49 protein-coding genes and 2 pseudogenes (1 of these 51 running past the window's edge) are annotated in these 57,188 nt (G+C 70.6%); 19 read left to right on the forward strand and 32 right to left on the reverse strand.

Annotated elements, in window-relative coordinates; genetic code table 11:
• Positions 1-101 precede the first annotated feature (101 nt).
• Positions 102-260, reverse strand: a pseudogene (locus ACZ6EM_RS00005) (transposase); the annotation flags it as partial.
• 133 nt (positions 261-393) lie between these two features.
• Here ACZ6EM_RS00005 and ACZ6EM_RS00010 point away from each other — a divergent pair.
• From ACZ6EM_RS00010 to ACZ6EM_RS00050, 9 genes are all read left to right on the forward strand, one after another.
• The gene (locus ACZ6EM_RS00010) at positions 394-885 is read left to right on the forward strand and encodes a hypothetical protein (RefSeq protein WP_465771210.1); all 492 of its coding nucleotides are present in this window, start codon (positions 394-396) and stop codon (positions 883-885) included.
• Between the two features lie 77 nt (positions 886-962).
• Positions 963-2,330, forward strand: a complete 1,368-nt coding sequence (locus ACZ6EM_RS00015; protein WP_465771211.1) for a hypothetical protein — start codon at positions 963-965, stop codon at positions 2,328-2,330.
• Between the two features lie 707 nt (positions 2,331-3,037).
• A complete protein-coding gene (locus ACZ6EM_RS00020; protein ID WP_465771212.1) occupies positions 3,038-3,940 on the forward strand; it encodes a hypothetical protein in 903 nt (300 codons plus the stop codon).
• Positions 3,941-4,016: 76 nt separating this feature from the next.
• Positions 4,017-4,919, forward strand: coding sequence for a hypothetical protein (locus tag ACZ6EM_RS00025; protein WP_465771213.1), 903 nt, complete (start codon positions 4,017-4,019; stop codon positions 4,917-4,919).
• Positions 4,920-4,932: 13 nt separating this feature from the next.
• Positions 4,933-5,958 (forward strand): ImmA/IrrE family metallo-endopeptidase, encoded by a 1,026-nt coding sequence (locus ACZ6EM_RS00030; RefSeq protein WP_465771214.1) that lies wholly within the window; start codon positions 4,933-4,935, stop codon positions 5,956-5,958.
• Between the two features lie 146 nt (positions 5,959-6,104).
• The gene (locus tag ACZ6EM_RS00035) at positions 6,105-6,389 is read left to right on the forward strand and encodes a DUF3892 domain-containing protein (RefSeq protein ID WP_465771215.1); all 285 of its coding nucleotides are present in this window, start codon (positions 6,105-6,107) and stop codon (positions 6,387-6,389) included.
• A gap of 105 nt (positions 6,390-6,494) precedes the next feature.
• Positions 6,495-6,755 carry a multiubiquitin domain-containing protein gene (locus ACZ6EM_RS00040; RefSeq protein ID WP_465771216.1) on the forward strand — a complete coding sequence of 87 codons (261 nt, stop codon included), beginning with the start codon at positions 6,495-6,497 and terminating at the stop codon, positions 6,753-6,755.
• The gene (locus tag ACZ6EM_RS00045; RefSeq protein ID WP_465771217.1) at positions 6,730-7,899 is read left to right on the forward strand and encodes a ThiF family adenylyltransferase; all 1,170 of its coding nucleotides are present in this window, start codon (positions 6,730-6,732) and stop codon (positions 7,897-7,899) included. The genes ACZ6EM_RS00040 and ACZ6EM_RS00045 overlap by 26 nt, the downstream gene beginning before the upstream one ends.
• Positions 7,896-8,318: a ubiquitination-like system serine protease family protein gene (locus tag ACZ6EM_RS00050; RefSeq protein WP_465771218.1), complete on the forward strand. Its 423-nt coding sequence runs from the start codon at positions 7,896-7,898 to the stop codon at positions 8,316-8,318. The genes ACZ6EM_RS00045 and ACZ6EM_RS00050 overlap by 4 nt, the downstream gene beginning before the upstream one ends.
• A gap of 438 nt (positions 8,319-8,756) precedes the next feature.
• On the opposite strand, the gene ACZ6EM_RS00055 is transcribed toward ACZ6EM_RS00050, so the two are convergent.
• The 7 genes from ACZ6EM_RS00055 to ACZ6EM_RS00085 all read right to left on the reverse strand — a co-directional run bounded on the left by ACZ6EM_RS00055 (position 8,757) and on the right by ACZ6EM_RS00085 (position 20,588).
• Complete coding sequence (locus ACZ6EM_RS00055) at positions 8,757-10,826, reverse strand: Hsp70 family protein (protein ID WP_465771220.1); 2,070 nt, start codon at positions 10,824-10,826, stop codon at positions 8,757-8,759.
• Entirely contained in the window at positions 10,823-11,242 is a 420-nt protein-coding gene (locus ACZ6EM_RS00060; RefSeq protein ID WP_465771221.1) for a hypothetical protein, read from the reverse strand. The genes ACZ6EM_RS00055 and ACZ6EM_RS00060 overlap by 4 nt, the downstream gene beginning before the upstream one ends.
• 265 nt (positions 11,243-11,507) lie before the next feature.
• On the reverse strand, positions 11,508-13,199 hold the full coding sequence (locus ACZ6EM_RS00065; RefSeq protein WP_465771389.1) for a hypothetical protein: 1,692 nt from the start codon (positions 13,197-13,199) through the stop codon (positions 11,508-11,510).
• A gap of 525 nt (positions 13,200-13,724) precedes the next feature.
• A complete protein-coding gene (locus ACZ6EM_RS00070; protein WP_465771222.1) occupies positions 13,725-17,087 on the reverse strand; it encodes an SAV_2336 N-terminal domain-related protein in 3,363 nt (1,120 codons plus the stop codon).
• Between the two features lie 16 nt (positions 17,088-17,103).
• A complete protein-coding gene (locus ACZ6EM_RS00075) occupies positions 17,104-18,099 on the reverse strand; it encodes an AAA family ATPase (protein WP_465771223.1) in 996 nt (331 codons plus the stop codon).
• Positions 18,100-18,112: 13 nt separating this feature from the next.
• Positions 18,113-20,272 carry a VMAP-C domain-containing protein gene (locus tag ACZ6EM_RS00080; RefSeq protein WP_465771224.1) on the reverse strand — a complete coding sequence of 720 codons (2,160 nt, stop codon included), beginning with the start codon at positions 20,270-20,272 and terminating at the stop codon, positions 18,113-18,115.
• A gap of 1 nt (position 20,273) precedes the next feature.
• Positions 20,274-20,588, reverse strand: a complete 315-nt coding sequence (locus tag ACZ6EM_RS00085; RefSeq protein ID WP_465771225.1) for a trypco2 family protein — start codon at positions 20,586-20,588, stop codon at positions 20,274-20,276.
• A gap of 183 nt (positions 20,589-20,771) precedes the next feature.
• Here ACZ6EM_RS00085 and ACZ6EM_RS00090 point away from each other — a divergent pair, with 183 nt between their 5' ends.
• The 3 genes from ACZ6EM_RS00090 (at position 20,772) to ACZ6EM_RS00100 (ending at position 23,595) form a co-directional block, all read left to right on the forward strand.
• Positions 20,772-22,334, forward strand: coding sequence for a type I restriction-modification system subunit M (locus ACZ6EM_RS00090; protein WP_465771226.1), 1,563 nt, complete (start codon positions 20,772-20,774; stop codon positions 22,332-22,334).
• A 366-nt stretch (positions 22,335-22,700) separates the two neighbouring features.
• Positions 22,701-23,081, forward strand: a complete 381-nt coding sequence (locus tag ACZ6EM_RS00095) for a hypothetical protein (protein WP_465771227.1) — start codon at positions 22,701-22,703, stop codon at positions 23,079-23,081.
• 232 nt (positions 23,082-23,313) lie between these two features.
• Positions 23,314-23,595 (forward strand): CRISPR-associated endonuclease Cas3'', encoded by a 282-nt coding sequence (locus tag ACZ6EM_RS00100; RefSeq protein ID WP_465771390.1) that lies wholly within the window; start codon positions 23,314-23,316, stop codon positions 23,593-23,595.
• On the opposite strand, the gene ACZ6EM_RS00105 is transcribed toward ACZ6EM_RS00100, so the two are convergent.
• The 6 genes and pseudogenes from ACZ6EM_RS00105 to ACZ6EM_RS00130 form a co-directional block, all read right to left on the reverse strand.
• Entirely contained in the window at positions 23,585-24,550 is a 966-nt protein-coding gene (locus ACZ6EM_RS00105; RefSeq protein ID WP_465771228.1) for a restriction endonuclease, read from the reverse strand. The two genes, ACZ6EM_RS00100 and ACZ6EM_RS00105, sit on opposite strands and share 11 nt — an antisense overlap.
• A 101-nt stretch (positions 24,551-24,651) precedes the next feature.
• A pseudogene (locus tag ACZ6EM_RS00110) lies at positions 24,652-24,779 on the reverse strand (IS5 family transposase); the annotation flags it as partial.
• A 21-nt stretch (positions 24,780-24,800) separates the two neighbouring features.
• On the reverse strand, positions 24,801-26,147 hold the full coding sequence (locus ACZ6EM_RS00115; RefSeq protein ID WP_465771229.1) for a hypothetical protein: 1,347 nt from the start codon (positions 26,145-26,147) through the stop codon (positions 24,801-24,803).
• Between the two features lie 35 nt (positions 26,148-26,182).
• Positions 26,183-27,052 carry a hypothetical protein gene (locus ACZ6EM_RS00120; protein ID WP_465771230.1) on the reverse strand — a complete coding sequence of 290 codons (870 nt, stop codon included), beginning with the start codon at positions 27,050-27,052 and terminating at the stop codon, positions 26,183-26,185.
• A 45-nt stretch (positions 27,053-27,097) separates the two neighbouring features.
• Positions 27,098-27,331, reverse strand: coding sequence for a hypothetical protein (locus ACZ6EM_RS00125; RefSeq protein WP_465771231.1), 234 nt, complete (start codon positions 27,329-27,331; stop codon positions 27,098-27,100).
• A 122-nt stretch (positions 27,332-27,453) separates the two neighbouring features.
• Entirely contained in the window at positions 27,454-28,308 is an 855-nt protein-coding gene (locus ACZ6EM_RS00130) for a cytochrome P450 family protein (RefSeq protein WP_465771232.1), read from the reverse strand.
• A gap of 35 nt (positions 28,309-28,343) precedes the next feature.
• Between ACZ6EM_RS00130 and ACZ6EM_RS00135 the strand changes: the two genes are divergently transcribed.
• Both ACZ6EM_RS00135 and ACZ6EM_RS00140 read left to right on the forward strand, forming a co-directional pair.
• Positions 28,344-28,553 carry a hypothetical protein gene (locus ACZ6EM_RS00135; protein WP_401049578.1) on the forward strand — a complete coding sequence of 70 codons (210 nt, stop codon included), beginning with the start codon at positions 28,344-28,346 and terminating at the stop codon, positions 28,551-28,553.
• Positions 28,554-28,666: 113 nt separating this feature from the next.
• Positions 28,667-30,742, forward strand: a complete 2,076-nt coding sequence (locus tag ACZ6EM_RS00140) for a tetratricopeptide repeat protein (RefSeq protein WP_465771233.1) — start codon at positions 28,667-28,669, stop codon at positions 30,740-30,742.
• Here the strand turns inward: ACZ6EM_RS00140 and ACZ6EM_RS00145 are convergent.
• The gene (locus ACZ6EM_RS00145) at positions 30,670-31,506 is read right to left on the reverse strand and encodes a helix-turn-helix domain-containing protein (RefSeq protein WP_359898804.1); all 837 of its coding nucleotides are present in this window, start codon (positions 31,504-31,506) and stop codon (positions 30,670-30,672) included. The two genes, ACZ6EM_RS00140 and ACZ6EM_RS00145, sit on opposite strands and share 73 nt — an antisense overlap.
• 82 nt (positions 31,507-31,588) lie before the next feature.
• The gene (locus ACZ6EM_RS00150) at positions 31,589-32,449 is read right to left on the reverse strand and encodes an SDR family NAD(P)-dependent oxidoreductase (RefSeq protein ID WP_465771234.1); all 861 of its coding nucleotides are present in this window, start codon (positions 32,447-32,449) and stop codon (positions 31,589-31,591) included.
• A gap of 154 nt (positions 32,450-32,603) precedes the next feature.
• Between ACZ6EM_RS00150 and ACZ6EM_RS00155 the strand changes: the two genes are divergently transcribed.
• Positions 32,604-33,266, forward strand: coding sequence for an NADPH-dependent F420 reductase (locus ACZ6EM_RS00155; protein WP_465771235.1), 663 nt, complete (start codon positions 32,604-32,606; stop codon positions 33,264-33,266).
• 34 nt (positions 33,267-33,300) lie between these two features.
• Here ACZ6EM_RS00155 and galK read toward each other — a convergent pair whose 3' ends face one another.
• On the reverse strand, positions 33,301-34,428 hold the full coding sequence (gene galK / locus ACZ6EM_RS00160) for a galactokinase (protein ID WP_465771236.1): 1,128 nt from the start codon (positions 34,426-34,428) through the stop codon (positions 33,301-33,303).
• Positions 34,425-35,531, reverse strand: coding sequence for a galactose-1-phosphate uridylyltransferase (gene galT / locus ACZ6EM_RS00165; RefSeq protein ID WP_452179650.1), 1,107 nt, complete (start codon positions 35,529-35,531; stop codon positions 34,425-34,427). The genes galK and galT overlap by 4 nt, the downstream gene beginning before the upstream one ends.
• 114 nt (positions 35,532-35,645) lie before the next feature.
• Here galT and ACZ6EM_RS00170 point away from each other — a divergent pair, with 114 nt between their 5' ends.
• A complete protein-coding gene (locus tag ACZ6EM_RS00170; protein WP_465771238.1) occupies positions 35,646-36,473 on the forward strand; it encodes a DeoR/GlpR family DNA-binding transcription regulator in 828 nt (275 codons plus the stop codon).
• Here the strand turns inward: ACZ6EM_RS00170 and ACZ6EM_RS00175 are convergent.
• The 10 genes from ACZ6EM_RS00175 to ACZ6EM_RS00220 all read right to left on the reverse strand — a co-directional run bounded on the left by ACZ6EM_RS00175 (position 36,470) and on the right by ACZ6EM_RS00220 (position 47,768).
• Entirely contained in the window at positions 36,470-37,639 is a 1,170-nt protein-coding gene (locus tag ACZ6EM_RS00175) for a LacI family DNA-binding transcriptional regulator (protein ID WP_452179652.1), read from the reverse strand. The genes ACZ6EM_RS00170 and ACZ6EM_RS00175 overlap by 4 nt on opposite strands.
• Positions 37,640-37,758: 119 nt before the next feature.
• Positions 37,759-39,552 (reverse strand): glycoside hydrolase family 36 protein, encoded by a 1,794-nt coding sequence (locus ACZ6EM_RS00180; RefSeq protein WP_465771239.1) that lies wholly within the window; start codon positions 39,550-39,552, stop codon positions 37,759-37,761.
• A gap of 2 nt (positions 39,553-39,554) precedes the next feature.
• Positions 39,555-40,490, reverse strand: a complete 936-nt coding sequence (locus ACZ6EM_RS00185; protein ID WP_465771240.1) for a carbohydrate ABC transporter permease — start codon at positions 40,488-40,490, stop codon at positions 39,555-39,557.
• On the reverse strand, positions 40,487-41,401 hold the full coding sequence (locus ACZ6EM_RS00190) for a carbohydrate ABC transporter permease (protein WP_401047115.1): 915 nt from the start codon (positions 41,399-41,401) through the stop codon (positions 40,487-40,489). Before ACZ6EM_RS00190 ends, ACZ6EM_RS00185 begins: the two co-directional genes overlap by 4 nt.
• A complete protein-coding gene (locus tag ACZ6EM_RS00195; protein WP_401047118.1) occupies positions 41,398-42,744 on the reverse strand; it encodes an extracellular solute-binding protein in 1,347 nt (448 codons plus the stop codon). Before ACZ6EM_RS00195 ends, ACZ6EM_RS00190 begins: the two co-directional genes overlap by 4 nt.
• Before the next feature lie 296 nt (positions 42,745-43,040).
• Positions 43,041-44,267 (reverse strand): radical SAM protein, encoded by a 1,227-nt coding sequence (locus ACZ6EM_RS00200; RefSeq protein WP_401047121.1) that lies wholly within the window; start codon positions 44,265-44,267, stop codon positions 43,041-43,043.
• Positions 44,268-44,287: 20 nt separating this feature from the next.
• Positions 44,288-45,022 (reverse strand): hypothetical protein, encoded by a 735-nt coding sequence (locus tag ACZ6EM_RS00205; protein WP_452179656.1) that lies wholly within the window; start codon positions 45,020-45,022, stop codon positions 44,288-44,290.
• Between the two features lie 242 nt (positions 45,023-45,264).
• Positions 45,265-46,050, reverse strand: a complete 786-nt coding sequence (locus tag ACZ6EM_RS00210) for a DUF2785 domain-containing protein (RefSeq protein WP_452179657.1) — start codon at positions 46,048-46,050, stop codon at positions 45,265-45,267.
• A gap of 97 nt (positions 46,051-46,147) precedes the next feature.
• Positions 46,148-47,530: a diaminopimelate decarboxylase gene (gene lysA, locus ACZ6EM_RS00215; protein WP_465771241.1), complete on the reverse strand. Its 1,383-nt coding sequence runs from the start codon at positions 47,528-47,530 to the stop codon at positions 46,148-46,150.
• Positions 47,531-47,594: 64 nt separating this feature from the next.
• Positions 47,595-47,768, reverse strand: a complete 174-nt coding sequence (locus ACZ6EM_RS00220; protein WP_380549512.1) for a hypothetical protein — start codon at positions 47,766-47,768, stop codon at positions 47,595-47,597.
• 308 nt (positions 47,769-48,076) lie between these two features.
• Here ACZ6EM_RS00220 and kdpB point away from each other — a divergent pair, with 308 nt between their 5' ends.
• The 3 genes from kdpB (at position 48,077) to ACZ6EM_RS00235 (ending at position 52,024) form a co-directional block, all read left to right on the forward strand.
• Positions 48,077-50,248 carry a potassium-transporting ATPase subunit KdpB gene (gene kdpB, locus ACZ6EM_RS00225; RefSeq protein WP_465771242.1) on the forward strand — a complete coding sequence of 724 codons (2,172 nt, stop codon included), beginning with the start codon at positions 48,077-48,079 and terminating at the stop codon, positions 50,246-50,248.
• 217 nt (positions 50,249-50,465) lie between these two features.
• Positions 50,466-50,951, forward strand: coding sequence for a universal stress protein (locus ACZ6EM_RS00230; protein ID WP_359898838.1), 486 nt, complete (start codon positions 50,466-50,468; stop codon positions 50,949-50,951).
• 611 nt (positions 50,952-51,562) lie between these two features.
• Positions 51,563-52,024: a hypothetical protein gene (locus ACZ6EM_RS00235; RefSeq protein ID WP_452179661.1), complete on the forward strand. Its 462-nt coding sequence runs from the start codon at positions 51,563-51,565 to the stop codon at positions 52,022-52,024.
• On the opposite strand, the gene ACZ6EM_RS00240 is transcribed toward ACZ6EM_RS00235, so the two are convergent.
• From ACZ6EM_RS00240 to ACZ6EM_RS00255, 4 genes are all read right to left on the reverse strand, one after another.
• Positions 52,025-52,648, reverse strand: a complete 624-nt coding sequence (locus ACZ6EM_RS00240) for a hypothetical protein (RefSeq protein ID WP_452179662.1) — start codon at positions 52,646-52,648, stop codon at positions 52,025-52,027.
• Between the two features lie 91 nt (positions 52,649-52,739).
• Complete coding sequence (locus tag ACZ6EM_RS00245; RefSeq protein ID WP_465771243.1) at positions 52,740-56,543, reverse strand: HD domain-containing protein; 3,804 nt, start codon at positions 56,541-56,543, stop codon at positions 52,740-52,742.
• Between the two features lie 49 nt (positions 56,544-56,592).
• Positions 56,593-57,003: a cupredoxin domain-containing protein gene (locus ACZ6EM_RS00250; protein WP_465771244.1), complete on the reverse strand. Its 411-nt coding sequence runs from the start codon at positions 57,001-57,003 to the stop codon at positions 56,593-56,595.
• Positions 57,003-57,188, reverse strand: partial view of a hypothetical protein gene (locus tag ACZ6EM_RS00255; protein ID WP_452179663.1) — the 3' portion only. It continues 279 nt past the right edge of the window; the window shows 186 of its 465 coding nt (coding positions 280-465); its start codon lies beyond the right edge, outside the window; its stop codon occupies positions 57,003-57,005. The genes ACZ6EM_RS00250 and ACZ6EM_RS00255 overlap by 1 nt, the downstream gene beginning before the upstream one ends.

Raw genomic sequence — 57,188 nt, forward strand, 5'->3', positions numbered from 1 at the left:
CAACCTCACCAAGCGCATAACGGACGAGAGCACACCAACCTGGCGGGGAACCTACTAGGGCATAAAGGGCAATCCACTCACTTCAAACGCCCTCTAACTAATCATTTCAGAAAAGAGGTCCGGAGCTTCCGCAGGCAGATGATGCTGCAGGCGAGTTGGAGCAGGCCCAGATGGAGGTCGGCGCGTATCTCGTAGCGGAACCGCAGGCGCTTGAACTGGTGAAGCCAGGCGAAGGTCCACTCCACCACCCAACGCGTTTTCTTCTGCGTGGCGGCGAAGCACACGCCCGCCGACCCGGGGCCTGCTGTACGGGCCGAGGAACCGGATCGGCCCGCAGGGTGGGGGGCGGTAGGTTACATTCAGTCAGATCGGCTTTCCAGGAGGGAGTTCGACTTGTTTCCCGAGATCCTCATGGCCCTCGCCGCTTCCGGGGCCACGGCGGTGGTTACCGCGGCCGGCACGGACGCATGGAACAGTACCCGCGCCCTGACGGCGCGCGTCCTCGGTCGCGCGGGGCAGGGCGAGGAGTCCATCCTGCGACGTCTCGACCGGACAGCCGCCGAACTCGCCCGGGCCTCGGCCGCCGGGAGCGACTCCGGTCAGGTGGAACGGCTCAGGGCCGAGCTGTCGCAGTCGTGGCGGACCCGCTTCGAGGACCATCTCCAGGACCTCCCCGAAGAGGACTGGCCGGCCGCCGAGGCCGACCTTCGTTCCCTGGTCGAGCATGTGGCGCAGAACGCGGGCGGCGGGGTATCGGCGGGCGACGGTGGACTCGCGGTGGCCGGGGACCTCCACATTACCGCCGAGGGGGGATCGGTCGCCGCCGGTGTCATCCACGGAGGTGTGTCCGTGGGCCCTACCCGACCGAGGGCGGCGCAGGACTGACCGCCCTCGGAACCCCCGGCCCCGACGGAGGTGGGAGCACGCAGTCCGCAGACCTCGTCGCGGCATCCGGGCAGGCCATGCTGCGTGCGCTGCAGGCACAGGTCGACCGCGCCAGGTCCGAGGACTCCGGAGGCACCGCTGTGTCGCTCTCGGCCTCGGGGCGCAGCACGGTCATCGGTTCGATCGGCGAGGTGCACGTCGTCCAGCAGGCTGCCCCGCCCCCGAGGAGGAAGCGCGACTCGCGCGCGAAGGAGGCCGCAGAGCTGGGCTCCCTGATCGACGGGTACCTGTCCTCCGGCAACGTCCCGGAGGCGCTCGCCGCGGCGCAGCGGCTGGCGAACCTCGGCCCGGCCCATCACGAGCAGGCCGGGCAGAAGGTGCTGAGGGCGCTCGGTCACCGCGGGGTGCGCAACGAGTACTTCTACGACGCGGCCGAGGTCCTCGAAACCCTGGGCGGGCGGTTCCACGCCCAGGCCGCCGAGTGCCTGTGGAAGGTGATCGAGGACGAGACCTCGGTGAACCGAAAACTGGCGGTCAAATCGCTGATGGTCCTCGGGGACGACCACTACGCGTCGGCGGAGCGTCGGGTGCCCGGCCTGGCGGTCAGCCTGGAGGGCTGGGCTGGCTACCGGCAGCAGATTGAGGAGGAACGGAGCGACCTGGCGCAGGGCCCTGCCGAGCTCCCGCCGGTGCCCCGGTACGGCTACTTCTCAGGCGAGGCACGCAGGGTCCGGAAGCGGGCGGCGGAGCTGGAGGCGGAGATCCTGCGCGCTCGGCGGTCCGAGTTCCTGGACCTGTTCGCCGTAGGGGAGTTGGCCCGGCTCGGGCCCGACCACCTGGAGACGGCACTGCGGCACGTCAGGGCCGTTGGGTCCGCGCACTGGTTCCTGCCGGCTGACGCGGTTCCGGGGTCCGAGTTCGTCGGCGGCACGCGCTACCGGGGCGAGCCCTCGAAGCGGGCCCGGCTCCAGGTTGATCTGGGCATGGCCTTTGCCCTGTTGGGGCCCGGCCACACGCCGGAGGCTCTGCGCCTGTTCCGGGCGGCCCTGGAAGACCCCGCGTTGAAGCCCTCCGACAACGCCGCTGCGGCGAGGGAGCTGGCCCGGCTGGGGGTGGAGCACTGGGCCGAGGCCGTGGCCGCGCTCCAGCTGCTCGTCGCCGACCCGGCTGTCCCCGCCGAGGCGCTCACCCGGACGGCCTTCCTCCTCGTCGTGCTGGACCCCTTGAGCGTGGATCAGGCGGTGGAGCTGCTCCGCCCAATCGCCCGGGGCCAGCAGGGGGAGGCCGACGACTGGGGTGAGGCCGCCCGGGTTCTGGCCGGTCTCGGCGACGGACACCGGCGGGAGGCGGAGCAGTCGCTGCGGTCGATCCTCCGGGACCGTCGGCTGCCGTTGGCAGTGCGCGCCGAGGTGGTCGAGCACTTCGTACGGCTCCGGCTCGGCTGAGCGGGGAAGTGTGTCGGGCTCCGCCCGGAGCCCGACACACTTCCCCGGTGACCGAACGGGGTGTCCGGGGGTGAACTCCGCAGGTCGGAGCGTCCGTTGCTTTGATGTCTGGCCTTTGTCGGCCACCGATCTGTCCGGCCGCTTGGGTCGCTGGAACCTGCTTTGCGGGACAGCCCTGATGTCGTCGTGCGTGCGTGGGCAGAGTGCCATCGGCGAGCGGCAGAATCAGTTGATCAGGTGCTGACAGCCGACCAGCCAACTCTTGTCGGTTCGGGTCGGAGCCTGATCCCGGTCGCGGCTCCACTCGGCAGCGATCAGTTCGGTGGCTTGCGTGGAGGATTGCCGTCCCGCTCGGGGCAGGGACGACCCGGTACCTCGGGTTCGCTGCAGCATCAGAGGGCCGAAGGCCGGCTGGTCAATCGTGGCCGAGGTCGGTGAGGTGTCGACCATCCACACTGTCACGGCGTTAGTCTCCATCGTTCGCTTGATCTCCCGTGACGCCGATCGACATCCCCGGGGCACGACCCGGCCTAACAGCTCCCGCATATCTCGGGCGTGTCCCGCGCCTTGGGCACGCATGGTGGTGTATCCAGGTCGACGCTGCCCTGTGGTTGCGGGCGCTGGGCGGGTATCGGGGATCGGGGTGGCTCGTGGCAAGCGGTGCTTTCGAGGAGCTGTCGCAGACGGGTTCGCTGGGGCCTGCGAGCTTGGAACTGCTGCAGCGGCTGGTGCATCAGGTGCGCCGCACCTACGGCTTCCCACCACCCGAGGGACACTCAGAGTGGAGCGACGACGCCGCCTGCGACCTGCTCAAGGCGATGCTGACCCGCAAGGGAGAGGGACGGAAGTTCGTCACCAGCTGCTTGGTGCTCGCCGTTGACGACGCCTCGTTGGAGCGCCTGCTTCTCGCGTCGGTCAGGAACTTCCTGATCGACGAGGCGAAGAAGACGCCGCGGGGCAAGCTCCGACGCCGGATTGCCCGTCTGATGAGCGAGGACTCGGCTTACCGGAAGGTCGTGGGTACGCCTCCGCGCTGGACGCTGGTCGATCATGCCGACGGCGCCGTGTGGCAAGGAGGCCTCGACGACCTCACTACACAAGCTGCACGGATAACAGGAGTCGGCATAACCCGCTGGAACCACTCCGGCCCCACGCCCAAGCAGACGGTCCACGCCCTCAAGACCGTTCTCCTGGGCGTGCTGCGGTACGCGCGGGGTGCGGTCCGGGAGGAAGAACTCGCCAAGGTCCTCGAGGCCCGGTTCGAACTCCTGGCACCGGCTCGTTTCACCACCCTGTACGCGGACGAGGGCACGGTCTCCGAACTCGCCGTCCAGCACGCGGCCCGCGATGCCATCACGACCGACCCCGTCGGGGTCGAGGGAGTGGTCGACAACATCTGGCAACACCTGTCCCCCAACGAGCGTCTGCTGCTTCCCCATCTCGAGGGGGACGCTCACCACGCGGCGCAGCTGTTGGAGATCCGGCACGATCATGCGGCTGCTGTCCTGTCGAACCTGAAGACGAAGCTTCGCATGGCCCTGTCCGCGGAATGCGATCGGCGGGCAGTGATGGCAGCTCTGCTGCGGCGAGGCGACGATGCCCAGTCCTGACCGGTCTCAAGTTGCGTCGTCCGGATTCAGTGAAGAGAGAATGCACCTGATGGACCACAGCCACGGGGGAGACGGTATGAGTTCTGTCCACACCACTGCCTACCAGCAGCTGGTGGCGGTCGCAGCGGGACTGAAGGTACCCGACGCCGTCCACCGGGTGGCCACCGAACCGCCCCAGGACCCGCGGCCCGGCCAAATCTGGCGCGCTGCGTGGGAAGACGTCATCCAGCCGCTACTCGTCACCGCAACCGACGACGACACACTGCGGGCCGTACCGGCTTCGTTCGAGCGGTACGCCGACGACGACACCCTGCTCCTCCCCGCTTCGGCGTCCACGTTAGAGGAGCCGTTGGCGCTCTGGTGGAGCTTGGAGACCACCGTTCCCTGGTGCGTGCTGCACCGCCAGGTCAGCGAGCTGTCTGACCGGCCTACCCTCACAGGCCGCTCACTGGCCGATGCTGTGGCCGGCGCAAGGTGGGGAAGCAACGCAGCCATGTCCGCTGCGGGCAACGAGTACCGCGGGCTCTTGGCCGACAAGGTCGCGGTTCTCGCCGCAGCGCGGTGGGAACCGCAGGGAACGGGAGGCCTGCCGCAGCTGTTCAAGGACAAGGCCATCACACCGGGAGATCTCGCGGCCGAGCTGGAGCTGCTGCCACCGCAAGCACTGGCCGTGTGGAGGGGAAAGCTGCCCCTCACCCCCGACCAGGCCACCAAACTCGCCGAGCGCCTAGGCCGGCCAGCCGATCAGTTGATCACGGCCAACCCCGCCCTGCCACACGAGGTCGTGCACGAGCTGAACCGTCCCTTGCGCCGCGCGCAGGTGAAGGCGCTTGCCACGCAGTACGACGAGGCCGAGCACGACGCCCGACTGCGTGCCGCGTACGGGATCTTCGCGCTTTCGGCACGCCAGGACGGACCAGCCGGGCCGAACTGGACAGCGCGCACCGACCGCTACTTCGAACTGTGTCTGGGCGAGTAGAAGGGGATCCCGCATGGTCAACCACGTTCTCGCCGCCGCGGCCCGGGTCCAGGCCGCGGCGATGGTCCGGGAACTCGAGGCCCTGCGTCCCGGCGCGTCGGAGCTCCTGACCCAAGGCGCTCTCGCAGAGCTGAGAACCTGGGCCGAGCTGACTGTTGTGGACGTCGACGAGGATCGGGAAGCTCAGGGATGCAGCGTCGCCGGGGCGTACGACTCCGGGCCGCCGCCGCGTCTTTCGGTCGCTGCTGCGGCCAGCCTCGCCCGGCGGGACTTCACCGCTCTCCACGAGCTGGGCCACCATCTGCAGACAAACAGCTTCGCGCTCATGGAGGCCTTCAGCGGGGAACCCGATGGGGGTGTCCTCCTGGAGGACGCGGCGTGCGACGCCTTCGCCGCTGAGATCCTGCTGCCCGCCTCCCTCGTCGACCGCCACCTGGACGTCAAGGGACCTGACGCGTCGGCGATCGCCCAGCTGTGGCAGTCGAGCAACGCCTCTCGGATGGCAGTGTGCGTGCGGGCCGCCCAGCGCCTGCCCGCGCCGGGGCACATCCTTCTCCTCGACCGTGCGGGGCGCCTCGTCTTCGGTGCCTCCCACAGCCTCCCACCGCTGCCACGCGGCAGCCGTCAGGTCGACATCCCCGTCGTCGACCGCGCCGTGGCCGGCTCCGGCCGCGCCCGGGGACGGACCCGGGTTCGCTACCGCGACGGCATCCTCGGACGGGAACTGCACACCGACATCGCGCCGATGGACGGCTACCTCGTCGCCGTCCTCGTCGCCGACTCCGCCCCCTGGCGCGCCTTCACCCCGCCCACCCTCGACACCGGCCCCCAGTCGCTCGAATACATCTGCGCGAACTGCAACGAGGAGTACCGCTCCTTCGAACCGGCCTGTCCGCGCTGCCGCGTCCCCAGCTGCCCCGAGTGCGGCCGCTGCGCCTGCCCGTCCCGCGTCACCGAGCGCCAGTGCCCCAGCTGCTTCACCCTGCATCCTTCCCGGATGTTCTCGCCGGGCAGTGATCGCTGCCTGAACTGTGCCTGACGCCTCGCAAACCACATCCGCACCGCCTTCACCACTACTCGCGAGTTACGTCGTCTGTCCCAGGCGAAGCACCCCGCACCGGGGTGCTCACGGATTCCGGGCGCCGGCCTCGGGGCCGTCGGAACCTGGTCGGCAGGAACAGAACAATGGCCATTCAGATCACCGCAGTCCGCCTGTCCCCTGGCGGCACCACGCACGAGCACATCACCCACCTGTGGTGGACCAACGAGACGTCCGGCAGCACTGGAAGTACTACCCGGGTGCAGCTCGTCAACTGGATCGAGAACAAGTCCGGCAAGGCCTACACCAGCGACGCGGCTGGGCGCCGCGCCGAAGTCTTCGTCGTGACCCCCGCACAGGGCGAGAAGTACCTGCGGACCCGCGCCGACGGCGTGTGGACCAACAACCTCCTCGCCCTGCCCAGACGCTGACCCCCGCCGTCCGTCGTGCCGCTGCTCGCGGCGGCGCGCCGAACAGCCCGCCCCGGTTCCCGGAGAACCCGGGGCCGACCACACATCACACTTTCAGGAGGACTCATGTCCCAGGACAGCCACGGGCCCGCGCCCGTCACGATCGTCGTCAACGCCCGCCCGCACACCTGGGAGGCGAAGGAGATCACCTTCAAGCAGATCGTCGACCTCGCATATCCCGGCCAGCCGCCGACCGATCAGGACACCTACACGGTCCGCTACAGCCGCGGCCACGACGGTCACGGAGCTGGCAGCCTGACGGCCGGCCACAGCGTCGCGGTGAAGAAGGGGATGGTCTTCGATGTCTACCGCACTTCTCGCTCGTGACCCTGACCTGGTCCGGCTTCTCGACGATGGCTACGACGTCGTCGTCCATGCCGGCCACATCATCATCCGGCACGTCCCGTACGCCACTGAGAACCGCACTGTCGAGCACGGCTTCCTCGCGTACCCCATGACCATCAGCGGAGACCGCCTGGTCTCAGGAACCGACCACCGCATCTGGTTCAGCGGTTCCGTCCCGTGCGACGAGCACGGCCGGCCGCTGGCCTTGGCGAGTCCGGACCTCCGGGAGATCGCCGAGGGCATGCGGGCGGGCTTCATGCTCTCCAGCAAGCCCGGCCCGGACGGCTACCCGGACGAGTACACGAAGATCACCGCGTATGCCCGGATCATCGCCGACCACGCGCACGCACTCGACTCCTCGGCCACCTCCACCCCTGGCGCGGCGTGGCAGGAGATCGACGACGACAGCCCCTTCGTCTACAGGGACACCGCCACCTCCCGCGCCGGCATCGCGGCCGTCAACCGCCGTTTCCGGGGCCACCGCGTCGTGATCGTCGGCCTCGGAGGCAGCGGGAGCTACATCCTCGATCAGGTGGCCAAGACCGAGGTCGACTCGATCCTCCTCGTCGACGGCGACACCTTCGACAACCACAACGCGTTCCGGGCTCCGGGCGCCCCGACCCTCGACACCTTGCGCAGCCGCCCGGCCAAGGCCGTCTACCTCGCCTCGATCTACGCGAACATGCACCGGGGCGTGACGGCTTGCGAGCAGTACCTCGACGAAGAGAACCTCGACCTGCTCACCGGAGCGACGTTCGTCTTCCTCGCCTCCGACGACGCCACCGGCAAGCCGGCGATCACCGAGTGGCTCGAAGCGCACAACGTGCCGTTCATCGACGTCGGTATGGGAGTCGATGAGGTCGACGGCCGCCTCAGTGGACTGCTGCGTGTCACCACGAGTCTTCCCACCCGCCGTATCCCAGCCCGCAGCCGCATCCCGCAGCCGGCTCTCGAACGCGATGCCTACGGGCGGAACATTCAGACCGCGGACCTGAACGCGCTGAACGCCGTCCTGGCCGTCATCCGTTGGAAGCGCTTCATCGGCATCTACGCCGACGCCACCGATGAGGGACACAGCACCTACTCGCTGATCACCAACGAGATCGCTAACGAGGACCTCCCGTGACCGCCCAGGACACCCTGCATCCGGTCTTCACCGAGACGTTCCCTCCGGCGATGGATCCAGGGAAGCTGTACATCTCGATCCCCTACCGCACCTGCGGTCACCTGTGCTGTTGCGGCTGCGGACACGAAGTCATCACACCGCTCTCCCCCGCGCAGTGGAAGCTCACTTTTGATGGCGAGAACGTATCCCTGGCCCCGTCGATCTGCAACTGGTCACTCCGCTGCCAGTCGCACTACTGGATCCATGACGGTCGCGTCCGCTGGAGCCGCCGGTACTCGGCGGCGGAGATCGATCAGAACCGGGCCCGCGATCGTCGCCTGCTCGACCCGAGCACCCCGGTCCCCGCACCAGAACCAACTTCCAGGCTCCGCCGCTGGCTGCGGCTCCGACGCCTGTGGACGCCCGGACGATCATCCTGACAAACCCGTCACCGTGATGATCACACAGGGGCACCGGCGCGGGTAGCCTGGCAGGGGTCGGCCGGCCTGACCGACGTAATCAACTCGGCTTCAGGAAACATGTTTGGACGATACGTTCCCGGTGTCCGCTTGACTACCGCCAGGCTCAGGGACGTTGACAGAGTGTTCACCTGAATGATAGTTCGCTTTCCTCCAAAGTGCCGTACCGTCCCCACTCATCACGGGTGCCTGCGGAGCGGAACGCCGCGGCTGCGCGCATGGCCGCCCACGCAAAACGCTCGGCTGGGAAACCCCAGCCGAGCGCCTGCAGAAACTCGTCACAGCCTGATCAAACCGACCACGTGTTGCAACGACCGTTAGAAACCACCCGCTTGTCCTGGCGCGGACTGCGGAACCCCATAGCGACTGTGGCAGTCCGCGCCTGGTACCCGGAGCGCGTCACCTCGGCCGGGCGGGCGCCGCCACATTCGGTATGCGCCGGTTGAAGACCCATACCCCCTGAGAGTGAGTGGCGCCGAGGACCCGCCCCGTGTCCCGAAGCCAAGGGTTCGCCTTCTGAAATGGCACGAAGTTGTCGTTGGAGATGATGACCCCGCCGACCTCCTCAGCGATGCTGATCACCAGCGTGTCTCCCCGGCCCTCGGTCCCGGCTGGGGGCTGCACGACCTTCCCGTCGGCGATGGCAGCCTCCACTCGAGGGCGCTCCTCGGCGGACACGTCGTGGCGCAACGTGGCGTCGACCACCACGTGAATGTCGCGGTCGGGATGCTTGAACCGCAGTGACCGGACAGCCGCCTCAAGTGCCGCGAAGCTCGGTTTGCCGCCCACTGCGCGCGGTGGCCGGCCGTTCCAAGCAAGGTTGGAGCCGTCCACGATGAGCGGCGGCGCTTCGGCGCTCGTGTGGGCCGTACGTGGTGAGGAACGCGGCGGGGCGGGCTTGGGTAGTCCATCCCCCTGGTCGCTGGGTCGGGCCTGCTGCGGATGGGTCGGCGTGGCGGCGGGCCGGGCGGTCGGGGCAAGGGTGAGCAGACGGTCGAGTTCCTTCTTCACCTCGGGCAGGACGTTCCCGTCGCCGAACACCTTTACTTCTCCGTCGAGGACGACCTCTCCGGTCTTCTGAAGGGTCGCCTTGACGGTCAGCAGACCTTCCTTGCTGTATGTGTACTCGAGATCGAAGACCCCATCCTCAGCCGTGCAGCGCCGTGGGTACGTCAGGACGAGGTCGGCCAACTTGACGTTGTCCGGGTGGTTCACATCGCGGTCCGGGTCTCCCTCCCAGACTTCCACGGTCAGGCGGGAGATGTTGTCCTTGAGCGGTTCGTACGACTTCATGCGCTGCTGGGGCAGACGCATGTTCCGGTCGATGAGGGCGCTGAATCCTAGCCTGCCCTCGCGGTCCTTGGTGATCGTGCCGAGGGCGTGCGTGTTGACCACGCGGATGATGCTCTTTAGCTCGCCGTCCATGGCCGCCGCGCTGATCGCCGCCCCTTCCGCCACTGCGGTCATGGGGTCGCACAGTGCGGTGTCGACGAGTTCGCAGTCGAGTGCCTCGGAGACGGCGGTGCGTACCGCTGGGATCTGGCTGCTGCCACCGATCATCAGGACGGCAGTGAGATCCTGAGGGTCGATTCGGGCCTGCTTCAGGCATTCCTCCACGGGGTCGAGCGCACGGCTGATGAGGTCCTGGATGGCCTGGGAGAACTCGTCCTGTCCGATCTCGACGAGGACCCCGTCAGGCGTCTGGACGCCGACCGACTCCTGATGGGAGAGCAGGATCTTGGCCCGCTCGATGTCGAGGGCGAACATCCGCTTCTCTGAGTCGCTCCAGCGCCCGCGGGCGGGCGCCCTGTCGAGGACCATGCGGCGCAGCCGGGCGTCGATCTCCAAGCCGCCAAGGCGGTTGACGCCTCGGCTCGCCTTCTCGTCGAAGAAGCCGTCGTCGTGCAGGAGCAGGGTGGCGTCCATCGTGCCGCCGCCCCAGTCAAAGACCAGGAACTCGCCGTCGACCTCCATCTCATGGGCGTATGCGATCGCCGCTGCCGTCGGTTCGTTCAGCAGTGTGCGGACCGTGATCCCGGCCGCACGGGCTGCCTCACGCGTTCGGAATCGGGCCGCGCCGGTCGCGTTGGCGGGCACCGTGACGACAGCCTCGCGGATCTCAGTGGCGGCTTCCTCTTCCGCGGCCCTGGCGATGGCGTGGAAGACGCCGGCCGCGGCGGTGGTCGCGGCGAACCGTTCACCGCCCAGCTTGACGAACGGTTCCTCCCGCAGCATCCGCTTGCACGCCTCGACGGCCTGTTCGGAACGGAGTTTCGCCTCCCAGCCGAACAGCGTGCCCGGCCGCAGGGAACTCGTGCCGACGACCGACGGGTAGAGCAGCTCGAACCCCCTGCGCCCCCAGTTGGCGTCCAGGCCCTGCCCGCCGATCTCCAGCACTTCGACGTACTCGCCGTTCCACTGGGCCGCGACAGAGTTGGTGGTCCCGAAGTCGATGCCGGCTGCCGTCATGCTTCCTCCCCCTTCATACTCGCGGGGCCGGCGACGCGCCGGAGTTGTCCCGCAAGAATGACCTTCCCTGTCAACTCGTCGACGTACGCCGGACTCAGCAGCTCGAGGGCGTCTCCCTCGCCCTCGGTCACCACGAACCGGTCGCTCGCTTCTGGTTCCGTCACTCGTAGCAGCCGCAGTTCTCGCAGATGCGCCGTCATCGCCCCTTCGACCACCTCGCGACTGTCCCCGGCCCGGGACCAAAGCAGCGCGTCGATCTCGGCGAGGCGTCCGGCGAACTGGGCGCGCGTACGGAATTCGTCCAGTACCGCCCTGCGTACGGCCGTGGCAAGCGCCCCGGAAGGCGGCACCTCCCCGGCCCCGGCAGCCTCCAGTGCCTCCGGTACGCGTTCGGCCACTCCTTTGATCACCGTCATCGCGTCGATCGGGTCGGGACGGACGGGAGAATCGGCGACGCCGGTCTTCGCCGACTTGGCCGGAGCCTCGGAGTCACGTTCTCTATGACGCCTCAGGCCCCCAGGTTTGTGCGGTGCCTTTGAGCCCCTCGCACCGGGTTGCGTCTGGCCGCAGGCGGGGCACGGGCGGTGGGGGCGCTCTTTCTTGGGAATGTTCTTCTTGGGAGGCATCAGGCTCTGATTCGTTCGGTACGGGCGGTGAGTCGGGAAGCGGACGTCGCAGTGGTCATCGCGTGGAACTGTGGCGGTCGAGGTGCGGGGCGGTGGTCCTGAAGTCGTCGAGGAGTTCGACGGCGGCACGGGCACGGATGGCCTCCAACTCGCCGCCACTCGTGACTGGGGTCCGGCGCGGGAGGGCCTCCACCGGGGGCACGAGATGCCGCGGCACCTGAGAAGGCATGGCGTACCGCGACAGGTCGAGTGGCAACCGGTAGAAGACGTCCCAGCCCGCCTCGTCGCGCAGCGCGCCACGGATACGTTCCTCGGCCAAGTTCAGGGCGGACTGAGCCTTGGCGTCTCCCTCGCGCTGGCGAAATATTTTCCGGCAACGTTCCTCCCAACCGTCGGCACCGTGATCCAGGCCGATTTCGAGGAAGGGATTGCTGAACGGGCCGCGGTCGTTCCGCCTCGTCCCCCTCCAGGCGCGCAGGAGTCGGAGGTTGCGTTCGGCGACGGCGCCACCCTGCGCGGCGGCCTTCTCGGCGTACTCCTCGGCGGAGTCGAGCAGTCTGTTCCGTCCTGTGGCCGACTCGAGCGTCTCGCTCTGCTCCACGGCCACGTACGCCGCGATGGCATATCCCTCCTGCACCAGCTCCGCGGGGACCTTCCGGCCGCTGCCACCGCGGGTGAGGGAGTGCGCCTGAAGTGCCGCCGCCTCCATCTCGCCCGCCCTGACCAGGTCGTAAGCCCGGTTCGCGGCGACGAGCGCGTAAAAGGGACTGCGCCCGGCGTCGATGAGCTCCCGTGGATTCCACAGAGTGGTCATCAGGCGCCAGAGTCCGCGGTCCTCGCCCATGCTCGGCGGCCATTGCCCGGACACAGCACCCGATTTGAGATCGCGCAATTCGATCTGCTGGGCTCGGGGTAGAGTCGCGTCGAGTGCGTCAAGGGATGCCATGTCACCGTCCAGGACGACGTCGTACAGGAGGTCCCATAGATCGTCCGGTTCCTGCCGGGCGAGCGTCTCGCCGCTCAGGAATGACTGTCGGCGTAGATAGGCCTGCCAGCCGAGCCGCCTTGCCTCCTCGTCGGTGATCTTCTCCGGTGCGAGACGCGCGCGCAGGTAGAGACTTTCCTGGTCGTCGCGGACTTTCCAGGGCGCGTCCTCGGCCAGCAGGCCACCATGGTCGACCAGATCGTCGATGACAGTCAGAGGAGCCCAGGCGAGAAGTCCGTCCAGGAAGCGGTTGGGTATGGGAATCGCGCCACGGGTGGCGGCGGTCGCGAAGAGGGAGAAGGCGGGACCGCCCGTGACCGCTAGGGAACGCTTGCCAACGAGGTCCAGGCCGGGCGCCGTCGAACATAGCAGTCGGCACCGTTCCAGGCCCGCCTCGTTGAGCCATCGCACTCCGGTGCCCCAAAGGTTGCGCATGTGGCCGAGGACCGACGCTGACGGCAGGTGGCTCAGCCCGGCCTGCACCGCGGGCAACAAGCCCTCGCGGTCCGGATCCCCTTCGAGCGCCCGAGTGAGTACCGCCCGTTCCGCCTCGGGTGTCCCGGCGACCGCCACCGCTTCCGAGAGCATGGCCAGCACGGCTTCGACGGCCTCGCTGCCCCCGACACCGAGCCAACGCCACTTGCGCTGGATGAAACCGCTCACGCCCGAGGAGCCCTGACCCTCCCGGCGTTCACGCGCCCGTGTCAGGCGCTCTCGTTCGGCGGCTTTCGCCGCTTGTCGGGCGGCGACCGGGTCCGTCATGTTGTGCACGCCCGACAGGTTACCCGCGCGGTCTGACAATCCAAATGGCCTTGTACGTATCGTGACCTCGGACGACGAGTGGCGCGGGACCGCTGGCCAAGTGCCGTGGGACAGCGTTATTTTCCGCACTCCCTAATGCTCCAGTGAGAGTTCTCCATATGCCCTGGTCAGCGGCCTGGGGGCGGTGAGTGTAGCGAGGTTGAGGCGTGGGTGGGCGGATTTGACGTGGCTGTCCCGCCCACGAGTTGCCGCGCCACATGCAGTGACAGCGGCGAGTAGAAATTAACTAACTAACCTTACATATACGGCAGTTCACCAAAATGTCCCGGTGTCCGCTTGACTACCGCCAGACTCAAGGACGTTGACAAAGTTGACGGCTGAATGGTAGTCAGCTCACCTTGCGCCGGGGAGAGCGAGCACATCAACAGAGCAGCTGCCGGGCGCTCCTTGGTTGCGGCCCTGGATCTGTTTCGCTGCTTCCAGTGCGGCAAGTGACGGTCGCCCTCTGCTGGTCCTGCAGCAATCTTAGGCCTCATCGAGCAACCAGGACGTCAGCCGCTCCGGCAGGTCGAGATCCCCATCGACCACATCGCGCGGCCGACCGGTCAGGGTGTTCCGGATCTCCATGCTTTCGGCAAGGGTTGCAAGAGCCTCCTCCCGACGGCCCGAACGGCCCAGGTGCACAGTCAGGTTGCTGAGGCTCGTGGCGAATTGCAGCAGCATGGCCTCGGGATCCCTCAAGGCCGCTTCCCGGTACAAATCCACCGCCTCTCTGATGGCGTCGAGGGCTTCCTCACCTTGACCCAGCTCGCCTAGGCGGTTCGAGAGGTTGTTCAGACTCCTGGCAAGCGCGGGCGCGAATTGCTCGTGATCCTCCCGGACGAGCATCCGGTAAATGCCCACCGCCTCTGAGATCGCAGCAAGCGCATCGGCCTCATGACCCAGCTCACCCAGGCGGTTCGAGTGGTTGTTCAAGGTTAGCGCGAGGCCAGCCCGGTAGTCGTCAGGATTAATTCGATGCAGCGTCCGGTACACGGCCACGGCTTCACTGACAGCGACGAGTGCCTCATCCGGCCGGTTCGCCTCACCGAGATAGACGGCGAGATTGTTCAAACCCTGGGCCAGCCCAGCGTGATATGGCTGGGGCGGCTGGTTTGCCGACTGCCGGTACAGCGTGATGGCCTCCTCAGCAGCAGCGATTGCATCCTCCCAATGGCCGACGCTGCTTAGATGGTTGGCGAGGATGTTCAGGTTCCTGGCCAGGTCGGCCCAATGGGCGTCCGGTCTCCGTGCCGCCTGTTCTCGGAGCCGACGGACGTTCTCTCGCGCGGTAGCAAGGTCTTCCGCCGTACGCTCGGCTTCGGCCGGATCACCGGGATTCGAGGCGAAGGCGTCGGCCACGTCGTCAGCGGTGGGTCGATTGGCCGGGTCGTAATCCAGACATCTCCACAACAGCTCGGCGATCAGTGTGTCGGCTGCTGACTCGGCCAACGCCTCACGCAGCTCGACATCGGCCCGGAGATCCGTCCACCGGCCCGTCGCGAAGGCGATGAGCATGGCGCCCATTGCATAGACATCGCTCTCCGTCGTCGGCTCGGAGAGATCGTCTTCTGATTCGTGAAAGACCTGGCTCCGCATAAACTCGAAGCGGTAGGGGCTGTGGAATCCATCTCGCGACGAGGTCATCCACCCGATCAGCTGAACGTCCTGGCCAGTCACCAGGACGGTCTTGGGCGTGATGGATCCATGTACCAGGCCCAGACCGTGCGCACGGCCGACCGCACGGGCCACGTTCAGCCCGATGCGGTGGAAGAGATAGGGATCGACCAGTCCTCCATTCTCCTCGAAGACATCCCGCAGGTTCGGCGCCGGATCAGCGTGCGGACCCTCATGACGACGGGTGAAGGAGGAGGCCAGCCATGGCGGGCCTTCCTGGTCGCCCACGTTCGAGTCGAGCAGCTGCGGGGCATAGGTGCCCTGCATACGCTCCAGGCAGTCCGCCTCCGTGCGCATGAGATCCCAGGCCATGGCCCGGTCCTGGTCGAACAGCGGGGCGGACGTCCGCACCAGGACCACATCGCCGTCCTCGTCCTGTGCCAGGTACAGCCGGACGGCGTTCCACCCCTGGTCATTGCGTGCGTAGAGACGGAACGGTCCTAGGTAACGAGGGTCATCGGGCCGGATTGGTGACCAGCCCTCCGGAATAGTCGCTGTCGGCGCGCTCATCGGAGCGGCTGCCATGGAGCTGGGCCGCGCCGTCGGATCCACCTCGTCCGAGGCCGCGGTCCGTTCCAGATCGGTGCCGATCGCTCCCGCGCCTGCCGGTGGGACACCGAGTCGGCTCAGGAGCCGGTCTGTAAGCCAGCCGAAGGGCCGGCCGGTGTCCCCAGTCACGACTGTGCCGTCTGGGTGGCCGATCCAGGCCGGGAAACCCCGGGAACGACCGATGGAAGCCTCCAGCTGCTCCGCGACGACGCGTGTGGTCCGCAGCAGTTCCTTCGATGGGAGCGCGCCCAGGAGAATCCGGCGGGTCTCTGGTGAAAAGTCGAAGGGCTGCTGGTGGGGCAGTGGCTCCGGCCCGTCGGTGTGGACCCGCCGCATCAGGCCGCCGAGGAACGCCTCCACGATGTGCCCGCTGTCAGTCGGCGGGCCGAGGGCGCTCTGGACCAGGCGCATCACCGGTGGGGTAACGGGAGCCACGGCCGCCAGGTGCGCCGCGAGCTGGTAGGCCTCGGGGGACGCCGCGGCACGGAAGCGCAGGACGGCCTCCGCGTCGTCGGCCTGCCGGGTGTCGGCGGCGCGGCGGTCGGTACCGAACCGGTCACCGCTCCACAGCGGGAGCAGAGCGGTGGTTCCAGGCGACGCGATCAGTCGCGCCCAATCCGCGATGGCCTCAGGCGAAGGTTCGAGGACCGGCACGGGAACCATGTCGAACTCGACCAGATCCGGAGGCAGCACCGGGTCCGTGACACGCCAGGTCGTCGCCGGGCCACCACGGCGGTGCGACGTGACCTGCCAGCGCCGCGCCGAGATACCCGAGCTCGGCCAGAGACGCGCCGGCAACGCATGGATGATCGCGGTCGGGCCGCGCCTCGCCCACCGGTCGATCGCTCGGCGCATCCGGCCGTCCCACCACGCCTTCCCGATGCCGTCGCTGATTACCAGGACGAGGGTGCCGCCGGTGGGGTCGGTCACGCTCTCTGGCGCCAAGCGGTGTGCCCCGCTCCGGTAGGGGCGAGTGCTGAGCAGCGGGGCACGGGTGCTGCGGCTGTCGAGGCCGTAGACGCGCACGTCGCGGAAGGCGCCCGCACGTTCCATGAGCCGGCGCACCTCGGAGGCCAGACGCTGCCAGAGGATCATGGAGACACCGTCGTCGACGACGAGTGCCAGGGACAGCCAACGGGTCCGGACCGGCTGGGTGGCAGTCTCGGGCAGCCCGGTATCGGCCATCGCCGCGACCGTCCGCACGATGTCGAGCTCGTGCCGCCGGTCGTCGGGGAAGCGCTGCCGCAGCGGGCGGAGCGCCTTCCCCAATCGGAGCTCCCCGGCATCGAGGAGCCGGCTGTCCGGAACCCGGACGCTGTGCGCGCGGGACTGCGTCGAGTCCGGCAGCGGCTGCTGGTCGCCTTGCGCCGTCGCCTGCAGCGGACGTTCGGGCATGGCGTCCTGTGATGGCTCCGGGTCGGGCCGTTCGGCAGGCGTGGCGGGGATCGGCGGCACGGCGGAGGCCTGCTCGGGCTGGGGGTCGCACTGGTGCCGGGGCATGGCGCGCTCGGGTCCCCGGGCCAGCGGCCCGGTGTCCGGGGGCACTCGTCCGGCGAGCCAGAGCACGTCGAGGAGTTCCTCGTCGGAGAGCTCCACTCCGCTTCTGGCCAGTACGTCCCTCATCCGCCCGAGCATGCCGTTACACCGCTCCGCCGAGTTGGTGCAGGACGGCTTCGAGGAGGCGTCCTGCGTCGAGGCGCACGCCGCTCTTGCGCAGGAATACGGCGTTCAGGAGCTGGTCGGTGGCCAGTTCGCCGGGGGCGCGGCGGTTGAGGAACTCCTCCAGCAGGTCGTCGATGCCGTCGAGGGCGTCGCGGCCCAGGTGCGCGGAGACGATGTTCCGCAGCCGCTGCTCGTCGGGTTCGGGCAGGTCGAGCCGGACGCAGCGCCGCAGGAACGCTGGGGGGAAGTCACGTTCGCCGTTGCTGGTGATCACTACGATGGGGAACTCCCGGCAGCGGATCCGGCCGCGTGTGACGGTTGCGGGGTGGTCCGGGGCGTCCGTTTGAACGGGGACTGGGTAGCGGCTCTCGGTCAGGCGGGCGAGCTCCGGGATCGCGAACTCGCCCTCCTCGAAGACAGTGAGCAGGTCGTTGGGCAGGTCGACGTCGCCCTTGTCCAGCTCGTCGATGAGTAGCACCCTGGGCCGGTCCTGCGGAACAAGGGCGTTGCCCAGGGGGCCCAAGCGCACGTACTGGCCGATGTCGGGTTCCTGGCCACCAGCGTCGCGGCGCAGGTTGACCTCGCGGAGCCGGCCGACGGCGTCGTACCGGTACAGGGCGTCCTGCAGGGTGGAGCGGCTGTTCACGGGCCAGTGCAGGACTCGGCCGAGGACCAGCTCGTGGGCGAGGGCGTGGGCGAGGGAGGACTTTCCGGTGCCGGGGTGCCCGGTCACCAGGAGTGGCCTGCGAAGGTGCAGGGCGGCGTTGACGACACCGGCCTCGTCAGGGCCGATGAGGTAGGGCCGGGCGCCAGGAGTGCCCTGCTCCTCCAACGGCTCCTCGGCAGAGAACCGGCGCCACGGCGGAGCCGGAGGGAAGGCCACCTCGCGGGGCCTTCCGTCGCCGTGAAACAGCCTCCAGCCGCCGTCCGGCTGAGGGGTCCCACGGCCGGCTCGGGGCTCTGTGGTTGTCATGAGAGGCGGTCTCCTATTCGGGGTCCATCAGGTGCAACGACTCGGGCACCGGTTGCGGGTGCTCGTCCTCCCACACCAGCGAAGGGCGGGCCGGGCCGGTCTCGGGACTCGCGAAGGCCCCGCTCCGGTAAACCCGGACGCGCTCGGGCAGATCGGCCAGGGGGCCACCCGGTTCTACGCCCTGCAGCCTCTTGGCGTCGCCGACGCCGTCGGCCTCTCGGTCCCACAGGACCACCGGGACGCCGAGAGCCAGACAGGTAACGAGCATCTCCATCCGCTTGTCCCGGGGAGTGTGCAGGACGACCTGGGCGGCGTCGCGATGGCTGGTCGTCAGAAGATGCCGGAGCCTCGCCCGGGTGATGGCATTGTCCCCGTCCGTGATCAGTGACAACGCCGCCCCGCTCTTCCAACGGCGTCGCTGATCACTGCGCCGAGCCGAACGAAGCCCAGTGATCTCCGGGCAGGTAAGGGTCAGACGGAACTCGGCCCCGATCGGTTCCTCGGGCAGGATGTCCTCGGACGCGCCCGGATTCCACTCGTCGACGGCCAGGTGAAGTCCCTGCCGGTCGACCAGCACTGACACCCAGGGCACCTGATCGTCCTGACCGGGTTCACCGGCGACGGATTCGACGGCCTCCCGCAGCGACCTGGCGACCTCCGCCGCCGTCCTCGACACCGTCCGTGACTCGTGGAGCACGGTGACTGTGCCGTCCTGGCGGGCGAGGAGGATCCGGCAGGTGTACCGCTCATCGGTGGTCCCTGGATCGCTGGTCAGTTCAAGCACCACGCGCGACACCGGCGACACCTGCCGCCCCACCCATTGGGCGGCGTCCGCACGGCGCTCCTTGAGGGCGGAACGGTGGATGCCCACCCGGTCAGCCACACGTTCGGACCACTTGCGCAGGTCCGCGCCGCACTCGGCCCCCACAGACGCCGCCACGTACTCCACTACCCGCAACAGGGCCGGCACCGCTGGCGTTCCGTCCGCCACGCGTTCGCTGTCGGACATCGACTCCAATTTCTCGACGATCTCGTCGAGGTGATCGACCAACAGATGCGGGTGGGAGAGCGCCTCCGGAAGACGCGCGTACCGCAGGGCTTCGCGCGCCGAGCGGGGAAGCAGCGCGGGATCATCCTCGCAGACACCCCGAAGCAGTTCCAGGAGATCCTCGTACTCCTCCACGGAGAGCAGCGAGCCGACGTCCGCAGCCCGAGCCCAGGTGAGCAGCGCGGTCAGCTCGGCGCGTTCGACCGATTCGATGCGCGCTGTGGCGGCCAGGGTGGTGCTCAGCGATGCGAGTGCGCGGGGATTGTCCGCCACCAGCCCAACGACGTCACCGATCGACGGCTCGTAGCGCTCCGGTATCCGCTGGTATCCCAACTGCTCAGCGAGCGCACGGGCGTGGACGGCTCGGTCGTCCGATTTCGAGAGCAAGAGCCACAGCCGACGCTTGAGTTCCTTCTCGAACGGCGTGAACTCGGCCGCCGGTCTGGCTTCCGGCAACAGTGCGCCGATCTCGGCCAGGCGAGGAGGCCCCCCGGCGTACGTGCGGAAGGCTTGGTCGAAGGCCTCGCTCCCCGCGAACGCGTGGGCAGGGTATGCCCGCAATCGGCGGCCTGCGTACGAGTGGTCCTCCCGGATCACCACGCCGACGAGATGGCCCTCACAGAAGACCGCGGCCCCGGAGGCCCCGCCCCAGGCGTTCCTCCCGTCCTCTCGAACAGCAGGGGCCGGTTCCTGGTCGAGCACGTAGAGACCGCGGGATCCAGAGGACAACAGGGGCAGCACGCCCCGCAGGTGCTCGACCTCACGTTCCTTGCCGGCGTTGGCCAGGGGAAAACCGAGCCCCTCGTAGCGAAGCGGGGCCCTGCCGACGGGGTGCCCCCAGCTCACGGTCCCGGAGACCACCACTGCCTCGGCCAGGCGCAGGAGGACAACGTCCAGGTCCTGTGGGGGCAGCCATACCCGGTCCGCCTCGACACTCACGGTGTCGCCGTCGCCGGGGTGCCCCACGCTCACCTGGATCGTCGGCCAGTGCTTGCCGCTCTCCTTGTCGACCACCACGTGACGGGCGGTGAGCACCAAGCGCGGGGCAATCAGGTAGCCGGAGCCGACTCGATGGGTGCCCTGTGCAATCCGGCTGCGGATCAGCGCCAGTCTGCGCGGATCCATCTCACTCCTCGTCCCAGGACCCGACTTCGTCGTCGCTGATCTCGGGGCTGGTCCCGTTGGCCGCACGGTCCTTGACCGAGAGCTTCAAGGTCAGCTTGTGCGTGCGGACCGTGGTGAGCTCCCCACCCACGCCGACGGCAGCCACCCCGAAGTTGAGCTTGCCGTCGCCCTTGCCACTGTCCCGCAGTTCGAGGTGCAGCTCCAGCTGGGCCTCCTCGATGCCGAAAGCGAACTGCTGGTCGGAGCCCTGGTCCTGCGCCCGATACAGCTCCTGCCGCAGCTCCTCGATCGCCGCTGCCAGTCCGATGCTTGTCATCCCCGCTCCTGTTGCAACCCCGCACCCCATCGGTGGACCGGCGCTCGGCCGCGTCACCCGCCTCACCGTAACGCACTGGCGAGGGACAATGTGCTCCGCCCGATCATTCGGACCACCATCGACGGCGCATGTGCCGTCCGCCCCGGCTGCACTCACCCACGGCTCAAGGAGACGGCTCGCCCGATGGCACCACGTCAGAGGAACTCCCCCGAAGGACCGGAGCTGCCCAATTCGCGCCCCGACCTGGACCTTAATGCCGTCCTTTGGGTGGCAATGGACAAGCTCCGCGGCGTCGTTGACATTTCGCAAGCTAAAGAGGTCCTCCTCGGCCTGATCTTCCTGAAGTACCAGTCCGATGTTTTCGAGGAACTTCGCAGCCGTGTGGCCCAGGAAGCCCGCGCCGTGGGCATCGATGAAGAGCACCTCAACGAGCTCCTGGAAGACCGGAACACGTACGCCGACGCCGACACGATCTGGGTCCCGGATGTCGCCCGCTGGTCCTACATCTCAGACCGGGCCAGGACTCGGTCGGTCGGTGGGCTTCTTGAGGAGGCGATGGCGGCCATCAGGCATGAGAACCCCTTCATGGCAGGTGTCCTGCCGACGCTCTTCTTCTATCCCGGCTTCGACCAGCCTCGTATGAGAGACGTCATGGACCTCATCGACACAATCCGGTTCGACTCCCCCGAGGACGATCCGGAGAGGAAAAGCCTAGGCACGGTCTACGAGCAGGTCATCGACTATTTCATGGCTGCTGAGGGGAAACGAGGTGGCGAGTTCTACACGCCTCCGTCGGTCTCCCGATTGATCGCCGAGGTCATCGAACCGCTTCACGGATCGGTGTACGATCCGGCGTGCGGCGTGGGAAGCATGCTGGTCGAGGCCAGCAGCTTCGTGGAGTCTCGACATGGCCACACGGCCGATATCGCGTTCTATGGCCAGGAGTCCAACGCCCAGTCCTGGCGCCTGGCCAAACTGAACCTCGCCGTCCACAATCTCCGAGCCGACCTTGCCGACACCCACCGCGACACGCTCGCTGACGACAGGCACCCCCGCCTCAAGGCGGACTTCGTCATGGCTCACCCACCCTTTGGCATCCGCGACTGGGCGCGAGACAAGGCCGACCCCAGGTGGAAGTACGGCGTCCCGCCGGGCAATAGCGCCAACTACGCATGGCTGCAGCACGCGATCTCCAAACTTAGCGATCACGGCACGGCCGGCGTCATCCTGCCAAGCGGATCCATGCCATCCTCCGAGAAGGATGAAGGCCGAATCCGGCAGGCACTGATCGAAGCCGACCAGGTCAGTGCCATGGTGGCACTGCCTGCCGGGCTATTTCGCAACACGTCGATCCCGACCTGCCTATGGGTCCTGTCGAAGAGCAAGTCCCCACGGAGGTCAGTTCAGAACGAGGACCGCACGGGTCAGATCCTCTTCATCGATGCCCATCGCTTGGGCCGGGAAGGTAACCGCGGCGCAGTCGAGCTTAGCGATGAGGACCTCGCGGTGATCGCCGGCACCTACCACGCCTGGTGTGGCTCGACCACCGCCCGTCGGCATCGTCGAACGTACCAGGACGAGCCCGGCTTCTGCTTCTCGGCCGATCTGGAAACGGTGCGCGACTACAACTACGCACTGACGCCTGGATACTACGTGGATCTCGTCCCACCGAACCAGGGAAGCTCCAAGGTCGATGCCGCGCGAGGAACTCGATTGACGCGGGACCTCTACGACCTATTCCCGTAGCTCGTGCCCGATGGGCGATAAGCGAAAGGCCTGGCTCCTCGTCCGGCTGTTGATCGACGGCCGTAGGCAAAGATCGACAGGCTTCCTCCTGGCAACGCTCGAACTGAACTCCACTATTTTATAGCGGAGTTACGAGATATGTTCCGATGTCCGCTTGACTACGGCCGGACTCAAAGACGTTGACGAGGTTGGTAACTGAATGATAGCCACCTCTTCTGGCTGCCTCCGCAAGGGCAAGCACCTCACCAGAGCGGTTGCCCGGGCTCGGGCGGAGGAGTTACGGGTCGAGCTGGGACGGGTTCGGCCGCTGCTGCCGAAGCGGAGGAGGCTGCGCGGCGCGCGGCGATTGCCCGCGAGGAGACCGTCGTGGCTCTGGCCGAGGCGGCCGATGAAGCCTCGGTGTGCGATGCGTCCGCAGGTGGGGATGGGACGGTGCTGGCCGGGGTCGGCATGGTCGTGCGGATTCACGGGCACGTCGAACAGGTCACTCTCGTCGCACCGACGGCGAGTGAGCCCTTCGACTCTAACGTCAAGTTGCGATCCTCGGCCATCCCGAACGGTGACCGCCGCCACGGCTTGGCCTCAATCGTCCATGACCACCAGGGCGTTGAGATCCTCGGCCACCCCGAAGGGCGACCGCCACGTGCTGGCGAGGTGTCAGAGCTGGTGGGTGGCCGTGTTGCAATCCTCGGCCGCCCCGGAGGACGACCGCCACGCCAGCTGACCGGCTGTTACGCCGCAGCGTAGCCTGCGCGCCGACGCAAGTTACAGCCACAATCCATGGCATTCCCGGCATTCCCCCTCGGCGTGACCGGCGTGTCGCTCGCACACTCCAGGTTCCGAAGTCCTCCGACCAGCAGCCCCCACGAGCCGCTACCGTACAACCGCATGGGACGCGTAGCCAGCAACGACGGTCAGCGCACCTGCACCGACAGACCCATTTGGGCACAGTCGCAATCCCCACGGCCAGCGCCGCACCCTGGAGGACCACCTCCGCGGATCTGCGGCCCTGGCCAAAAAGTTCGGGTCGACGTTCGGCACTGCCGAGGCAGCCGAATACCTCGCGCTCGTCCACGATGTCGGCAAGGGCTCGTGCTCTTGGCAACACGGGCTGAATCGAGCAGAGCGAAGCGGACAACGGATCGGCGTTCCCCATAAGGAGGCCGGCGCCTGGCTGGCGGCCACCCATGCCGGCAAGCCCTTCGTTACCGTCATCCAGGGCCACCACGCCCCCCCGACAGGGTATCGGGCTACGACGTGAGAACTTCCGCCAGCGACCGGCCCTTCTCCGCCCACTTCTTCAACCGCTCACGGCCGATGAGCCGGACCTTATCCCCCTCCTTGGCCCAGACCTCGGCACCTCCGGTGAACCGGCCGTTGGTAACGACGATCGGCAATGTCCTCGGCGGCAGGTCGGCCCCGTAGAGGTGCTGCACCACCGGCTGACCAACCGTCCCGTTTCCCTGCTGGAAGTGCTTGCACTGTACGGCGATGTGACGCCCCAAATCATCGACAGCGAGGACGTCCACACCCTGGTCGCCGGAGCCGCCGCCGGAGCGGACAACCCGGTACCCGTCACGGTCCAGGAACGCGGCGATCAGGTGCTCGAAGTCCTGGTGGTGGATAGTGTCGATGGCATCCAAGTAGAAGCCGGCGATCGGAGCGAAGATCACCGGACCGTTCTTCTCCGCTGCATCCCACAAGGCGAGGCGGAGTTCTCGGCCACGTCCTGCGGTAGCATCCGACATGACCGAGAACAACTTCTCCAGCCGCACCGGAGACGAATTCGCTTCCCAGGCCTTTCTGCCCGGACCGATCCGGGCAGAAAGTGGCAGGAAGTATTCCCGGCATTCATCCATCGCTGCGGTCAGTGTCTCTGCGGCTTCCCTCCGACTCTGAGAGGCGTGGATCTCAAGTGCCGCGTGCACAGCCTCCCGCGTAACACGGATCTGCCGGATCAAGATGTCCACTGCCGCCTCGACCATGAAGGATTCCTGTCGAAGGTCGGTGATAGACACGACCTCATCGACCGAGAACATCGGAAGCTGGCCGTCTACCTGCATGACGGCGGTCCTAGCCGGGACGGGCTCCGATTCGTTGTGACGACGGAAGGACAGCGCCTTCCGAAGCGCTGCCGTCCGGTCCAGGCCGGTCAGCTCCTGTGCCCTGCAAAACGGGGGAATCAACCCTCGCTCATTCGCTGCTGTCGTCGTCACAGCTCTCCCCTCCGTCGTGCCATGCCGAGGGGAAGCGTACCGAGCGGTAGTGACAGGGCGTCAGGGCGTCTCGCTGGGCATTTCGTCCCTGGCCTGGTGGCTCAGGTTCCGCGCCAGGTCGGGGTACTCTCGCCAGTGAGCCGACGGGTCATGAGGTTGATCATCGCGACGCGGATCATGACCTCGGAACGGGTGGGGAGGCTTCGTAGTCGCGGGCCGGGCGGCGGTGGTTGTGCGGGTCCGCGCAGGGCTACCTCTTCTCCGGCCCGTGGGGGCTCCAGCCGTGCAGGAAGGGGCGCAGTGCTTCAGGGGTGGCTGCGGGTAGTGTAGGAGTTCGCGGGTAGGTGGCGAGCGGGTCGATGCTGTCGGCGTAGCTGTGGGCCCAGGTGATCCATTCGAGTACTGCGTGGGCATCTTCCTGTGTCGTGGGGTTGCGGTCGAGGTGTTGTTGGAGGGCGTCGCAGTAGGAGCGGATGCGAGTGGCTTCCTGCCAGGCGTCGATCTGTGCGCGCAGGTGGTCGCGGCGGTGGGTGTCGAGGAGTTGGCGGCGGGCCTGGTCCATGGCTGTCTGCCACGCGTTCCGGGTCTCGCGGGCTTTCTGTTCGCGGGCGGCTTGGCGTTCGCGGTCGATTTCGGCGCGCTGTTCGATCTCCCTGAGAATTCGGGGCAGCGTGTCCTCGAGCTTCCAGCGCCGGCGGTCTCCCCATTGGTAGCGGCGGCCATTGTGGTTCCAGTCGTGGGAGAGGCTGAGGTCGAGCAGGTGGGAGGGTTCGGTGGTGTGCTGGGTCACGCGTTGCCATGGGTATCGCACGCTGTCGGTGTCCGGGATCTCCACGGATCCTTCTGTGAAGGTCAACGGGTAGGTCTTGTCGTGGACTGTGATCACCAGACTTGCGCGGGATTCCTCCGGCCTCGGCTCGATCGTCATGCCGCTGCCTTCGGCGGCGGTTGCTAGGGCGTGCAGGATGCGGCGGGCGCGCTCCTCGCAGTCGGGGCACACGGGTAGCTGACAGTCGCGCACCGCTGGGTGGAGGGATGTGACGGGTAGTTCCTCATCAACATGGATTGGGGCATCGGGTGGTTGGGCTCGGGTCCGCGGTTCGCTGGCAAGGAGCCGGATGACGAGGTCGCCCCTGTCACGGCCGGTGTGGGCGAGACGGTGCCCAAGTGGCAGGGCATTGGATGTCCTCGCAGCGCGCAGGGCTTGGCGGAGCCGGGCGCGTTCGGCGGGCGGCGGGTCGGCGATATGCAGAACGCCTCCGGCCTTTTCGATGTCCGCGATGAGCTGTTCAGCGGCAGCGTCCGGTGGTGATCCTGCCCGCGTGTTCGTCTCAGGGGCGGCGTTCGGCGGAACTGCTGTTTCGGTCCGCCGAGCCGGGCGGGCAGGAGTAGTGGGCCGGGTGAGGCGCTGCTGTCCTGTGGGTGTGGGCGCGGCGGTCCAGTGCCCACCGGCCCAGGTGGTCGTGACCAGTCCCCGTCTGCGCAGCGCGTAGACGCTGTGGGCCAGCGACGAGTCCGCCGAGGTGACCGGGTCCTGCCCCTGGCAGATCCGGCGCAGGACGGCGAGTTGCCGGTCGTTGAGGCGTTCGTCGGGCACGGGTGTCGTCTCCTTCACTGGACGAGAACCGGTGGTCAGCCCGTGTGGCCGGGTAGTTGCCGAAGGAGTTCGAGCGGAATGCCCAGCCGCTGCTCGAGCCGGTCTGCGGCCCTGGCCTCGCCCACGGCGCGCAGCGCGCGGATGGCTTCCTCCGCGAGCTTCCCGATACGCACGACCTCGGTGCGCAGCGCATGGAGTTCGTCGAGGCGTTCGGTCGCGGTGGCTCCGCACCATTGGCGGACGAGGTCACGCCCGCGCTTGTACTTCTGCTCCACCTCGGCGCAGACCTCGGGGCTGTTGTGCATGCCCTGGTCCTTGCCGCGCCCCGGGTAGTACTTGCCGTGGACCGCGTCCTGCAGGGCCTGTTCCTCCTCTTTGGCGAGGACGGCGACCAGGTGGTCGGCGTGGGCCGCAGCGATCAGTGGCATGACGGTGAGCGTGATCGGCCAAGGAGCGGTCAGTGTGCCCTCGTCGTCGGTGAAACCGCGCGGATCTGAGCTGAACAGGTCCGGTGAGACGTCCAGCATCGCGACCAGGGCTGGAACGTCATGGACGTAGAGGACTCCTCGCTCCCGGTAGTTCCAGCCCATCGACACCACATCGCTCACTGGACAGCGGTCGAAGACCATGCTCGCCGCGACGAACTCGGCATCCTCGTCGTCCACCGGCCCGTCGCTGGTCAGCGCATCCCACCTGTCCTGCCGTTGAAGCCAGGCGTCCTTCTGCTCCCAGGGCACACGCAACCGGGCCACGGGCACCCAGTCCTCGCGGCCCTCCGCCTCATCCGCCATGAATCGCACCCGCACGCGCACGGGGCGCTGCGTGCCAATCTTCACCACCTCCACCTCGCTGACCGGGCCCTTGTACGGCGCCACCCGGTACGCCCAGCGCTCACCCGACTCCACAACCAGGCTCCCGTTCCCTCGACCGGTCACACGAACGCACACCGATCAGCACTTGGACCGCAAGGAGAAGTCCTCTGGGCTGCGCAGCACGCGCTTCACGTCCGCGTGCCGCAACACCGCCCAGTAGCCAGGCCCGGCCGGCCACTCCCCCACCGCCAGCTCCTCCACCCAGCAGACCAGCGCCTCGGCCCGCAGCTCACGGAACAGCTCGTACGGCACGCCCTCGGCATAGGTCTCGGAGAGGAAGATCCGGTTCACCCGCGCCTGATCGAAGCCCATGTCGACCGACCGTACGCCACCAGCCAGCCGCTCACCAGCATCCGGTCACATCGGGCGTCCGGCGATGCCAGTCTCCTCCTCACGCGACGAGACACGAAGGCTGACTGACGCAACTAGACTATTCAGGAGGCAAGTTGGAGATCATGTTCCGGTGTCCGCTTGACCACGGCGAAGAGGAAGAACATGGTCTCGAACTCCTCGGCCGTCAGCCCCGCTTCGAGCGTCCTGGAGAGCAGGCCGCCCGGGGCGGGCCGCCGGGCCAGGCCGTGGGCGTAGGCGAACATGTCCGCCAGCGCGGCGCGGGAGCGGGGGTTGACCGGGCGGCCGTCCGGGGCGGTCCGGGTGGTGGGGCGGTGGGCGAGCGCGGCACGGCCGAGCTCGGTGAGTGCGGCCGGCTCCACGGTGCTGGAGTGGGCGTAGTCGGCGTCCTGGTAGCCGATCACCCGGTTCGCCCAGTCCAGCAGCAGCAACCGGTCCTGCTCCGGCACGCCCATCACCCGGGCCAGTGTCCACACCGGCAGGTCGGCGGCGAGCGGGACGAAGTCCGCGCGACCGGCCGGCCGCACCTCCTCGATCAGCTCCCGCACCCGGCCGTCGACCGCCTCGGCCAGCTCCGCGAGGGCGCGCGGGGTGAACGCCGCGGCGACGATCCGGCGCAGCCGGGAGTGGTCGGGCGGGTCCTGGTTGAGCATCATCGCCCGGGCGAACTCCAGGTCCGCCGGGGTGTCGGGGTCGCGGATCTGGGTGGCGCCCAGGTGCGAGGAGAACAGTTCGGGGCTGCGCAGCACGTGCTTGACGTCCGCGTGCCGCAGCACCGCCCAGTACCCGGGGCCTCCGGGCCACCCGCCGACCGGAGGCTCCTCGACCCAACAGACGGGAACGGACTCGCGGAGGTTCCGCAAGAGTTCGTGAGGAACGCCGTGGGCGTAGGTGTCCGGGAGGAAGATCTGGTTGACGTACGCCTGATCGAGAGTCACATGGACGGACGGTACGTCAGGGTCATCACGATGTCATGGACGGTGAAAAGGTGTTCGAGTTCAACGGGATGGTCGGTCCGGACGCTCGCTGCCTCGACGGCGGCGGCGAGCGCTGGACCACGCAGCCGGCCGGCGGGGCCACGACGGGCCACGCGGCGGCCGACCGGTTCCGGCCCGCCACCGAGGACGAGGCCGGACAGGCGCTCGGCGGCGGCCGGAGCCGCGAGGCGCGCACGTTCTGCTAGGCACGGTTCGATGCCGGCGGCGAGCGCGGCGGGGAGGCCGGTGACGAGGGCGCGGAGGGCCGGGCCTTCCATAATGGTGCCCATTCAACACGCGGGGCGGTGGGGGCGAGCAGGTGCAGGGCTGGCAGGTCAGGAACGGCATCGAGAACAGCACGGTCAACGGCAGCACCTTCCAGGCGCGCGAACTGACCGTCCACCAGTACGCCGCGCCGGCCGCCGACGTGCGGTGGCCGGTGGTGATCGGGCGGTTCCCGCCCAGGGCGACGGCGTTCCAGCCCCGGGCGGAGCTGCGCCGGGCCATCGACGAGGCCCGCGGGGAGTACGGGACGGTCGTGCTGAGCCAGGTGCTGGCGGGCGGTGGCGGCGTCGGCAAGTCACAGCTCGCGGCGCACTACGCGCGCGCGGCCGTCGAGGCGGGCACCGACCTGGTGCTGTGGGCCGACGCGGCCGAGCCGTCCGCCGTGACCGACCTGTACGCCCGGGCCGCCGTGGAGCTCCGGGTGCCCGGGGCGAGCGGCGAGGCCGAACAGGACGCGGAGCGCTTCCTCGCCTGGCTGGCCGTCACCGAGCGGGGCTGGCTGGTCGTCCTCGACAACACCACCGAGCACACTCCCGAGGAGTTCTGGCCCGTCACCAGCCGGGGCGGACGCGGACGGGTCATCGCGACCACCCGCCACCGGGGAGCCGCCAGTACGGGCGGCGACCGGACCCTCGTGGACGTCACCACGTACTCCCCCGCCGAGTCCGCCGCCTACCTCGGCGAGCGGCTGGAGCGGGCCAAGTGCGCCCGCTTCCTCGACGAGCACGCGGAGGAGCTCGCCGAGGCGCTGGGCCACCTGCCGCTCGCGCTGGCCCACGCGGCCGCCTGCATGGTCAACACCCGGCGCGGCTGCGGCCGGTACCTGGAGCTCTTCCGCGACCGCTCCCGCAGCCTGGACGCCGTTCTGCCGGCCCGCTCCGGTGCCGACGGCTACCGGGGGCCGGTCGCGGCGGCGCTGCTGCTGGCCCTCGACGCGGCGCAGCAGGAGGAGCCGGTCGGGCTCGCCGGGCCGGTCCTCCGGTTGGCGGCGCTGCTCGACCCGGCCGGGCATCCGCAGGAGCTCTGGGGCACCGAGCCGGTGCTGGAGCATCTCGGCAGGGTCCGCGGCGCGCCCGTCACGGCCGACGACGCGATGGAGGCGCTCGCGCTCCTGCACAACTACAGCCTCGTCACCCTCACCGAGACCTCCCACCGGGAGGTGACCCTCCATGCGCTCACCGCCCGTGCCACCCTCGACACGGGTCCCGACTCGACGCGGGCGGGCATCGTGGTCGCCGAGGCCCTTCTCGAACTGTGGCCGACCGCGGACTACGGCATGCAGGGTTTGGCCGCGACGCTCCGGGCCAACACCGACGTGCTCACCAGGCACGGGCCCACCGGCCTGATCCAGCGGCCGCTGGGGATGCACGTGCTGCTGTTCCGCTGCGGCGCCAGCCTCGTGGAGGCGGACCTGTACGCCACCGGCATCCAGTACTGGACGCATCTCGCCACCGCGAGCGAGCGCGTCCTGGGAGGCGACCATCCCGACACTCTCGCGGCCCTCGGGAACCTCGCGCAGTCGTGCTGGGAGGCCGGACGCACCGACGAGGCGATGAGTCTCCAGGAGCAGGTCCTCGCCGACCTCCAACGCCTCCACGGCAGCGACCACCCCACCGTCCTGATGGCCCGCAACAACCTGGCCGCCACCTACTCGGAGGCCGGACGCGTCGAGGACGCCATCGGTCTCCAGGAGCAGGTCCTCGCCGACCGCCGGCACGAGCTGGGCGCCGACCACCCGGACACCCTCACGTCCCGCAACAACCTGGCCGCCACCTACCTGGAGGCCGGACGCGTCGAGGACGCCGTCGGTCTCCAGGAGCGGGTCCTCGCCGACCGCCGGCGCGTCCTCGGCGGCGACCACCCGGACACCCTCACGTCCCGCAACAACCTCGCGGTCATGTACCTGCACGCCGGAGACGTGGAGCGAGGGGTGGAGATGCTCCGCCGGGCGGCGGCGGACCTCGACCGCGTCCTCGGGCCGGACCATCCGTCGACCGTCCTGGCCAGGGAGAACCTGCTCGAAGTGACGGGGGAACCTCAGCCCGAGGCCGCCCAGGACAGCAGCAGCCGCAGCCCGTCGTCCGACGCCGAGCCCGGGTCGGCGGTGTAGGTCACCAGCGCCTGGCCCGGGTCGTCGGCCGGCCGCAGGGTGTCGTACACGAGGTCGAGCGTGCCGGCCAGGGGGTGGCGGAAGGCCTTGCGGCCCGAGGTCTTGTCGGCGACCGGGTGGTCGGCCCACATCCGCTGGAACTCTTCGCTGCCCAGGCAGAGTTGGCCGATCAGCTCGGCGAGCAGCGGGTCGTCGGGGCGGCGGCCGGCCTCCAGGTGGAGGAAGGCGACGTTCTCCCGGGCGCACGCGGCCCAGTCGGCGTAGAGCTCGCGGGAGGCCGGGTCGAGGAAGGTGATGCGGGCGATGTTGCGCTCCTCGACCGGCAGGGCGCCGTAGTCGCCGAGGAGCGCGACGGCGGCGTGGTTCCAGGCCAGGACGTCCATCCGGTGGCCCATCACCAGGGCCGGGGTGTGCGGGAGCTGCTCCAGCAGGCGCAGCAGCGAGGGGCGGGGCCGCTGGCGCTCGACGGGGCGGCGGGGGCGGGCCGCGGGCCGGGCGAGGCGGTGCAGGTGGCCGGACTCGTCGGGGGCCAGCCGCAGGGCGCGGGCGACGGCGTCGAGGACGGCGTCCGACGGGTTGCCGACGCGGCCCTGTTCGAGGCGGGTGTAGTAGTCGACGCTGACTCCGGCGAGGTGGGCGAGCTCCTCGCGGCGCAGCCCGGCGACGCGGCGGCGGCCGCCGTAGTCGGGGAGGTCGACGTCCTCGGGCCGCAGGCCGGCGCGGCGGGTGCGGAGGAATTCGCTCAGGGCGCTGCTCGGGTTCACGTCATGGATTGTCACCCGGACGGGTGCCGCCGTGCCTGGCCCTGTCAGGACCAGGCACGGCGGGGCCGGGGCGGTCAGCCGGTCAGCCGGTCAGGGACGGGAAGGCCGGGACGAGCCCGCCGTCGATCACGATGTCCTGCCCGGTGATGTACGAGGAGCGGTCGGAGAGCAGGAAGGCGACCGTCTGCGCGACGTCCTCGGCGGTGCCCAGCCGGCCGAGCGGGACGTGGCCGCGGACCGGCTCGTGGTCGGCCGGGTCCGGGAGGGCCGAGTGGAACATCTCGGTGACGATGTAGCCGGGGCTGACCGAGTTGACCCGGATGCCGCGGCCGGCCAGTTCGCTGCCGAGGGTGCGGGCGAGGCTGAGGACGGCGGCCTTGGTGGCGGCGTAGACGGCGGCGCCGGGCAGGCCGCGGTGCGGGGTCCAGGAGGCGTTGAGGACGACGGATCCGCCGCCGGCGGCGTCCAGCAGTGGCAGGGCGTGCTGGACGGTGAGGAACACGCCCTTGAGGTTGACGGCGACGATCCGGTCGAACTCGGCCTCCGTCACCTCGTCCACCGGTTGGAAGCCGGCCACGCCGGCGTTGGCGAAGACCCCGTCGAGCCGGCCGTACCGCTCCCGCACGGTGTCGGCCAGCCGGGCGAGGTCGGCCGCCACGGAGGCGTCGGCGCGGACGGTGAGCAGCCGGTCGCCGGCGTCGAGGCGCGCCGCGGCGCGGGCGAGCCGCGCGTCGTCGCGGCCGGTGACGACGACCCGGGCGCCGGTGGCGAGGAGGTGACGGGCGGTGGCGAGGCCCATGCCGCTGGTGCCGCCGGTGACGAGGACCGTGGCGTCGCCGGGGACGGTGACGGCGGAGGGGGCGGTGACGGCGGAGGGGACGGCGGCATCGCCGGGGACGGTGGCGTCGGAAAGAACGGTGGCGTCGGAGGAAGTGTGGCTCATGCCGTTCACCTTCGCGACCGGTGCCGGGCCGGCACCAGGCCCGCCTCGACCGTGGGTCCCGGAAAACCACCCTGCAAACCGGGAATCGGCGCGATCACCGGATGGTTGGGCCAGGGCGACGGTCCAATACGGCACTCGCGAAGAGGGACTTCCCATGAAGATCGGCATCATCGGCGCGGGCAACATCGGCGGCAACCTGACGCGACGGCTGACGTCGCTGGGGCACGAGGTATCGGTGGCCAACTCCCGTGGCCCGGAGACGCTCAAGGCACTGGTCGAGGAGACCGGCGCGACGGCGGTGACGGTCTCCGAGGCCGCCCGGGGCGCGCAGGTCGTGGTGGTGACGGTGCCGCTGAAGAGCGTGCCGGACCTGCCCGCCGGGCTGCTGGACGGCGCCGCCGAGGGCGTCGCGGTGATCGACACCGGCAACTACTACCCGAAGGAGCGCGACGGCCGGATCGACGCGATCGAGGACGGCGGGCTCACCGAGAGCCGGTGGACGGAGCAGCACCTCGGGCACCGGGTGGTGAAGGTGTTCAACGGCACCTACGCCCAGGACCTGCTGGAGCGCCCGCGACCGGCCGGGGACCCGGAGCGGCTCGCCGTGCCGGTCGCGTCGGACGACGAGGCGGCCAAGCGGGTGGTGCGCGAGCTGGTCGACGCGTTGGGCTTCGACACCGTGGACGCGGGCGGGATCGACGAGTCCTGGCGCCAGCAGCCGGCCACCCCGGTGTACGGGCTGCGCGCCGGGGTCGAGGCGGTCACCCGGGCGCTCGCGGAGGCCTCCCCGGAGCGCCCGGCCGCCCACCGGGCGTAGGGCCTGTCCTCAAGCCCCCGCCCGGCGGAGCGGTTCAGCGGAGCCGGCGCGCCCCCTCCGCCGGGACGGCGGTGAGGGTGCGCGGCTCGGCGTACCCGGCTTCGCGGAAAGCGGCGGTGACCTCGGCGGCGACGCGCTCGGCGGTGTCCGCGTCCACCAGGGCGATGACCGAGCCGCCGAAGCCGCCGCCGGTCATCCGCGCGCCGTGGGCGCCGGCGGCCAGGGCCGCGTCGACGGCGAGGTCGGTCTCCGGGCAGGAGACCCGGTAGTCGTCGCGCAGCGAGGCGTGCCCGGCGGTGAGGATCGGGCCGAGCGCGGCGAGGTCGCCGGCGTCCAGACGGGCGACGGCGGCCTCCACCCGGGCGTTCTCGGTGACCACGTGGCGCACCAGGGGAACCAGGTCCTCGGGGAGCCGGGCGAGCGCGTCGGCCAGGCCGGACGGCTGGAGCGAGCGGAGCGCGGGCAGCCCGAGCAGGACGGCGGCGCGTTCGCAGCCGGCCCGCAGCGCGGCGTAGGCGCCGTCGCCGAGGTCGTGCTTGACCCGGGTGTCCAGGACGAGCAGGGCGAGGCCCGCGCCCGCGAGGTCGACGGGAACCTGACGCGTCGTCAGATCGCGGCTGTCGAGGAACAGGGCGGCCCCGGGGCGGCAGCACATCGAGGCCATCTGGTCCATGATTCCGCAGGGCACGCCGACGAAGGCGTTCTCGGCCCGCTGCGCCAGCACCGCCAGCTCCGGGCCCGCCAGGCCCAGCCCGTACAGGTCGTTGCAGACGGCGGCGACGACGCACTCCAGGGCGGCCGAGGAGGAGAGCCCGGCGCCGCCGGGCACGTCGCTGTCCAGCCGGAGGTCGGCCCCGCCGACCCGGTGCCCGGCCTCGCGCAGCGCCCACACCACTCCGGCCGGGTAGCCGGCCCAGCCGGGCACCGAGCCGGGGGCGAGGTCGTCCACCTTCAGCGTCACCAGGTCACCGCCCTGGGCGGACCAGAGCCGCAGCAGCCCGTCCTCCCGCCGGGCGGCCTGGGCGCGGACGGTCCGCGGCAGGGCGACGGGGAGGACGAACCCGAGGTTGTAGTCGGTGTGTTCGCCGATCAGGTTGACCCGGCCGGGGGCGGCCCACTCCCCCTCGGAGGGGCGGCCGTACAGCTGCTCGAAGGTGTTCATGCGGCGACCTCCCGCAGCCGGCGGGCCGCGTCCTCGGGGGTGACGTCGTTGACGAAGGCGTCCATGCCGGATTCCACCCCGGCCAGGTACTTGAGCTTGTCGGCGGTGCGTCGGATGGTGAACAGCTCCAGGTGCAGGGCGAGTTCGTCCCGCTGTCCGGCCGGGGCCTGGTGCCAGGCGGAGATGTACGGGGTCCGGCCGGTACCGAAGAGCCGGTCGAAGCGGCGCAGCAACTCCAGGTAGAGGACGGGGAATTCGTCCCGCTGTTCGGCGTCCAGCGCGGTCAGGTCGGGCACCCGGCGGTGCGGGTAGACATGGACCTCGTACGGCCAGCGGGCGGCGAAGGGGACGAAGGCCGTCCAGTGCGTCCCGGCGAGCACGATGCGGTCGCCGTGGGCGCGTTCGGCGGCGAGCAGGTCCTCGAAGAGGTTGCGGCCGGTGGCGGCGCGGTGTTCGGCGGCACGGGTGGCCATCCGGGCGGTGCGCGGGGCGGTGAAGGGCAGGGCGTAGACCTGGCCGTGCGGGTGGGCGAGGGTGACGCCGATCTCGGCGCCCCGGTTCTCGAAGCAGTAGACCTGCCGCACGCCGGGCAGGGCGGAGAGTTCGGCGGTGCGGTCGGTCCAGGCGTCCAGGACCAGCCGGGCGCGCTCGGGGGTGAGGTCGGCGAAGGAGGCCTCGTGGTCGGCGGTGAAGCAGACCACCTCGCAGCGTCCCGCGCCGGGGCCACTGGTCCACAGGCCCCCGGCCGCCCGGACGGGCTCCGCGGGCGGGCCCGCCAGCGAGGGGAAGCGGTTCTCGAAGACGGCCACCTGGTAGTCCTCGGCCGGGATCTCGCTGAGCCGCCCGTCCCGGGACGGGCAGAGCGGGCACTCCTCGGCCGGCGGCCGGTAGGTGCGCGCCTGGCGGTGGGCCGCGATGGTGACCCAGTCGCCGGTGGCCGGGTCCAGTCGGACCTCGGAACCGGGGGCCTGCGGGTCGAGCGGCCGTTCGTCCACCGCGGTCCGGGGGGCGGCGGTGCCGCCGTCGTAGTAGATCAGCTGCCGACCGTCCGCGAGGGTGGTCACTGTCCTGACGGTGGGCTGGGTCAGGGACGTACCGGGCATGGCCCTTCTTCCTCCGAGTGAAGCCATTGGACATGGGTAAATCAACAGAAAGCTACAATCTCAAACATTATCCACCATGGGCACGCGACCGAAGTGCTCGAAGGAGGCCTCCCGATGGCTGACAGCGCCCAACCGCTCGCCGGACAGCGCCGCGTGCTGATCCTGGAGCAGATCCGCGAGCGCGGCGGGGTCCGGGTCACCGAGCTGGTCCGCGACCTCGGGGTCTCCGACATGACGGTCCGGCGCGACCTGGACGCGCTGGCGCGCCGGGGCCTGGTCCACAAAGTGCACGGCGGCGCCGTCCGGGTCGACGCGCCGGCCACCGGCGAGCCCGGGTTCGAGACCAAGGCGCACTGGGAGCTGCTCGCCAAGGAGGCGATCGCCCGGGCCGCCGCCGCGCTCGTCCCACCGGGTTCGGCGGTCGCGCTGGCCGGCGGGACGACCACCTTCGCGGTCGCCCGGCACCTGCGCGCGGTCGAGGGCCTGACCGTGGTGACCAACTCGCTGCGGATCGCCGAGCTGCTGGAACAGCCCGCCGAGGACGGCACGCCGGCCACCGCCACGGTGATCCGCACCGGCGGCGTGCGGACCCCCTCGGACGCGCTGGTCGGACCGGTGGCCGACCGGGCGATCCGCTCCCTGCACGTCAACCTGCTGATCCTGGGCTGCCACGGGCTCTCCCCCGAGGCCGGGCTGACCACCCCGAACCTCGCCGAGGCGGAGACCAACCGCGCCTTCCTCCGGTCGGCCCGCCGGGTGGTCGTGGTCGCGGACCACACCAAGTGGAACGCGGTCGGCCTGGCCACCTTCGCCGACCTGGACCAGCTGGACGTCCTGGTCACCGACGACGCCCTGCCCGCCGAGCAGCGGGCGGCCGCCGCGGGCATGGTCGGCGAGCTGATCGTGGCGGCGACGGCGGACCGCACGAACCGGCCCGGCTAGCCCGGCCGGCCCGACCGGCCCGGCTCACCCGACCGCCCCGACCGCCCTGGCTCGCCGAACCAGCCCGACCAGCCGGATCGCTCCGCCCCGCCGGAGCGGCCCGAACTCCCCCGCACCACCAGCTCGGTGGGCAGCTCCAGCCCCTCGCCCGGCGCCGCCCGCCCGCGCACCTGGTCCAGCAGCCGGCCGACCAGCGCCGTGGCGATCGCCCGCAGCGGCAGCCGGACCGAGGTCAACCCGGGATGGAGGTGCCGGCAGAGCGGCGTGTCGTGGAACCCGGTGACCGCCACCCCGCCGGGCCCGATCACCAGCCCCTCCGCCCGGACCGCCTCGTACACGTCCAGTGCCAGCAGGTCGCTGCCGGCCGCGACGGCGGTCGGCCGGTCGGGCCCGCGCAGCAGCGCCCGTACGGAGGCCGTCACGGAGCCCCCGGCCGCTCCCCCGGCCCCGTCACCGGCCCCCGCCCCCGCCCCCGCCGCGTCCGTCGCCACCGCGGACAGGCCGAGCCGGTCGGCCTCGGCCAGGAACCCGGCCCGCCGCGCCGCCATCCAGGGCAGCTCCTCGGCGGCCCCGAGGTAGCCGATCCGGCGGTGGCCGAGCGCCGCGAGGTGCCGCACCACCTCGGCCATCGCCGCCTCGTTGCCGATGTCCACCCAGTGCTGCGGCTGCCCGGGCCCGGTCCGTCCGAAGCTGACGAACGGGACGCCGAGCCGGGCCGCATGGGCGATCCGGACGTCCTCGTGCAGCACGTCGGCCAGCACCAGTCCGTCCACCTGGCGGGCCGCCACCAGCTCGTCGATCGACGCCGCCGGGTCGGCCGTGCCCTGCCCCGGCCGGAACAGCAGCACCCGCTGCCCGGCCGCCCCGGCCGCGTCGACCAGGGCCTCCAGGAAGCCGGCCATCAGCGGGTTCGGGTCGAGCGGGTCGTCCACCGGGGCGAGGTAGCCGATGGTGCGGCGGGCGCCGCTGCGCAGCGAGCGGGCCGACTGGTCGGGCTGGTAGCCGAGTTCGCGGATCGCCGCGTTCACCCGCTCCAGGGTCTCCGGGCGGACCCGCTGCGGCGCGTTCAGCGTGTTGGAGACGGTCTGCCGGGAGACCCCGGCCGCCCGGGCGACCTCCTCGATCGTGGCGGCGCCACGGCGCGGGCGGTGCGGTCCCTCGGGCATGCGGTCCTCCAGGGGTGGTCGGGGCTCGGGACGACGGGGGCCGGCACCGGTCCGCCGCCCCGAGCGGGTCGGGCCCGGCGCGGAGTCGGGCCCGGCGCGGAGTCAGGCCCGGCGCAGGGTCAGGCCCGGCGCAGGGTCAGCAGTCCGCCGCGCGGCACCACGATCGCGGCCGCCCGGTCCAGCTCGACCTCGCCCTGCCGGACGATACGCCCCCGGGCGTCCTGCACCGTCACCGCCACCTGCCCGCGGCCGCCGGTGAGCCGGACGTCCGGGTCGGCGTCGGCGTTGGCGACCAGCAGGGTGTGCCAGTCCTCACCGGAGACGTCCACCGGCAGCGCGGCGTAGCGGGCCACCGCGACGGTGTCGGCGCCGCGCGCGGTGACCATCGGGTAGCCGAGGTCCGGGCGGGCCGGGAGCAGTTCGCCGAGCTGGAGGGTGGCGGTGTGCTCGCGGAAGACGCCGAGCCAGAAGGCGATGGCCTCGCGCTGGCCCTCGCTCTGCGCGGCGAGGTCGACGGAGACCTGCGGCACCGAGAACAGCACGTTGATCAGGTGGCAGGCGACCTGCTCCGGCGGCTCGCCCTGGTGCCACATCAGCATGTCGGCGTGGACGGGGACCGGCCCGGCCGCGAGCCGCACGTCGACGGTCCGCTGCCGGTTCTCCTGCGGGCTGAGCGGGCAGTCGGTGGCGCGGATCATGGTCGCGTACGGCCACAGGCCGGGGCTGACGTACGGCTGGCGGTGCTCGATCATCGCCTCCGGATCGGCGGCGGTGATCCGGCCGCGGATCCCGGCGAGCAGCCGCTCCACGCCCTCGTCGACGGACTCGCAGTCCGCGCCGGGGCGGGCCGGCGGGGCGTCGGCACGGGCGAACCAGTCGACGAAGTCCACCTTGAGGCCGTCCATGCCCCACTCCTCGACGGCCCGGGCGAGCCGGTCGGTGAGGAAGGCCCGGACCTCGGGGTGGCGCGGGTCGGCGACGATCGCGCCCATGTGGGCGGCGTCGGCCAGCGCGAGGTGGCCGATCTCCCGGTACGCGGCGCTGTCCTTGCCGATGAACGGCAGCGCGTACCAGAGCATGTAGCGCACGCCGAGGTCGTGCACCCGCCGCACGTGGGCGGCGGTGTCGGGCAGCGAGACCGGCTCCCAGTCGCCGCAGTGGCCGTAGCCGCGGGTGCGGTCGGCGGTCATCCAGCCGTCGTCCACGATGATCACGTCCAGGCCCAGCTCCTTGCCGAGCGCGGCCTGGGTCTCGACGCCCTTGGGGGTGATGTCCTGGTGCATCGAGTACCAGGTGGAGTACGCGGGGCGGCGGGCGGCCTCCGGGATGTCGGCCGTGCGGCCCTCGCCCCACCAGGCGGCGAGGTCGGCCAGGGCGCGCCCGAAGTGCCGGCGGGAGGTGTCGATCCGGACGGTGAGCCGGTCGGTGGCCTGGGCCCAGAACCGGAACTCGCCGGTCTCCTCGACCACGCCGGCCCCGGCCAGCACGTCCGGACGCCCGGCGGCGAAGGCGCACAGGGCGACGTCGCCGGTACCGACCAGCGCGGCGATCGGCGCGCCGTTGGCCAGCGAGGTGCGGCGCGGGGCACTCCAGGCGGCGGGCAGCCAGCCGGTGCCGCGCGGCTCGGGGGTCCACAGGGCGGTGGCGTCCACGCAGGGCACGCGCCACTCGATCCGCACCTCGCCCGCGCCCTCGGCGGTCACCTCCACCACCCCGTCGGCGATGCCCCGGGCCGTGCCGGTGCCGCTCACCCGCAGGTCCAGCCCGTCGACGTACAGCCGGCGCAGGCCGCCGGCGGCGGTGGGGGCGTGCGGCTCCCAGACGTCCTCGGTGCCGGCCGTCGTCCCGCCCGTGCTCCCGGCCGTGCTCCCGGCCGTGCTCCCGGCCGTGCTCTCGATCGTGCTCTCGGTCATGGTCAGCCCTTCGTGGCGCCGGCCAGCAGGCCGGAGATGAACTGCCGCTGGAGGACCAGGAAGAGGACCATCATCGGCAGGGTGGACAGCGCGGTGCCGGAGAGGATCGCGCCGTAGTCGGTGTTGGACTTGTTGCCGTGCAGCGTCGCCAGGGCGACCGGCAGGGTGTGCATCTCGGGGCTGCGCAGGGCGATCAGCGGCCAGACGAACTGGTTCCAGGACCCCAGGAAGAGGAAGATCGACAGCGCCGCCAGCACCGGCCTCATGACCGGCACCACCACGCTGAACAGCACCCGGATCTCGCCCGCGCCGTCGACCCGGGCGGCGTCCAGGAGTTCGTCCGGCAGGCTGCTCAGCGACTGCCGCATCAGGAAGATGGCGAACGGCACGCACAGGCCGGGCAGGATCAGCGCCTGGTAGGTGTCCAGCAGGCCGAAGTTCGTCATCATCTTGAACAGCGGTACCAGCGTGACCTGTTCGGGCACCACGAGGGTGGACAGCAGCAGTGCGAACAGCAGGGTGCGGCCGCGGAAGCGGAACTTGGCGAAGGCGTAGCCCGCGAGCAGCGCCACGACGAGGGCGCCCAGCGTCTGGACCCCCGCCACCAGCACGGAGTTCCCGATCACCCGGAGCAGGCCGATCTTCTGCTGCAGGTGGCTCAGGTTCTCGCCGAGGCTCCCGCCGGGCAGCAGCTTGGGCGGCCAGTCGAAGACCTCGGTGTCCTTGCGGGTGGCGGAGACCACCAGCCAGTAGAAGGGGGCGATCGACAGCCCGGTGATGCCGGCCAGGAAGAAGGTGAGCGGCCAGCCGCGCAGCTTCTTGAGGGGGTTCGCCCTCCTGGGGGCTGTGCTCCCGGGCGTGGCGCTCCGGGGTGTCGCGCCCTCGGGCGTCGTACTGCCGGGCGTCGTGGTCTGGGGGGTGGTGGTCTTGGAGGTCACTTGTCGCGCTCTCCCATCAGGCGCATCTGGAGGGCGCCGAGCACCGACACGATCAGGGTGAGCGCGTAGGCGATGGCGGAGGCGTAGCCGAAGTCGAAGTACCGGAAGCCGTTCTGGTACAGGTACATGGAGACGGTCAGGGTGGCGTTGTCCGGCCCGCCGCCGGTCAGCACGTACGGCTCGTCGAAGAGCTGGAGCGTGCCGATGGTCGAGAGCACGACCGTGAACAGCAGCACCGGACGCAGCGCGGGGACGGTGATCGAGGTGAAGCGGCGGATCGGGCCGGCGCCGTCGACCATCGCGGCCTCGTACAACTCCTTCGGGATGGACTGGAGTCCGGCGAGGTAGATGACGGCGTTGTAGCCGGTGTAGTGCCAGGTGAGCACCACCACGACGGCCATCCGGGCCCAGACCGGCTGGCCCAGCCAGTCGACGGAGGGCAGGCCGACGGCGTTCAGCACCCAGTTGACGGCGCCGTCGTCGGACTTGAGCAGGTAGGCGAACATCACGCCGGTGGCGACCAGGCCGGTGACCGAGGGCATGAAGACGCCGAGCCGCCACACCGTGCGCCAGCGCACCACCGCGGAGTTGATGCCGACGGCCATCAGCAGGGCCAGCCCGAGCATCAGCGGGACCTGGACGACGAGAATCTCGCCGGTGTTGCGCAGGGCCGTCCAGAACAGCGGATCGTCCAGCAGCCGACGGTAGTTGGCGATGCCGGCGTTGCGGGTGGCGGTGCCGGCGCCGGTGGTGAAGGAGAGCCACAGCGACTCGATGATCGGGTAGGCCTTGAACACGCCGAAGGTGAGCAGGGCCGGGGCGAGCAGCAGGTACGGCAGGGCGGTGCGCCGCCGGCGGCTCCGCGCGGCCTTCCCGGCGAGGGCGGCGGAGGTCGGGCTGGCGGCGCTCATGCGATACCGCGCCCCGTCTGCTGGGCGAGCTGCTTGGCGGCGTCCTGGAGGACGGCGGCCGGGTCGGCGCCCTTGAGGAGGACCTTGGTCTGGGCGTCGCTGACGAGCTTGAGGGCGCGGGCGTAGTCGCCGGAGTAGTTGGTGGGGTCGCCGCCGTCGGTGGCGAGGTCGGTGAAGGTCTTGAGCACCGCCTGGCCGCCGTAGAAGGCGCTGGGCGCGGCGTACATCGGGTCGGCGTAGGCCTCGGTGAGGGCCGGGAAGACGCCGCCCGCGTTGAACATCGTGTTGACCGAGGCCGTGCGGGTGAGCGCGTACTCGACGAACTTCCAGGCGGCGCGGCGGCGCGGGCTGGAGGCGGCGACGGCCAGGTGGGTGGAGTTGACCAGCGCGGTGCGCTTGCCGCCGGGGGTGACCGCCGGGGGCTTGGTGAGGCGCCAGTTGCCGCTCTGGTCGGGGAACTTCTTCTCCAGGTAGTGCGCGACCCAGGTGGGCATCGCGGCCACCGCGAGCTTGCCGCTCTTCATCACCGGCGGCCAGCTCTGGACGCCGGGGGTGTCACCGATCAGCCCGGCCTCGTCCAGCCGCTTGATGATGGTCAGGGCGCGCACGGCCGGCTCCGAGGCGACGGTGATCTTGCCCTGGAGGTCGAAGTAGAAGGCGCCCTGGAGCTGCATCAGACCCTGGAGGAAGTCCAGGTCGGGGGTGGGGTTGGCGGCCCGGTTGACGCCGATCAGCGCGATGCCGGGGTTGGCGGCCTTGAAGCGGTCGGCGACGGCGAGCAGGTCGTCCCAGGTGGCGAAAGTCTCGGGGTCGATGCCCGCCTTGTCGAAGTAGTCCTTGCGGTAGAAGAAGCCCAGCGCGTTGACCTCCCAGGGCAGCGCGTAGGCGTGGCCGTCCTTGCCGGTGACGACCGGCCACAGGCCCTTGGCGAACTTGTCCTTGTGGGCGTCGGCGCCGAGCGCGGAGAGGTCGGCCAGGCCGCCGGGGAACTTCTCCTGGTAGCCGGGCAGGTAGTCACAGCCGATGTGGAGGACGTCGCCGAGGCCCTGGCCGCCGGCCGCCAGACCGACGGTGATCTTGTCCCAGATGGCGGGCTCGCCGATGTCCTGGACGTCGACCTTGATCCCCGGGTTGTCCTTCTCGAAGGCCGGGACGATGCCGCGCAGGGCCTCGGCCGCGGTGGCCCAGGACCAGACGGTGATCGTGCCGGTGTCGGCGTCCCCGCCGGCGGCGCCTCCCGAGCCGGAGCCGCCGCCGCAGGCCGCGAGGGTGCCGCCGGCGGCGACGGCCAGCAGGCCGGCTCCGGAGGCGCGGAGAAGGTCGCGACGAGAAAGGTGTGACATTGCATTCCTCTCGGTGGGGTGGCGCCGGAAGGCTGTGGTGCGTAGGGGATTTGGAGGGGTGTGACAGGTGCGGCGGGGGTCGCTCGGGTTGTTTTGAACGTTCAAACACACAAAACAGACCAGAACCAAACAGGTTCGAACGAGCGGACACAGCAAACGCCCGCCCTCCCCGTGCCGTCAAGACCTGAAGAGGGGAAGGGCGGGCTCCGCAACCGTTCTGTTATCGGAGAGGACGTCGCCGAGGCGTCGGAGCGGACGCCGGAACGGGGTGCCGGAGGCGGCATCGGCCGGGTCCGTCAGCCCCGCACGGCGCCCGAGGGGCCGAACGCGGTTCCCGGGGTGACCGGGATCCCGCGGGACATGGCCTCGAAGTCCAGGATCGGGTGGGTCAGGATCTCCTCGACCTCGTCGGTCAGGAGGTTGCCCAGGATGAACTCCTCCTCCGCGCCCGACCCGAAGGTGACGACCTGCCCGCTCGACTGGATCATCCAGTTCAGCAGCTCCCGCTCGCTGCTCTCCGCGAGGTGGATCTCCCGGCCGGGGTGGTCGCGCCGGATCCCGTCCACGACCGCGCGGACGTCCTCGACCGCCACCCCGAGCCTGCGGACCGTGGCCGGCGACGCCCGCCGGCCCCACCACTGGAAGATCACCCACTGGGCGACCGAAGGGTGGGACATGATCTCGGCGGCGAGCTCCGGCAGTTGGTGGAGGTTCTCGGCACTCGCCACGGTGTGCACCCGCACCCGGTCGAAGCCCTCGGCGTCGCACAGGGCGAGGGATTCCAGCAGCGCCCGGAGGAGGTCGGCGTCCGGGCTGCGGCGGAACGCCCGCTGCACGTCCGCGGTGACGGCGTCCAGCGGCAGCCGCAGCGAGGACAGGCCGCGGAGGCGGTCGAGCTTCTCGGCGGTGAGCGTGTAGCCGGTGGTGTCGAGGCCGACCTTGAGGCCGGCGGCGATCGCGTGGTCGACCACGTCGAAGATCGGCGGCCACAGCAGCGGGTCGCCGCCCGCCAGTACCAGGTCGGTGGTCCCGTGCGCGGCCAGCTTCGCGATGATCCGGTCCGCCTGGGCCAGGTCGATCTGCTCCGCGGCGAACGGGTTGTAGCAGCCCTGGCAGGACATCGGACAGCGGTTGTTGATCGACCAGTTGACTCGCCGGACGCCACGTCCGGTGCGCGGCAGGCCGGCCCGGCTCCGGATCCCCGCCACCAGGTGGGCGAGGCGCCGGCTCTGCGGGAGGACGGCTCCGGCAAGCAGGTCCTCGGCCCGTTCGACGGCGGCCGCGGTGGCGTTGTTCTGGAGCAGCAGGAACGCCAGGCGCCAGCGCATGGTCTCGTCCGCCGGGTCCCGGCCCAGGGCCAGTTCGACCCGCTCGGTCAGGGCGCCGAGGTAGCCCGGGTTGAAGTTGGCGGGCTCCAGGCGCCGTTGGAAGTCGTCGGCTATCGACCCGCGCTCCAAGGACCTGTCGTAGCCGGCCCGCAAGGGGTGCGGGGGCAGGATCTCCACGTGCTGCCGGGTGGACATGGGGTGCTCTCCGGTGGTGGTCAGTTCGGGGCGGACGGCAGCAGGACGACCATCGAGTCGGCGGACGACAGGCCCATGCTCTCGACGAAGACCGCGTCGCGGACGAGCTGCGCGACGGCGGGGTGGGTGGGGGTGGCGAGGTAGCGCGCGGTGGATTCGAGCGGGGTGATGCGGCGCTCGGCGATCAGGGCGCGCAGGGCGTGCGGGAGGTCGTCGAGGCCGTCGCGTACCTCCTTGAGATCGAACCGGTCGGCCAGCCGCGTCGCGGCCCTGCGGGCCTTGGCGAGGTTGGTCGTCGGGTCCAGGGCCGTCGCCTTCGCCAGGTAGTAGGGGACGGGCTGCATCATCCAGGCCAGTGCCCCGTGCGGGTCGCCGTCGTCGCGGCCCGGCAGGTCGAAACCCTCCGGGCCGAGTGCGAGGCCGTCGCAGAACCACTCGGGCCTCATGCTGATCCGGTAGTGGGCGTGGCCGGCCAGCCGGAACGCCGGGAGCCTGGCGATGACGGACGTCGTCTCGATCCGGAAGGTGTCGGAGATCCGCCGCATCCTCCGCCCCACCACGTCGCGGACTTCCGGCACGTCCGCGTCCTCGGCCACGACGTGGACCAGGTCGAGGTTGGAGACGACGTCTCCGCTCGGCCCGGTGCGGTGGTCGCCGCGGGCGAGGGAACCGGTCGCCGCCACCGACATGTCGGTCACGTCCGCGAACTCGCGGGCCAACTCCTGGAACAACAGGGGGACGTCTTCGGGTCTCACGTGGCTCCTCGGGTGTCGGCGGCGGCGGCGAAGGAGCGATCCTTCACCCTCTCTTCCAAGTCCTTTTACATCGTGGAGAGTTCGTATTCAGTCGCGCAGCCTAACAGCGGCCCGCCACAAATGGTCGAGTTCGCATCAATTACCTCATGCGTCAGGGATGACAAACCGACAGAAGCGGTCCTGTTCAGTCACATTGGGGAACGTTCGGCGCCCTTGGACCGGGTGGGGATCCCGTCCCCGGCCTATCGGAGCGGCAGGCGCAGCACCTCGGCCACCCCGGCCTTCACCACCTCGCCGTGGGCGAGCCGGACGGGGCGGCCGCCGCGCTCCGCGCAGACCCCGAGGTCCGCCAGCAGATACAGGGCCCGCAGGGTGCGGACGGTGTTGGAGGCCCAGACCGGCATCGGCCCGTACTCGTACGGGGCGAGGGCCTCGGCGATCGGTGCCAGCCAGGCGGTCGACCGCTCCGGCGTCAGGTCGGGGCGGGTGAGGACGAGGGCCACGGCCTTGGCGAGCCGGTCGTCCTCCCGCTCCGCGAACAGGTACCCCGTCGGGGCGAGCAGGCGCTCGGCGGCGAGCACGAGCAGCGGTCCGGGATCGACCTCGGGCCGCAGGCCGAAGGCCCCCAGCAGGTCCGCGCCGTGCGCCACCGCGTGCAGCCAGCCGAGCGTGTCGTCACGGCCCCGCAGGTCGGCCTCCGCGCGGTACCAGGCGGCGAACGCGTCGAGCCACCCGGGCCTGGCACCGCCCCGGTTCACGATCATCCTCAGGACGAGCGGGGCGAAGGTCCGCGCCTCGATCCGCGGATCGGTGAAGCGCTCCGCCATCAGGTCACCGAGCGCCAGACACCGCTCGCCGTCGATCACCCCGCTCCGTATCCAGGCGTCCAGCACCGCGTACGGGTAACCGTCCCTGATCTCGGGGTCCGGGCTCCCCAGAGCCTCCGCCAGCTCCGCGGTCAGGTCGTCCAGCCCGCGCCCCGGGGGGAGTGCACAGTCGTTCTCATGGATCTCGCGCCAGTTCGTCACGGGGCGGGACCCTATCAACGGCGGTCAGGGCCTCCCACCTGGTTTTTCCGCGCGGGAAGTCGGCCGGGCCGACGTCCCGCGCCACCACCGACCGCCCTCAGCGCCCGACCTCGCGCAGGCGGAAGTCCTCGACCGTCTCCCGCCGGATCAGCAGCCGCGCCCGGCCGTCCTTCACCGCCACCACGGCCGGGCGGCCGACCAGGTTGTAGCCGGACGCCATCGACAGCTGGTACGCACCGGCCGCCGGCATCGCCAGCAGGTCGCCCGGGCGCAGGTCGGCGGGCAGTGCCGCGTCCCGCACCAGCACGTCCCCGGCCTCGCAGTGACGGCCCACCACGTCCACCCTCGCCTCCGCCGCCTCCGAACGGCGGCCGACCAGCCGCACCGCGTACGGCGATCCGTACAGCGCCGGGCGCGGGTTGTCGCTCATGCCGCCGTCCACCGCGACGAAGCAGCGGCCGTCGGCCGAGTGCTTGACGGACAGCACCCGGTACACGGCCACCGCGGCCGGACCGGCCACGGCGCGACCGGGTTCGACGATCAGCCGGGGCACCTCCAGCCCGGCCTCCGCGCAGCGCACCGCCAGCCGGTCGGTCACCCGCACCGCGAACTCGGCGAGGTCCAGCGCCTCGTCCCCCGCCAGGTAGCGGATGCCGTGGCCGCCGCCGAGGTCCAGCTCCGGCAGCTCCACGCCGTGCCGCTCCCGCACCTCGGCGAGCAGCCGCACCAGCGCGTCCACCGCGAGCAGGTACGGCTCGACCGAGGTGATCTGCGAGCCCAGGTGGCAGTGCAGGCCCGCCAGTTCGAGGCCCGGCTGGTCGAGCACCCGGGCGACGGCGTCCGCCGCGTCACCGCCCTCGATCGGGAAACCGAACTTCTGCCCGCCGACCCCGGTGCGCACCGCCGCGTGGTGCCCGGCGGCGATCCCGGGAACCACCCGGACCAGCACCTTCTGCGGCGTGTCGGCCGCCACCAGCGCGGCCAGCCGGGCGATCTCCGCCGGGCCGTCGATCACGATCCGCCCGACCCGCAGCCGCCGCGCCAGCCGCAGCTCCTCCGGGGACTTGGCGTTGCCGTGCAGCAGGATCCGCTGCGCCGGGAAGCCGGCCGAGACGGCCAGCCAGAGCTCACCCGACGAGCAGACGTCGAGTCCCAGCCCCTCCTGCTCCACCCAGTCGGCCATCGCGCTGCACAGGAAGGCCTTGGCCGCGTACAGCACCTCGGCGTGCGGCAGCGCCCGCCGGTAGGCCCGGGCCCGGCCCCGGACCTCGGCCTCGTCCAGCACGTACAGCGGGGTGCCGAACCGCTCGGCGGCCTCCGCCAGTCCCACGCCGCCGACCAGCACCTCGCCTCCCCGGCCGGGCCGCGCCGAGGCCGGCCAGGGGCCGCCGAGCGCATCGACGGAGGTGGTGACGGAGGCGGAGGTGGTGACGGAGGCGGTGACGGAGGCGGTGACGGGCCGGGCGACGAGCTGGGTCATGGCGGCTACTCCTGTGGGCGGGCGCGTGGGCGGCGGGGTGCTCCGGCGGGTGTCGGTCCGGGCGTCAGTCCTCGTAGTGCATCGCGAACCGGCAGTGCGCCGGACGGGTGCGTTCCCGGTCGGCCGCCGGGGCCGGTTCCGGCGGCTCGGGGCGGTCCCGGCGCCAGGCGACGGGCACCGGGCGGACCGTCCGCTCCAGCGGCTCGTCGACGTCGATGACGGCGGTGACAGTGGTCATGGCAGGTCCCTTCCAGCGGCGGCCCGTACGGCCGGACACCTCCAGTGGAGACCCTCCGCACACCGACCGCACCCGTCCTTGACGCAGGACGTACGTCCCGGGCCCGGTCCTTGACGCCCTCCTGACAGTGGCCCTGCGGCGGCCCGTCCGCGGTGTCAGGAGTCTGTCAAGGACGGCCGCCGCGCCGCCAAGGCCTCGTCAAGGCCGGCTTGTCCCCCGGTGCTCCGGTGGTGGGCTGTCCGCCGTCCCCGCAGCCCCACCGAACCGCCGCCCCATCCGACCGGGCGGCCCGGAAGGTCCCCGAGACGATGCGCCGTTCGGCCCTCACCACCCCGGACACCACCGACCAGCAGAACCTGTTCCAGCGCCCGGACCGTGCGCCCGGACCGCCGCCCGGCCACCGGCCCACCTCGCCGGGCGCCCGCCGCCGGCTGATCACCCGCCGCCAGCTGGCCGAGGCACTGCCCGCCGCCGTCCGCAAGCTCCACCCGCGCACCATGACGCGCAACCCGGTGATGCTGGTGGTCGAGTGCGGCTCCGCGCTCACCACCGTCAGCGCCGTCCTCCACCCGAGCGTCTTCGCCTGGGTGATCTCCTTCTGGCTCTGGCTGACCGTGCTGTTCGCCAACCTGGCCGAGGCCGTCGCGGAGAGCCGCGGCAAGGCACAGGCCGAATCGCTGCGCCGCGCCCGGTCCACCACCACGGCGCGACGGCTGCCGCACTGGCGGGTCGGCACCCGCGACCTGCGCCACGAGGTCGTTCCCGCCGAGCAGTTGCTGCTGCACGACATCGTCCTCGTGCCGGCCGGCGAGGTGATCCCGCGGGACGGCGAGGTGGTCGAAGGCGTCGCCGCCGTCGACGAGTCCGCGATCACCGGGGAGTCCGCGCCGGTGGTCCGGGAGTCCGGCGGCGACCGCACCGGCGTCACCGGCGGGACGAAGGTCCTCTCCGACCACCTGGTCGTCCGGGTCACCTCGCGGCCCGGGCAGAGCTTCCTGGACCGGATGATCGCCCTGGTCGAGGGCGCCGACCGGCAGAAGACGCCGAACGAGGTCGCGCTCAACATCCTGCTGGCCTCGCTGACCATCGTCTTCCTGCTGTCCGTCGTGTCGCTCCAGCCGATGGCCATCTACGCCCACGCGCCGCAAACCACCGTCGTGCTGGTCGCGTTGATGGTCGCCCTCATCCCGACCACCATCGGCGCCCTGCTCTCCGCCATCGGCATCGCCGGCATGGACCGGCTGGTGCAGCGCAACGTCGTCGCGCTCTCCGGCCGGGCGGTGGAGGCCGCCGGGGACGTGGACGTGCTGCTGCTCGACAAGACCGGCACCATCACCCACGGCAACCGCCGGGCCGTCGCCCTGCACCCGCTGCCCGGCGCGACCACCGAACAGCTCGCCGAGGCCGCCCAGTTGGCCTCAGTCGCGGACGGGACGCCGGAGGGGCGGTCACTGGTCGAACTGACCGACCGTCAGTACTGGGTGCCGCCGCGCTCCCCCGGCGAACTCGGCGAACAGCGGCCCGTGCCGTTCACCGCGCACAGCCGGATGAGCGGCGTGGACCTCACCTGGCCGGACGGCACCACCTGCCTGATCCGCAAGGGCGCCGCGAGCGCCGTCGCCCGCTGGGTGGTGAACTCCGGCGGACGGCTGCCGATGGAGGCCAAGCCGCTGGTGGACCGGATCGCCGGGTCCGGCGGCACCCCGCTGCTGGTCGCCGTCCACGACCGGCACGGCGCACGGGCGTTGGGCGTCGTCGAGCTCAAGGACGTGGTGAAGGAGGGCATCGCCGAACGCTTCGCCGAGCTGCGGCGGATGGGCATCCGTACGGTCATGGTCACCGGGGACAACCCGCTGACCGCGCGGGCCATCGCCGACGAGGCCGGGGTGGACGACTTCCTCGCCGAGGCCACCCCGGAGGACAAGCTCGCCCACCTGCGGCGCGAGCAGGCCGCCGGGAACATGGTCGCGATGACCGGCGACGGCACCAACGACGCCCCCGCGCTCGCCCAGGCCGACGTCGGTGTCGCGATGAACTCCGGCACCCCGGCCGCCAAGGAGGCCGGCAACATGGTCGACCTCGACTCCAACCCGGCGAAGCTGATCGAGATCATCCGGGTGGGCAAACAACTCCTCATCACCCGAGGCGCGTTGACCACCTTCTCGATCACCAACGACGTGGCCAAGTTCTTCGCGATCATCCCCGCGATGTTCGCGAACGCCTACCCCGGGCTGCACCACCTCAACATCATGGAACTGCACAGCCCCACCTCGGCGATCGCCTCCGCGATCATCTTCAACGCGCTGATCATCGTCGCCCTGATCCCGCTCGCCCTGCGCGGCGTGCGCTACCAGCCGGCCTCCGCGACCGACCTGCTCCGGCGCAACCTGCGGGTGTACGGACTGGGCGGGCTGGTGCTGCCGTTCCTCGGCATCAAGGCGATCGACCTGCTGATCCAGTTCGTCCCGGGGCTGGGCTGAGACACCGGCCGGGAGACACCGGCCGGGAAATCCCGCCGCACCGCCGCCGACGGCCCTGTCAGAAGGCCGTCAAGATGTGTGCGACCTGCGTCATGGTGGTGTCAGCGGCGGTACGGAGGCGTCCGTTCCGGGGTTCACTTGAATCATCCGAAGCAAGGAGTGCCGAACCGGCGGAGCCCGATGGAGAGAGCCGCCGGAGAGACGGAGGCGAACGGCCATGACCGGGACCACCCGAGTGATCGTCGGCCTGAGCGGGTCACTGAGCAGTCTGGCCGCCCTCTACCACGCCGTCGGCGAAGCCGCCCGGCACGAAGCGATGCTGGTGCCCGTCGCCGCCTGGACCGCGATCGAGCGGGACGGCCGGCGCCCGCCCTCCGAACTGGAGCACGCCGCCCGCCGGCGCCTCGACATCGCCTTCGAACAGGCCTACGGCGGCTACCCGTCCGGCCTGGTCATCCACCCGCTGGTGGTCAACGCCGAACCCGGCCCCGCCCTGGTCGGCGCCGTCACCGGCCCGGAGGACCTGCTCGTCCTCGGCGCCGCCACCCGCCGCCGCCTGGACCGCCTGCGGCACGGCTCCGTCGCCCGCCACTGCCGCCACCGGGCCGGCTGCCGGGTGATCGAGGTCTCGCCCTCCGCCCTGCTCACCCGCCTCGAACTGCCCGCCCGCACCGGAGCCCCGCTCCCCCTGCTGGCCCGCTGACGACGCGCCGCCCCGCGCCCGACCGCCCAGCCGTCCCACCCTCAGCGCCCACCTGCGCGCCCCGGCCACCGCACCGGGCGCGCGGGTGGGCGCTCAGTTGTACAGGGGGTCAGAAGGGGCACGTACTCTTCCTGGCCGCCGAGTTGGAGGTATCCCAGCGGCCTGCGAGCCCCACCGGCCCCAGCCTCCCCACCCCCGTGGCCCCGACCGCGAAAGCGGAGCTCCGCACTCAAAGCAGCCGGGCCACCACCCCTCGACATGCCCACCGGCAGCCCGGGTTCCGCACCTTCGACAAGCCTGTCGAAGGTGACATGCCCGGGCTATGCTGACCCGAAGCCCGCCCGCAGTCGGGCCCCTCGCCCCGTCGACGAACACGCCACCCAGGCGCTCCCGACCGGAAGGAGGCGCGGCCCCGACCTCCGCAGGACGGCCCACCTGCCGCGGCCAACCTGCCGCCCGCATCGCATATTTGACGGTCCGTCAATGATGATCCGCGATTTCACCGCCCGAGCCGTGACGCGTGCCCCGGGCCGCCCACCGCCGTTGTACGGAAGGTGAATCGCCGCGCCCGCCCGAAACCCCCGGCCGCCCCGCCGAGGAAGAGGTTCCGCATGACGACGTCCCGGACCCACCCGCGCCCCGCCGAGGCCGCGGTACTGCTCACCGTGCTCGGCCTGCTCGTCCTGGAGGAGATCGCCCTCGGCATGGCCGAGGAGGAGGACCGCCCCGTCATCGGCGGCATCCTGATCGGCGCCTCCGGCACCGGTCTGCTGGTCGTCGGCGCGGTGCTCCTCAGCCGCTGGATCGACCTCCGCCGCCCGCTCCCACTGCCCCCGCCCGGCCCCAACGGCCGCGAGTACAGCGCCCGCGCCCTCGAAGGCTTCCCGATGGAGGCCGTCCGCCCCCTGCTGCTCGCCGAGAACGCACCCCAGCTCGGCCACCTGTACTCCGCCTGGATGCTCGCCCGGGCCGGCCGCCCCGCCCCCTGGATCGCCCGCCGCCTCGCCATCCCCCCGGACGCCGCCCAGCTCCTGGCCGACGCCGCCCGCTCGACGAGACTCGACCGGGCCTGATCAGCGCCGCCGACCGGTCTCCGCGTTCGCCTGCGCCACCAGGTACGGCACCAGCCCGCGCTCCGCCAGCGCCGACCGCCAGGCATCCCGCGCCAGCACCAGCTCCCCCGGCCCGTCCGCCGCCTCCCCGGCCTCCGCACCCCTCGCCCGGGCCGCCCCCAGCAGCCCCAGCCCGCCCACCAGCAGACTCACCGCGGCCACCCCGGCCGACACCCACCCGGCCTCCACCAGCGCATGCGCCAGCACCTCCAGGTCCTCCACCAGCCCCAGCACGAGGCCCAGCAGCAAGAAGATCACCGCCGCCGTCACCGCGATGATCGGCACGACCACCCCCAGCACCCCCCACCACCCCGACGCCCGCTCCCGGGGAGGCGCCGCCACCGGCAGCCGCGCCACCGCATCGGCGTCCGCCCGCAACGCCGCATACCGCTCGTACTCCGGCGCCGCCGCGGCCAGCACGAACTCCGCGTTCTCCCGCGCCGCCCGCCGCAACCGCTCCGAACCCCGAGCCTCGTCCCCGCCGGCCCGCAGCGCCGCCCGCACCTGCGGCGCGGAGAGTGCTCGCCCCAGCTCCGTCTCGAAGTCCGCCCGATCCTGCTGCGGCAGCCGAAGCGACCTGTCCATGCTCGTCCCCGATCACCGTTCGTTTTGTTCTACAGAACTGTAGAACAAGGAGGCGGATCGCAGCAGCCCTGTTCACGGGTGGATTCGGTGCTCAGGAGGGGTCGGCCATGGGGACGCGGGCGAGGGCGTCGCGGATCAGCTCGGCAGGGTCGGGGGCGTCGATGCCCCACTCGCGGTACCAGTCGGCGATCCGAGCCATCGGATGTCCCGTCTTCAGTGACAGCTTCAGCAGCCCGGCCAGGTCGACATTGCTGATCCACAGCATGTCGACCGACCAGGGCTGACCTCCGGCAAGGAGCTCAACCGCCTCATCCACCGTGACCCCGGCCGGCAGGTCGTCACAGGACGATACGATCCCGCGGGCCCTCAGGTGGCGGGCCAGATCTCCGGGCTGGCGTTGCAGCTTCCGAGCCCCCATGATCAAGCGCGCGAACGGCACCACGTGTCCCAGCAGCAGGTTGCCCCAGCTCATCGCACTGTCGGGCGAGAACAACTCCTCGTCCAGGCGGGTGAACTCGTCCGGCAGAACGATCGGGACCTCCACGCCATAGGCCCTGAAGCGGTCGAGGACTTCGCGCAGTGAGCAGTTCCTCGATCCGGGCAGCTCCAACAGCCGCCTGAAGGTCAGGTCGGCCACGTCACTCCGCCGCCCCCTGTCCATGAACAGCTCCAGATCCGCCGGACAGGCGTCCTTCGGCATGCGCGGCACCCGGAACCCGGCAGCCCCGAGCACCTCCACAGCCCGGCGCGGCGCGATCCCCAAGTCCTGTTCCGCCCAGAGCAGGTGATCCACCGGAATCCCTTCCGACCGCGTCAACCACGGGCCGGTGCCGTTGAGGTTCCGGCTCAACAGCATCAGGGTCTCATCCGAGGGGAACGGCGGCAGGCCCGTCGCATCCACCTCAAGACCGTACCTCGTCATGGCTTCGGCGACCCGTCCGACCGGAATCCCGTGCACTCGACCGGACTTGACCAGGAATCCCAGCGGGACCTCGTCTCCCGGCTCCGGCCCGCCCCAGAACGTTCCACCCCCGGAGCGCTTCCAGAGGAAGATCGGATCGGTGTCGACAGCGGTGGCGAGAGCCAGCACCTCGCGGGTGACCTGTCGGCCCGCGCCCTCCCAGACGCCCGCCGCAGCGGCCGCTGGAATTCCTCTCAGATCGGCGATGACCAGCAGGTCGTTGACGCGTGCGAACCAGTGGCCGTCCACCTCCCGGAAGTGTGAACCGCTTTCACGGGGAATGCCGAACTCGGCGGCCCTGGCACGAGCGGTCTCGGACGTGACACCGAGATCGCGGGACAGTTTCGTGAGCCAGCCGTCGCCGTAATGCGCCAAGGACCACGACCTCAGGTCGTGCTCGACGACCGGCGCCAGAACGGCGATGTCGGAGGGGATCGCCGGGCGCACCCTCCTCTCCCCCATCAACTCCGCGCAGATCTGGGCGAGTTCAGGTGATGAAGGTTCCATCTCGTGGGCCAGTATCCGCCAGAGCGCCACGTTGTCCGGAAGGCTCCCCGCAACGCTCTCCCTGGTCGGTCCATCGGCGTTCTCGAACCACGCAAGGACGTCACCGTCCGCGAGAAAGCAGCCGGTACGACGAGTTTCGTAGTCGACCCCGCCGAATTCCAGCGGTCGTCCCTGCCGGATGACCTCGACTGCCACCAGGTCGGCGAACTGGTAGTTCTCCCCCGTCACCCGGTGAATCCACTCCATGCTCAGCACGGCCGAGTCGCCGCTCACGAACTCGGCCACCGCAGCCTCCAACAGCCCCCCGACCGTGTCCGACAGGTCGCTGATGATGCGACGGCGGTCGACGGACAGCTTGCCCGGCGACAGTCCTCCCGTGAGGTTCACCACGGCGCCGGGCAGTCCGCGCGGCGTGATGACCCCACGCACCACCTCCGGTTCGACCACCAGACCGTCCACCAGCAGGGCCCCGCCGTGCTCGCACCACGTCACCTGCGCGCCCTCCGGGGCTTCGGCCCAGGGCGTCATCCCGCCCCAGGCACTGAAGCAGAAGCTCTCTTCTTGAGGCGCCTCCCGTGCTTTCAGGACTCCGGGCTCCCATATCGCCGTCCGGTCGCGGTGCACCGCCGAGGTGGCGAACTCCGCAACGGCCAGAAGGCGTTCCAAGACGTCGAGACACGACCACGACTCCGTCAGCTCGATGTCCTCCCGCAGGTACAGCCGTACGGTGGTGCCGGGCGCGCTGCCCTGCTCGGACTGCTTGGCGATGCGGAAGAGGTGACTCGGGCCGTAGATGGAGACCTCCAGCTGCGGGCCCAGCTGGCCGGAGGCGTCCAGGCGGCAGGTCGTCACCCGGATCTCGTCGGCGAGCATGAAGTAGCTCAGCACGCCGATGCCGAAGCGGCTGTTGGGATGCAGCTCGACGGGCGGATCCACCTTGCGCCACTCGGCGCGTTCGAGCTTGAAGTCCAACTGCTCGGCGAAGCGGGCGCCGGCGTTGGAGAAGACTCCCCGCAACTCCTCTTCGCCCATTCCCACGCCGTTGTCCTCGCACTCCAGGTAGGCGCGGCCGTCCTCGTCCACTCCCTGGCGGAACTCGATCCGGCCGTCGTAGGAAAGGGGGCCCAGGCGGAAGGTCCGTGACCGGTCCAGGTACTGCACGCGGGCCCGGGCGTACCGGCAGGCGTCGAGGGCGTTCTGGTAGAGCTCGCGGACGGCCAGGTCCCGGTCGCGGTAGAGCTCGACGCCCATCAGCAGGCTGCGCACCCGGCGTTCGTCCATCCGGAAGCGGGCCCAGCCGGTGAAGGCGCCGGCGGCGGGGCCGGCCTCGTCCGAGGTGAGACGGGTGGGCAGCGGGTGTTCGGTGAGGACGCGGCGGACGGCGTGGAGGAGTTCGTCGGCGCGGGCCGTGTACTCGCGGAGCCCCTCGACCACCGCCTCGTGGTGGCACTCCGCGCGCAGGACGGGAAGGTCGTAGGAGCCGCCCCAGACTGCCAGTTCGAGTGTCCGGCGCAGGTCGGCGAGGTCGACCTCGTCCGGGATGCCGAGGTGCTCCGCCACGATCTCGGGCAGGGCGGTCATCTCGATGGCGGTCCCGTACGCCAGCGCGAGAAGCAACGCCACCCTCGGCTCCCGGACGTGCTGTTCGCCCGGGGCCCGCAGGTGGTCGTCAGCGCTGAGCCCGGCGAGGTAGTCGCGGTTGCCGACGTCGGGGCCCCGGCGCAGGCCGTGCAGCAGTGCGCAGACACGCTTGGTCGCGAAGGTCTCGCCGAGGTCGGCGAGCATCGGGAGTCGGTCCAGGATCTCGCCGACGCCCTCGGGGTCGGCGAGATCCTCGTGCTGGTCGAGCCAGCGGTGGAAGAGCCACCAGCCGAGCGGGACGGCGGAGGCGGGGCGGGTCCGGGTGCGGCCGACGAGCAGGTCGTAGGACTCGATGAACTGCTCGTAGGCCGATCGGTCGGCGTCGGGCTCAGATGACGGCGCCAGGTCGGTCGGCCCGACAGCGGCCCGCGCCGCCGCCAGGTTCGACGACCGGACCCGGTAGAGGAACGGGAGCACGGCCAGCAGTGCCGCCTCGGCCGGGTAGAGCTTCAGCGGCTCCTCGCCGAGCAGCCAGCCGACCCGTTTGGCGAAGCGCTCCGCGATGCCCGGGTCCTGCCAGGGGTCGTCCGTCGTGTCGACCGAGTCGCGAAGCCGGGCCAGCTCTCCGACGGCCTCCAGTACGACGCGCTGGTAGGGCTCGGTGTCCTGGTCGTCCCGTACGTGCCGCCAGGTGGGCGATTTCGCGACGAGATCCACCCACGTGTCGGCCCGGACGGACGCTGCCGGGGGTCGGCTCCCGTCCAGGAAGAGGTTCTCGATGTTCCCGGCCTGCACGACCGTCCCGTGCACCGGGCCGTTCGCCGTGTTCGCCGTGTGGTCCGCCATCCCTCGTACCCTCCCCGTGTGCAGGGGACGAGCGTAGGGCAGTCGCCCCTCACGCCACGGTCAGAATCCCGCGCATGAAGTGGTGGAAGGTGCAGAGGTACGCGTAGGCGCCCGGTTGGCTCGGGGCGGTCAGGGTGGCGCCGGCGCCCGGGGCGAGGGGGCCGGTGTCGAAGGTGCCGTCCTGGGCGGTGAGGGTGTGGGCGGTGGTGCCGGTGTTGGGCACGGTCACCACCGCGCCCGGGCCGACGGTGAAATTGTCGGGTTCGAAGGAGAAGTCGCGGATCGTCACCGTTCCCGCGAAGGGGGTGGGCGACGGGGCCGGAGAGGACGGCGCGGATGGCGCCACGACGGGGCTGGTGGTCTCCTCCGGGCCCGGTACGACGAACGAGCTGATGCAGCCGGTCAGCAGGGGACCGGCTGCGAGCAGCAGCAGGGCGGCGGCCCGGACGGGCGACCGCATCAGGCGGTGGTGGCCAGCTTGACCCGCTTGGCGTCGGCGGCGGCCGTCGGGCTGGCGCCGATGTTGGAGACGGTGGCGGTGAGGACGGCGTCGACGTCCGGGAGCCAGTTGGTGGTCTTGGACTGGACGACGATCAGCCGTGTCTGCGGCGTCCCGTCGCAGATCACGTCCGTCTCCGCGGTCCG

It is taken from the genome of Kitasatospora sp. NPDC041917 (genome assembly GCF_055589745.1).

Bases quoted from the DNA above. Each gene is read 5' to 3' on its own strand.
- ACZ6EM_RS00220 (WP_380549512.1), bottom strand. From the start codon at position 47,768: ATGACCACTGTCACCGCCGTCATCGACGTCGACGAGCCGCTGGAGCGG.
- ACZ6EM_RS00075 (WP_465771223.1), bottom strand. From the start codon at position 18,099: ATGACAACCACAGAGCCCCGAGCCGGCCGTGGGACCCCTCAGCCGGAC.
- lysA (WP_465771241.1), bottom strand. From the start codon at position 47,530: ATGACCCAGCTCGTCGCCCGGCCCGTCACCGCCTCCGTCACCGCCTCC.
- ACZ6EM_RS00175 (WP_452179652.1), bottom strand. From the start codon at position 37,639: ATGCCCGAGGGACCGCACCGCCCGCGCCGTGGCGCCGCCACGATCGAG.
- ACZ6EM_RS00060 (WP_465771221.1), bottom strand. From the start codon at position 11,242: ATGACGGTGATCAAAGGAGTGGCCGAACGCGTACCGGAGGCACTGGAG.
- ACZ6EM_RS00150 (WP_465771234.1), bottom strand. From the start codon at position 32,449: ATGAGCCACACTTCCTCCGACGCCACCGTTCTTTCCGACGCCACCGTC.
- ACZ6EM_RS00025 (WP_465771213.1), top strand. From the start codon at position 4,017: ATGAGTTCTGTCCACACCACTGCCTACCAGCAGCTGGTGGCGGTCGCA.
- ACZ6EM_RS00090 (WP_465771226.1), top strand. From the start codon at position 20,772: ATGGCACCACGTCAGAGGAACTCCCCCGAAGGACCGGAGCTGCCCAAT.
- ACZ6EM_RS00155 (WP_465771235.1), top strand. From the start codon at position 32,604: ATGAAGATCGGCATCATCGGCGCGGGCAACATCGGCGGCAACCTGACG.
- ACZ6EM_RS00015 (WP_465771211.1), top strand. From the start codon at position 963: ATGCTGCGTGCGCTGCAGGCACAGGTCGACCGCGCCAGGTCCGAGGAC.
- ACZ6EM_RS00070 (WP_465771222.1), bottom strand. From the start codon at position 17,087: ATGAGGGACGTACTGGCCAGAAGCGGAGTGGAGCTCTCCGACGAGGAA.
- kdpB (WP_465771242.1), top strand. From the start codon at position 48,077: ATGCGCCGTTCGGCCCTCACCACCCCGGACACCACCGACCAGCAGAAC.
- ACZ6EM_RS00125 (WP_465771231.1), bottom strand. From the start codon at position 27,331: ATGGGCTTCGATCAGGCGCGGGTGAACCGGATCTTCCTCTCCGAGACC.
- galT (WP_452179650.1), bottom strand. From the start codon at position 35,531: ATGCCCGGTACGTCCCTGACCCAGCCCACCGTCAGGACAGTGACCACC.
- ACZ6EM_RS00245 (WP_465771243.1), bottom strand. From the start codon at position 56,543: ATGGCGGACCACACGGCGAACACGGCGAACGGCCCGGTGCACGGGACG.
- ACZ6EM_RS00040 (WP_465771216.1), top strand. From the start codon at position 6,495: ATGTCCCAGGACAGCCACGGGCCCGCGCCCGTCACGATCGTCGTCAAC.
- galK (WP_465771236.1), bottom strand. From the start codon at position 34,428: ATGAACACCTTCGAGCAGCTGTACGGCCGCCCCTCCGAGGGGGAGTGG.
- ACZ6EM_RS00065 (WP_465771389.1), bottom strand. From the start codon at position 13,199: ATGACGGACCCGGTCGCCGCCCGACAAGCGGCGAAAGCCGCCGAACGA.
- ACZ6EM_RS00080 (WP_465771224.1), bottom strand. From the start codon at position 20,272: ATGGATCCGCGCAGACTGGCGCTGATCCGCAGCCGGATTGCACAGGGC.
- ACZ6EM_RS00230 (WP_359898838.1), top strand. From the start codon at position 50,466: ATGACCGGGACCACCCGAGTGATCGTCGGCCTGAGCGGGTCACTGAGC.
- ACZ6EM_RS00135 (WP_401049578.1), top strand. From the start codon at position 28,344: ATGGACGGTGAAAAGGTGTTCGAGTTCAACGGGATGGTCGGTCCGGAC.
- ACZ6EM_RS00035 (WP_465771215.1), top strand. From the start codon at position 6,105: ATGGCCATTCAGATCACCGCAGTCCGCCTGTCCCCTGGCGGCACCACG.
- ACZ6EM_RS00190 (WP_401047115.1), bottom strand. From the start codon at position 41,401: ATGAGCGCCGCCAGCCCGACCTCCGCCGCCCTCGCCGGGAAGGCCGCG.
- ACZ6EM_RS00085 (WP_465771225.1), bottom strand. From the start codon at position 20,588: ATGACAAGCATCGGACTGGCAGCGGCGATCGAGGAGCTGCGGCAGGAG.
- ACZ6EM_RS00235 (WP_452179661.1), top strand. From the start codon at position 51,563: ATGACGACGTCCCGGACCCACCCGCGCCCCGCCGAGGCCGCGGTACTG.
- ACZ6EM_RS00030 (WP_465771214.1), top strand. From the start codon at position 4,933: ATGGTCAACCACGTTCTCGCCGCCGCGGCCCGGGTCCAGGCCGCGGCG.
- ACZ6EM_RS00200 (WP_401047121.1), bottom strand. From the start codon at position 44,267: ATGTCCACCCGGCAGCACGTGGAGATCCTGCCCCCGCACCCCTTGCGG.
- ACZ6EM_RS00195 (WP_401047118.1), bottom strand. From the start codon at position 42,744: ATGTCACACCTTTCTCGTCGCGACCTTCTCCGCGCCTCCGGAGCCGGC.
- ACZ6EM_RS00250 (WP_465771244.1), bottom strand. From the start codon at position 57,003: ATGCGGTCGCCCGTCCGGGCCGCCGCCCTGCTGCTGCTCGCAGCCGGT.
- ACZ6EM_RS00055 (WP_465771220.1), bottom strand. From the start codon at position 10,826: ATGACGGCAGCCGGCATCGACTTCGGGACCACCAACTCTGTCGCGGCC.
- ACZ6EM_RS00240 (WP_452179662.1), bottom strand. From the start codon at position 52,648: ATGGACAGGTCGCTTCGGCTGCCGCAGCAGGATCGGGCGGACTTCGAG.
- ACZ6EM_RS00045 (WP_465771217.1), top strand. From the start codon at position 6,730: ATGTCTACCGCACTTCTCGCTCGTGACCCTGACCTGGTCCGGCTTCTC.
- ACZ6EM_RS00180 (WP_465771239.1), bottom strand. From the start codon at position 39,552: ATGACCGAGAGCACGATCGAGAGCACGGCCGGGAGCACGGCCGGGAGC.
- ACZ6EM_RS00170 (WP_465771238.1), top strand. From the start codon at position 35,646: ATGGCTGACAGCGCCCAACCGCTCGCCGGACAGCGCCGCGTGCTGATC.